Origin of the sequence: Micromonospora sp. GCM10011542 (assembly GCF_042650685.1) — a bacterium.
Taxonomy (GTDB): Bacteria; Actinomycetota; Actinomycetes; order Mycobacteriales; family Micromonosporaceae; genus Micromonospora.
On the sequence record NZ_JBHSBO010000021.1, the window covers coordinates 1 to 56742 of the forward strand.

Genomic DNA, 56742 nt, shown 5'->3' on the forward strand with positions numbered 1-56742 from the left:
TCCACCGTCACCGACAACGACCCCAAGAACTGCGTCAACGTCAAAGACTGCCACGCCTGAACGGCAGCGCAGTGAACAGCCGAACCGTTGACGGCATCGGCTGAGGCGAACCCTCCGGCCCGCCCGGGAACGGTCCAACCGGATCGGACCCGGCGGGCCGGAGGACCGCCGCCAGGAGAGACGAGCCGGCCCCCTGCCGCGTTACCGCGGGAGGGGGCCGGCCACTGTGTACTACTGCCGCACGAGACCGCGACGCTCGGCGCCGGCACGGTGAACGTGCCGGTGGCCGCGTCGATCGTGGCCGTCTGCAGCACCTCGTCGGCGGAGGTCCGCAGCACCGGGTACGGCGCCACGTCCGCCCCACGCAGCGCGGTCAGTTGCTGCGTCGCCACGCCCGGAATGGCGTTGAAGACCGTCACGGACCTCCGGCGCCCGTTGAAGCCGCGACCGTCAGGCGCCCTGGTGAGCGCGCCCGGGGGGTCTACGCCTCGCCGCAGAGCGGGAAGGCGCCCGCTGCTGCACCTGCTCCGCGGTGGTCAGCCCGGACACCGGCGAGCAGGCGCAAATCTTCAGCAGCTCGGCGTACCGGGCGTCGCGGCCGCTCGGTGCGGGCGGTGACGAAGCCGGTCCCCTGCCCCGCCACGGGTAACTCAGCGCGAGCACCTGCATGCGAGACCGGCCCGCCGCCGAGGTTGCCGACCAGCCCGACTTTGATCAGAACGTGCTGGAGCAGCCGCGCGAGCTGCTGGGCCGCGATGCCGATGACCTCGTCGCCGGAGCCGACGCCCCAGGTCAGCCACGCGACGGGCCGGGCGGAACGCGGCCGACGCGGACGGACCCACCCGCTCGGTGCGCCGCGGAAGACGGTTGGTTGGCAGGCGTCACCTGGCCTCTACGCACCGGCATGCCGACGCTGGCCCCACCGTCCGAGCGGGTACCCGCCGGCCTGCTCACCGCGACGGCCGAGTTTCAAGCGACGGGACGCGGCGACCAGCACGATCCGGCACCGGATCACCGGTCCCCGCCGGTCGGCTCCAGGCTGGAAAGGCGGAGTGCCGACGAAGGACAGCGCGACCGCGGCCGAGGTGCACGAGAAGCCGTAGGGGGGCCACCACCAGCCCGGGCAGGCGTAACAGCCGGCGACCGCGGGCACGTCGCCGGCGGTCGGCACCACACCGTACCGGTTGAGAAGAACCTCGGCGCCGAGGCCAGTGCCACCCAGCTCCTGATACTGATCGTCACGCAGGGCCGAGGCGGGGTGCCGGCGATGTCGGGTCTCAGGACGTCCGTGAACAGATCGGTGTCGGCACGCGCGTGGACACGTCCGGCTGGATGAGTTGTCGTGCCAGGTAGCCGCTCAGGGCTCAGGCGGGTGGCTCGTAGCGCCGTAGGGATCGGCGGATGCTGGCAAACCGAGCAGGTCTCCACAGTTTGCTGTGCCAACGGACCCGGTGGCGAAGGGTTCGCCGTGGCGGCCGAGGTGGTGTGTGCGTTCGCGGTGAGCATCAGAAGTACGACCAAAAAGAGGCCAGCGGCACGCCACGGGAACCCGTGACCGCCGCTGGCGCTCCTGGCCAGGACGCTGCGGTGGGCTGCCACCGAGCGCGTTGCCGGCATGCTGGCCCACCGACGAGCCGCACGAGCGGGCCCGCTGATGCCGGCACCCTCGGGCGACTCGAGCAGTTCCTAGTCCTCCACGTCCACGTCCACGTCGATGTCGCGGATACAGACGATGATGGTGTTGGGCTGAGTCCTGTTCTCGTTCGTCGCGTCAACATCCACGGACTGCTCGAAGGTGACTTCGCTGTCCTCAATGTCGTTGTCGCTGATGACGTTGGCGGCGATCAGCTCGTTGAGCTGCTCGTTGGTCGCGCAGACGAATCCGTTGCGGTCGTTCGCCCTGTGCTCCCCGTACTCCCCGTCGGACGCGGCGAGCGCGGCGGCGGGCGCAGCGAGCAGCAGTGCGGCGCTTCCCAGCACCACCCCGCCGGCGAGCTTGGTCAGAAACTTCTTCGACATGTCCCTCACTCCCTCCTGGTCGGCTCCGGAAGACGAGCCACTACGAACATAAGAGAGGTTCATGTTCGTTCGGAGTGCTTTCCGGTTTTTGCGGAGAACATGCCTTCGGCTGCTATAAGAGGTCTTAACAAACCTCGGGCAACATGTCGGACGTGCTGACGCGGGGAAGGCTTCATGGACGTCGTCGCGGCGTTCCCACCCAATGCGTAGCCGCCGCGGTACCAGCCGACAGTGGCGGTGCGCAGCGCGAAGGGCAGCAACGGCCCGATGCGCTGCCACAGCCCGTCCGGCACGATCCACGGCGGCTGGCACACGCATCGCGGCCCGACCTCGCAGGTCACCACCTACGAGGGACAAGGAATCGAGAGTTCACGGCGCCAGCGTCGCGAACACCACGATGTTGTCCTTGTACGATTTCGCTGCCTTGTCGTAGCTGCCACCACAGGTGATCACGCGGAGCTGCGCCTTGCCGGTGTGACCGTAGACCTGCTTCAGCGGGAGCTTGGTCTTCGGGTAGCGGGCCACGCCGTCGACGATGAACCGGGCCTTCTTGCCATCCTTGCGGAGCAACTCGATGGTGTCTTTCGGTTTCAGCGCGCCTAGGCGGAAAAAGACCGCTCGCCCGGTGGCGCGCGAGTCGACGTGGCCCACCACGATCGCGGTCCCGGTCTCGCCGGGACTCGGTCCCAGCTTGTACCACCCGGCCGTATGGGGCTGGTTCAACGGCGGGACCGCGATCTGCTGGTTCCGGTCCAGCCCGAGCGGAGTGGTCGGCGCGTCAACGCCGATCCGCGGGATCCTGATGCGGGTGGGTTGCGATCGCGGCATCCCGGCAAACGTCGGTGGGGGAGACGGGCGGGTCGCGGCGGACCTGGAACCGTTCTCGAGGCGGCCGCGCGCACTGCGCGCCTCGCCGCGGGTCGCCCCGGTGGTCGGCAACGCGTTGGCTCTGCTCGGCGTCGGATCTGGTGTGGTGGGCTCGTCCGCCAACGGTGACAGCAGGGACAGCGGTGCGGCGGCGGGGTCGGGCTGTGGTGGCGGTCCGACCGGATCGGGAGCCGTGGCCGCATGCACGATCAATCCTGCTCCGGTGAGCGTGACGAGGACGACCATGACGAGGCCAGCGGCACGCCACGGGAAACCGTGGCGGCCGCCGGCGCTCCTGGCCGCCCTAGGCGACAGTGCCATTGGCCGACCGCCGACGCAGCAGTGCGATGCCACCGAGCACGCCCACGCCCATCATGCCGGCACCGGTCGCCGTCAGAACACCGGTGTTGGTGTCGGAGAACGCGCCGCCGTCACCGGCCGCGACGCCAGCCGCGCTCGGGAGCACCCAGGCTCCGTCCGGACCCGCGTACGCGCCGTCAGCCGCGGCGGTGTTGCCGGCAGGCTGGCCCACCGGTGACCCGGCCCGGCCGAGACTGGCCTCGACCATCGTGAGCAGGTCGCCGAGCAGGTCGGTCTCCACGTCCACCCCGACCTCGAGGTCGCGGATGCAGACCACGATGGTGTTGGGCTGCTGGGTTCTGGTGTTCGACGCCGACTGCGCGGCGCTCAGGTTGAAGGTGACGACGCTGTCCTCGATCGTGTTGTCCTTGACGATATTGGAGATGTTCTGCTCGTTGATCTGCTTGGTGGTCGCGCAGGTAACCCCGTTCCCGTCCCTGTCCTTCAGGTCGAATGTCTTGGGCTTGTCGTCTGACTTCTTCGATTTCTGCCCCTGGCTCGAGGCCTTGGGCTGGTTGGTCGGCCCGTCGTCGGGCGCGGCGAGCGCGGTGGCGGGCGCAGCGAGCAGTAGCGCGGCGCTGCCCAGCACCATCCCTCCGGCGAGCTTGGTCAAGAACCTCATCGACATGTCCTCATTCCCTTCTAATCGGCTCAGGAGGACGAGCTAAGACGAAACGTTAGGCTGATTCATGCCGAACGAGAGGACTTTCCGGGTTTCGTAACATCTCATACGTCTGGTGCAGTAAGTGGCCTGTTAACATCCTTGGGGTGTAAGGAGCGCGGTGTCCGGCCCACTCCGGTCTATCCCGGTTCGGGGCGGACTGGTTGGAGCTCGGATCGGCATTGGCTGACACAGAAGGCCGGCCCCTCCGCCAGAGCGGTGGGGCCGGCCTTCTTCGGGCCTTGTTCGGGTCAGCGCTGCACGAAGACCGCCACGCTGCGCGGCGGCACCCGGAACGTGCCGGTCGCCGCGTCGAACGACGCCGTACGCAGCACCGGGTCCGCGGAGTCGCGCAGCACCGGGTGCAACGTGACGTCCGCGCCGCGCAGCCCGGCGAGCTGCTGCGTGGCCGCCTGCGGGGTGGAGTTGAACACCACCGTCACCGACGTCCACTGTGGGTCCAGGCCCCGGCCGTCGAGCGTCATGGTGAGCACCCCCGGCGTCTCCTGCGTCCCGGACAGCGGGAAGGCCACCCGCTGCTGCACCTGCTGCGCCGTGGCCAGCCCGAACACCGGCGAGGAGGCCCGGATGCGCAGCAGCTCGGCGTACCGCGCGTCGGTGGTGTTGATCGCCGCGCAGTCCGGCACCAGCTTCGGGTCCGCCAGCAACGGCTTCGCGTACGGCCACTTGTCCTGGTTGTCCTGCGCCGGCGGCAGGCCGGCGCCGAAGCCGTTGCCCTGGGCGCAGTCCCACCGGATCTGGTTGAACCAGTCACCGGAGTTGTACGAGTTGCGGTCCAGCGACTTCGACCGCAGCCGCTCGGTGCCGGTGGTGACGAACCCGGTGCCCTGTCCCAGCGCCACCGTGCTCAGTGCCAGCACCTGCATCCGGGAGCGGTCCGCCGCCGAGGTGTCCTGCGGCAGTTTGTACGCCAACGCGTCGTACAGGATCTCGTTGTCGTGCGCGTCGACGTAGGTGACCGCCTCCCCCGGCGCGGCGGTGTAGCCGGCCGGTGAGCCGTTGTAGTCGACCTGGGCGCCGGTGACCTGCCGGCCGGCGGAGTCGGTGAACCGGTAGCCACGCAGGTTGCCGGTGAGACCCACCTTGATCAGGTCGTGGGCGTGCAGCAACCGCGCCTTCTGCTCGGCCGCCGACCCGTTGACCTCATCGCCGTTGGGGTCGGTGTATTGCCCCGAGGCGAAGCCCTGCACCCGTGGGTTGCCGTCGAACGGGCCGCCGCCGCGCACCGCGTCGCGCAGCCGGTCGTTGAAGGTGCCGATACCGGTGCCGGCCATGTTGGCCTGGGTGGCCTGCACGAACCGGGCGTCGTTGGCGACCTCGCCGAAGTTCCAGCCCTCGCCGTAGAGCATGATCGCCTTGCCGTCCACCCCGTCGCGGGCGACGGTCAGCCGGTCCAGTGCGGCGCGGACGGCGAGGATGTTGGCCTTCGGGTGGTGGCCCATCAGGTCGAACCGGAACCCGTCCACCTTGTACTGCCTGGCCCAGGTGACCAGCGAGTCGACCACCAGCTTGCCCATCATGGCGTGTTCCGGCGCGGTGTTGGCGCAGCAGGTCGAGTTCGCCACCGTGCCGTCCTCCAGCAGCCGCTGGTAGTAGCCCGGCACCACCTGGTCGAGCACCGACTTCGGATCGGTGCCGGCCGCGGAGGTGTGGTTGTAGACCACGTCCATGACGACCCGCAGGCCGGCGCCGTTCACCCCGGCGACCATCCGCCGGAACTCGGTGGTCCGCGCCGCCCCGGTCGGGTCGACCGCGTAGCCGCCCTCCGGCACCGTGTAGTGCAGCGGGTCGTACCCCCAGTTGTAACCGTCGGACTCGGCCACCGCCGTGACGCACTTCTGCTGCTCGTCGGAGTCCGGTGGCAGCTTCGCCAGGTCGCAGGTCGGCTGCTTCTGGTCGGCCCGACGCTCGGGGATGGTGGCGAAGTCGAACGCCGGCAGCAGGTGCAGGTGGGTGACCCCGGCGTCGCCGAGCGCCCGCAGGTGCGTCATGCCGGCGGTCGCCGGCTCGGTGAACGCGAGGTAGGTGCCCCGGCGCTCGGCCGGCACGGTGCTGTCGGCGATGGAGAAGTCGCGCACCGACAGCTCGGAGATCTGCGCCTTCGCCGCCGGCACCGCCGCCGGCTTGCGCAGCGTCCGCCAGCCGGGCGGGGCCAGCGCCGCGTCGTTCAGGTCGACCAGCAGGCTGTGCGTCGAGTCCGGCGCCAGCGCCACCGAGTACGGGTCGGTCACCGACGCGGTGACCAGCTTCTGCGCGGCCGGCTGCCACGCCTGCACCTGGTAGCGGTAGTACTTGCCGGTCCAGGCGCGGCTGCCGCGCACCGACCACACGCCGGTGCCGTCGTCGCGGCGCATCGGCACCGTCCTGGGCTGCGCGGTGGGCGAGTCGAACAGTTGCAGCGCCACCGTCCGGGCGGTCGGCGCCCACAGCGCCAGGCTCGGCGTGCGGCCGGTGAAGGTCGGCCCGAGGGTGGCCTTGGTGGCGCGGGCGTACACGTCGTCGAGCACCCCGGGGATCTGCACGCCGGTCGCGGCGAGCAGGGCGCCCTCGGCGTCGCGCTCGGTGACCAGCAACTGCCCGCGCAGCGCCGTCGGCACCCTGGCCAGGTCCCGGCGGTCCAGGGTGAAGCTGCGGTACGACCACAGGTGCGGGAAGGCCGTCCGCTGGGCCTCGGTGATGCCGTTGCGCTGCGCGGACAGCGGCAACGTGGTGTACGTGCCGGTCAGCTCGCCGTCGACCACGCTCACCCCGCCGGCCGGCGCGGCGACCAGGGCGTACCTCTTCCCGTCGGTCGGTCCGGTCTGCCAGGCCACGGTGGACCGGTCGATCCAGTGCGCCTTCTGCTTGCCCAGGTCGGTGTCCTTTCCGCCGCCGGTGGTCGTCGACGGCAGCAGCCGACCCGGGGTGGCGGCGAGCAGCCACACCTCCCGGCCCGCGCTGGCGAAGTCGAGTCGCTGGTCGTCGGGCAGGTCCTTGGTGTCGCCGTTGTGGATGATGTAGTTCAGCCCGGTGGCCCCGGCCGCCAGCGGCACCCGGAACACGGCGCCGAACGCGTCGGTGCCGGTGGGCTTGAGCGGCGCGGACCACTCGGTCGGGTTCGCCGCGCCGTCCCACAGGTGCAGGCCCCAGCCGTCGTAGTTGCCATCGGCCCGGCGGTAGTGGATGACCGCGGTGCCCTCCTCGACCGGCGGGGCCGGCTCACCGGCGGCCGCCTGCCGGGTCGGGTAGATCGCCGGGTCGCCCTGTTTGAGCCAGATCTCCCCGGTCTGCGTGACGTCGAAGCTGCGGTCGGCGCCGACGTCCTTGGTGCCGTTGGAGTCGACCACCAGGAAGTTCACCGTCTTCGCGCCCGGCTTGAGCTTCACCCAGGCGAACCGGCCGTAGGAGTCTTCCCCGGCGAACGGCTGGCCCTTCGGCCACTCCGTGACGTACGCGTGATCGATGTCGCCCCAGGCGTACAGCCCCCAGTCGTCGTACCCGCCGGCGGGACGCTGGTAGTGCACCACCGCCCACTCCCGGGACGCGCCCTGCGCCGGGGTGCCCACGATCGCGGTGGACCGGGCGGTGGCGGTACGGCCCCGACCGTCGCGGACCACCGCCTTGTACTCGACCCGGGTGCCGCCGGCCAGGCCGGTCAGGTCGTGCTGCACGGTGTACGGGGCGTGGTCGGCGCTGCCCAGCAGCGTCCACCGGCCGCCGGCCACCCGGGCCGCGACGGTGACGGTGGCCAGCGGGTCACCGGTCACCTGCGCGGTGACCGCGGCCCGGGTCGCCACCGGAGCGTCCGGAGCCGGAGCGGTGATCGTGACGGTCGGCTTCGCCGCCGGCTGCGGGATGGCCGCGTCGGCCCGGTGCACCACCGCCGACAGCGGCGGCACGGTCAGGGTCAGCTTGCCGTCGGCGCCCGCGGTGGTGTTGTTGTTGCCCGAGCCGCCGTAGATGCCGGTGAAGGTGGCGCCGGCCGACCAGGTGTCCACCGTGACAGTCTGCGCGGTGCCGGCGTTGTTCACCGCCACCACGTACTCGGTGCGGTCGGCGGGGGCGATCCGGGACACGGCGAGGACGCCGGGGCCGTCGGCCGCGTACCGGGTGACCTGCACACCGTCGCGCAGCGCCGGGTGCGCCTGGCGCAGCCGGCCCAGCTCGGCGATGGTCCGGTAGAGCGGGTGGGCCGGGTCGAACTGGTCGCTGGCGTGGGTGCGGTCGGTGCCGAGCAGGTCGTCGTCGAGGTAGTCGGGCACCTTCGAGGCGAACATGTCCTGCCGGGCGTCCTTGTCCCCGCCGGGGCCGGTGAAGCCCTGCTCGTCACCGGAGTAGATCACCGGCTGTCCACGGGTGAGGAACATCAGCTGGTGGGCCAGCTGGTCGCGGCGCAGGTGGCTGCCCGGGTCGGTGCCGCCGCCGGCGATGAACGAGCCGATCCGGCCCATGTCGTGGTTGCCGAGGAAGGTGGTCAGCCGCCCGGCGTCGGTGTCCCGGGCGGCGTAGAGGTCGTCCCGGGCGTACACGTCGGCGAGCGCCTTCGCCGAACCGGCGCCGGCCGTGTAGCCCCGCGCGGCCTCCTGGAAGGCGAAGTCGAGGGTGGCCGGCAGGCCGCCCCGGCGCACGTAGGTCGAGCTGACCTCCGGGTCGGCGCTGTAGACCTCGCCGAACATGAAGAAGTCCTTCTTGCCGGCCTTCTCGGCGGCGCGCTCGATGCCCGCGCTGAACTGCGGCCAGAAGTCGAGGTTGACGTGCTTGACGGTGTCCAGCCGGAACCCGTCCACGCCGATGGCGCCGATCCAGTCGCCGTACGCCTTGGTCAGGCCCTGCACCACCTCGGGACGCTCGGTCCACAGGTCGTCGAGGCCGAAGAAGTCGCCGTACTCGCTGTTCTCCCCCGCGAAGGTCGAGTCCCCGCGGTTGTGGTACATCGTGGCGTCGTTCAGCCAGGCCGGGACCTTCACCGCGGCGTCGGCCGCGTCGACGGTCGGGGTGTACGGGAAGGACTGCGCGTTCACCGGCGGGAAGTCGCGGCTGCCGTCGGCGTAGTTGCGGTCCTCGAAGGCCCGCCCCTGCGCGTCGGTGTACGGCGAGGTGGCTTTGTCGATGTAGGCGTACTTGTCCTCGGCGTACTTGATGACGTCGGCGGTGTGGTTGACGATGACGTCGAGGTAGATCTTGATGCCGCGTTGGTGCGCGAGCGAAACCAGCTTCTTCATCTCGGCGTTGGTGCCGAAGTGCGGGTCGACCTGGGTGAAGTCGGTGATCCAGTAGCCGTGGTAGCCGGCCGAGATGTCGTTGCCGGTGCCCTGCACGGGGCGGTTCTTGAAGATCGGGGCGAGCCAGATGGCCGTGGTGCCCAGGCCCTGGATGTAGTCGAGCTTGTCGATGACGCCCTTGAGGTCGCCGCCGTGGTAGAAGCCCTTGTCGGCCGGATCCAGGCCGGTGCGCAGCCGGTCGCCGGCGAGGCCGCCGCGGTCGTTGCGGGGGTCGCCGTTGGCGAACCGGTCCGGCAGGACGAAGTAGAACTGCTCGGCGCGGGCGGTGTCGGTGCCGGCGGAGAGCAGAGCCTCGGCGGAGGGCTCGTCGCGCCACTGCACGGCGCCGGCCGCGGCCAGGGAGTCGGCGCCGGACGGTCGGGGGTCCGCCGCGGCGTCGAACTGGTGGGCGGCGACCGGTGTGCCGCCGAGGGTGAGAGTGAGCAGGGAGACGAGGGCCAGCAGGGCGGTACGCGGTATCGGCGGGGGTTTCATCGACGGCCTTCCTCTGGTCGCTGATTCGCCCGCACGCTAGCCCTTGCCGAAACATTCTGCAATACCTTGCAAACATGGTCGCAACAAAGCAGCTTCCTTGCGGAAACAGGCATTCGCGACGACGCCGCGCGGTCGACCGTCCTGCTCAGACGCCGGCACAGCCGAAGCTGTCGACCCTGCACTCCGACGGCTTCGTGGCGGCCCGCTCGATGTGGAACCGCAACGTGGCCGTTCCGCCGGCCGGCACCTCCGCTCCGCTCGTGTACGTGAACCCGCCGTCGAACTCCCGCGCCGTCCCCTGTGGCATGCCCTCCACCCAGGCCGTCACCAGCCGCCCACCGGGAAAGCCCAACCGGGCCGTCCAACTCCGGCCGTCGCCGGCAGCATTACTGATCAGCACCTCCCCGATGAACCCACCGTCGAAGGACTGCACCACCCGGTACCGGCCGGTCACCGCCGGCGGCTGTGGCGGCGCCGGCCGCGCCGGCGGCCGGGCCGACACCGACACCACGGCGCCCGCCGAGGTCGGCGACGCCACCGGACTGCGCGTCGGCAGCCCGGTCGCCCGTGGCGACAGCCCCGGCAGCGCTGGCGGCGTCGGCGTTGGCGTTGGCGGCGGCGACGTCGGCGGCGTCGGCGACCCGGCGGTCGGGGAGGCCGGCGACGGCGGCAACGGCAACGGCACCGCGGGGTACGGCTCGGCCGCGGCATCCGGCGCCGGACTGCGCCCCCGGTAGGCGCCCAGCGCCACGACCAGCAGCACCACCATCACGACGACGCCGGCGAACACCACGATCCAGGGCGAGGACGCGACGACGGTCCTGCCACGCGACGGTCGCGAAGCGCGACTGATGCCGGACATGTACCTCCCTCAGCGAGCGTCCGGGAAGCGTAACGATCAGCGGCAACACCGGAAAGTGCAGCCGTCGACACCGGATGGTGCAACCCGCGCCGGCTCAGCCCCGCCGGCAGTCGGTGCCGTTGACCGTGCAGCGGGTCGGCGCCTCGCCGCCATCGTCCGAGCCGAACCACAGCCGTAAGGTGTCGGTCTCGCCGGGGTCCAGCGGGCTGGTGCCGCGCAACTCGTACGACCCGTCGCCCCGGCTCGACACCGAGATCCCCGACTCGCTCCTGACCCGCAGGCCACCGGGGTCGTCGGCGAAGACCAGCTCCACCTCCCAGTCCTCGGGCCGGTCGGAGCCGTTCGTCACCGACAGCACCGCGTCACTGGAGTGCCGATCGTCCACCCCGATCCGGTACGCGGCCACGACCGTCGCGCCGCGCGGCGGCGCCGTCGTCGTCCGGACGGGCGCCGGCACCCGGGTGCTCACCCGTGGCGACGGCACCCGGATGCCGCGCGACGGCTTCGGCGACGACGGGAGCGGCCGTGCCGTCGAGGCGACCGCCGAGGGGGTGGGCGGCTCCGGTGCGGGCGGCGTCGGCAGGAACACCGGCGGCGCCGGCGGTGGCAGCGCCTCATTCTCCCGGGTGCGGAACGACATCAGCGCGATCACCAGCAGGACAACCAACGATCCCACCCCGACCAGCACGACGATCCACGGCACCGCGGCCAGCAGCCTCGTCGTGGTCCGGGCACCCGCTGCCCCGGCCGGACGCACCGCCATAGGTTCCCCCTCCCGACCCGACGCGCCAGAGTAGCCAGCGCAGACGGCGTCGGGAACCGCGCGGACGCCGATCCGACCGAGCGGCCGGTGGCTCACGGAAAACGGGCCGACCCTGCCGGCGACCCCGGTCGGTCAGCCCGTCCGAACGACGGTGCAGATCATCGGGCCGTCGACCGTGGTACGCAGCAGGTAGCGGTAGCGCTCTCCGGGCACCGCGTCACCCCGGCTGTCCAGGAACTCCCACTCCACGGTCACCATGGTCAGCAGCGCGGCGACCGGCTGCACGTCCTCGATCCGGGCGTGGGCGGCCACCAGCTCACGGTCCTGATAGTCGGGTGCGGCGCCCACGAAGGACAGCGCCACCGCCGCCGGCGAGGTGAACGAGAAGCTGTAGGTGTCGGCCACCACCAGCCCGGGCAGGGCGTAACAGCCGGCGATGGCGGGCAGGTCGCCGCTGGTCAGCGCCACGCCGTACCGGTCGAAGAAGTCGGCCAGCGTGTCGAGATCGGTGGAGGCTCTCACGGCGACAGCAATTGCCGCTCACCGTGCCGGTCAAACCTCAACGGGCCGGAACCCTGACCTCGATCTCCGTGCCCAGCCGGGCGTCGGCGGCCAGGCCGAGGTCGTCCCCGCTCCAGAACCGCCCCGGGTCGTACCAGTTCGGTCGCCGGCCGGCGGGCAGCAACCCCATCGCCCCGTAGGTCACCGCGACCACCTCGGCGCAGTACGCCGTCTCCAGCGCCCGGTCCCGCACCACCCCGGCGGAGTCCCCATTGGTCGGCCGGGCGGCGCTCGCGGCTTCGGCGTCGCTCGGCCGGGTGGGACTCGCGGGCCCGGCGTGGGTCGGCCACGCGGCGTCGGCTGCGAACGGGCCGGGCCGGGGCAGCCGTGCGAGCCGGCCGGGTCGGGGCAGTTGCGGGACCCGGCCGCGCACCCATCGCCAGGCCAGCTGGGCGGTCGACGGGAACGGGGTACCGTCCAGCCGCGCGATGGTCCGCAGCACCGCCTGCTCCATCTCCCCGTCCGCCGGCGGGTCGAGCTGGCGCAGCCAGGCCCGCTGCCCGTAGCGGTTGGCCCAGACGCAGACCGCGTCCCGCAGGTCGTGCAGTTGCACGCCGCGCTGGTGGGTGCCCGACCAGAGGTCCGGCAACGAGCGGCCCAGCTCCGCGTGCCACATCAGCGGCGGCATGTCGTCGAGTACGACCGCCATGCCGACGTGGTTCACCGGACTGTTGGTGGTGAACTGGATGGCCCGGTCCGGCACGCTGCGGCCCCGGAACACCCACACGTCTCCGGTGCGGGTCAACTCGACGGCCTCGTCCAGGCTGATGCTCATGACCGTCTACCCTAGGCCGATGCGGCAACGGATGCGGTGGTGGAAGGTCCTCGGGCTGGCCGGCCTCGCCGGCGTCGCGGCCTCCGGTGTGGTGATCGCCCGCGCCGAGCGGCGCCGCCGGGCGTACACCCCGGACGAGATCCGGCAGCGGCTGCGCGAACGGCACGCCCAGGCCACCGGCACCCCGACGTCGGGAGAAGACCCGACCTGACGGGTCGAAACACCCCACGAAATCCGCAGATCTCCCATATCGCCCATTCGGCCCTGCCGGCGGCCTACGTGACCGGAGCGGGCCGGGCGACGCCGAATGCCCGGCCCGGCGCGGACCCGCGGCCCCCGGGTGTCCGGTATTCGGATCCGCGTCCGGTGGCCGGTGCCACCCGGGCGGCGGAATCGGTGACCGATCGGCATCGTTGAACATGGCACCCCCGCGGGTCCCTCCGACCCGGGTGCTCCAGACCCGTCGGGCCGCCGGGAACACCCGGCCAGCCGGCCCGGTTGCACTCCCCGGAGCCACGGCCAGCGGAAACATCCGGCCAGCCTCCACGGTTACAACCCCCGGACGCCCGAGCAGGCCCACGGCCGCCGGGCAGATCCAGCTCACGACCTAACAAGGCCGCGCCCCCGGTGCGTGTCCCGTGCACACCCCGAGCAGAACAGAGCAGAGGAGCACGTCATCATGCGTACCGATCTGATCCGCAAGAGCGCCCTGACCGTCGTCGGCCTGGCTGCCACCGCCGGTGGCATCGCCGCACCCGCCGTCGCGGCCCACGCCGCCGAAGCCAAGCCCGCCACCCAGGCGGCGCAGGGCGAGCGTAAGCCCGCCGGTGAGCGTCAGCTCGGCGTGAAGTACGAGCCCCAGCCCAACTTCTACTACTGCGGCCCCGCCGCCACGCGTAACGCGCTCAGCGTGCAGGGCAAGGAGATCAGCGTCGACGACATGGCCAAGGAGATGCACACCACCGAGGCCGGCACCGCTTCGATCTTCGACATCACGCCGGTGCTGAACAAGGAGACCGGCAAGGACGCGTACCACAGCGTCGAGATGAGCACCCCGCTGGCGGATGACAAGCAGACCGACCAGCTGCGCACCGACGTCGTGCGTACCGTCGACGACGGCCGCGCCGTGGTCGCCAACATCGCCGGCACCACGACCGACACCGACGGCGCCGTCCACTCCTACGAGGGCGGGCACTACATCAGCGTGGTCGGCTACAGCGACGGCGGCAAGATCGTGACGATCGCCGACTCGGCCGACCCCGACAAGGCGTCGTACCAGATGACCGTCGACAACCTGGCCGACTGGATCGCGACCCGTGGCTACGCCACCTCCTGACGATCCGGCGACACCGAAGGGCCGTCCCCCACCGGGGCGGCCCTTCGTCATGTCCGGGTCAGTGTTCGCTGCCGGCGGCGACCGGCTCGGCGTCGTCGGCCGGCTCGGTCGCCTCGAACCGGTGCGCCCGCCGGCGTAGCCACCAGGTGCTGGCGAGGCCGGCGAGCACGGCGAGGACCAGCCCGGCCCAGGAGATGTCCTTGAGCCAGTGCTCGGCCGCCCGGCCGACGCTGAACAGCAGGTAGGTCGTGCCGAACGCCCAGACGAGACCACCGGCGGCGTTGGCCAGCAGGAACCGCCGGTACGGCACGTGCAGCGCTCCGGCGAGCGGGCCGGCGAGGATGCGCAGCAGCGCCACGAACCGGCCGAAGAAGACCGCCCAGACGCCGTATCTGGCGAAGCTCTGCTCGGCGCGGGCGAGCTGCGCGGGGCCGAGATGGCGGGGGAAGCGCCGACCCAGCCGGGCCAGCAGCGGACGGCCGCCGCGGCGGCCCACGGCGTACCCGATGGAGTCGCCCACGATCGCGCCGACCGCGGCGGCGGTGGCCACCCACTCCGGCTCGACCACCCCGGTGGCGGCGAGCAGCGCGGAGCTGACCAGGACGATCTCGCCGGGCAGCGGAATGCCCATGCTCTCCACGCCGATCACCCCGGCGACGAGCAGGTAGACCATGCCCGGCGGCAGTGCGGAGAGCCAGTGTTGTACGTCCACCACCGCCACCACCTCCGATCCGGTGTCGAACCCTACCGGTGGCCGCTCGGGTCGGGGGCCCTACGGGGGCACAGTCGCTAGAGCTTCCTAGGAGGCTAGGGATGGGGTGGGCGCCGCGCGAGTGAGGTTGCGTGGCAAGCAAGACGGACGTACGGTTTTGTTGAGAGTGAGAATCGGCGGTAAGTGTCACCTAACTTGGGTGGTGCCCCGGCCGGTGCGACAGACTGCTCAGGACTACTCACGGTCGCTGGTGTGAAGGAGTACGACGTGGCGAGCCTCGACACCTTCGGTGCGAAGACCCAGCTACGCGTCGGAGACGCGAGCTACGAGATTTTCAAGATCGACAAGGTGGACGGCCACGCCCGGTTGCCGTACAGCCTGAAGATCCTGCTGGAGAACCTGCTGCGGACCGAGGACGGCGCGAACATCACCGCCGACCACATCCAGCAGCTCGGCGCGTGGGACTCCGCCGCCAACCCGAGCGTGGAGATCCAGTTCACCCCGGCGCGGGTGCTCATGCAGGACTTCACCGGCGTGCCCTGCGTGGTCGACCTGGCCACCATGCGCGAGGCCGTCCGCGACCTCGGCGGCGACGCCACCAAGGTCAACCCCCTCGCGCCGGCCGAGCTGGTCATCGACCACTCGGTGATCGCCGACCTGTTCGGCCGCGAGGACGCCTTCGAGCGCAACGTCGAGCTGGAGTACGAGCGCAACAAGGAGCGCTACCAGTTCCTGCGCTGGGGCCAGACCGCGTTCAACGAGTTCAAGGTCGTTCCGCCGGGCACCGGCATCGTGCACCAGGTCAACATCGAGTACCTGGCCCGCACCATCATGGAGCGCGGCGGCCAGGCGTACCCGGACACCGTGGTCGGCACCGACTCGCACACCACGATGGTCAACGGCCTCGGTGTGCTGGGCTGGGGCGTCGGCGGCATCGAGGCCGAGGCCGCGATGCTCGGCCAGCCGGTCAGCATGCTCATCCCGCGAGTCGTCGGCTTCAAGCTGCACGGCGAGATGCCCGCCGGCACCACCGCCACCGACCTGGTGCTCACCATCACCGAGATGCTGCGCAAGCACGGCGTGGTCGGCAAGTTCGTGGAGTTCTACGGCCCCGGCGTGAGCGCCGTGCCGCTGGCCAACCGGGCCACCATCGGCAACATGTCCCCGGAGTACGGCTCCACCGTGGCGATCTTCCCGATCGACGCCGAGACCGTCCGCTACCTGGAGCTGACCGGCCGCGACCCGCAGCAGGTCGCGCTGGTCGAGGCGTACGCCAAGGAGCAGGGCCTCTGGCACGACCCGGACGCCGAGCCGGACTACTCCGAGCGCCTCGAACTCGACCTGAGCACCATCGAGCCGTCCCTCGCGGGCCCGAAGCGCCCGCAGGACCGGGTGCCGCTGGGCAGCGCCAAGACGCTGTTCCGCTCCGCGCTCACCGACTACGTCGCCGAGGGCGACCTCGGTGGCGAGAAGGAGAAGGACGTCAAGCCGGGCGTACCGCGCGAGCGACTCCCCCGCGGTGTGGCCGGGCCCGCCGACGAGGCCAGCGCCGAGTCCTTCCCGGCCAGCGACCCGCCGGCCAACGACTACAGCGACCCGAACGACGAGCCGCGCGACCTGGAGACGGCGGCCGTCGGCTCCGGCGGCCGGGCCAGCGACCCGATCCGGGTCACCAGCGCCGACGGCGTCGAGTACGAGTTGGACCACGGCGCCGTGGTGATCGCCGCGATCACCTCCTGCACCAACACCTCCAACCCGCAGGTCATGATCGGCGCCGCGCTGCTGGCCCGCAACGCGGTGGAGAAGGGCCTGACCCGCAAGCCGTGGGTGAAGACCACGCTGGCGCCGGGCTCCAAGGTGGTCATGGACTACTACGAGCGGGCCGGCCTGACGCCCTACCTGGACAAGCTCGGCTTCAACCTGGTCGGCTACGGCTGCACCACGTGCATCGGCAACTCGGGCCCGCTGCCCGAGGAGGTCTCCGCCGCGGTCAACGAGAAGGACCTCGCCGTCGTCTCGGTGCTCTCCGGCAACCGGAACTTCGAGGGTCGGATCAACCCGGACGTCAAGATGAACTACCTGGCGTCCCCGCCGCTGGTGGTCGCGTACGCGCTCGCCGGCACGATGGACATCGACCTGGCCAACGAGCCGATCGGCGAGGACAGCGAGGGCAACCCCGTCTTCCTCCGCGAGATCTGGCCGAACAGCGCCGAGATCCAGGACGTCATCGCCCAGGCGATCGGCGCCACCGGCTTCAGCGCCGCGTACGCCGACGTCTTCGCCGGTGACGAGCGCTGGCAGTCGCTGCCCACCCCGACCGGCGACACCTTCGCCTGGGCCGACGACTCCACCTACGTGCGCAAGCCCCCGTACTTCGAGGGCATGCAGCAGGAGCCGAGCCCCGTCGTCGACATCGCCGACGCGCGGGTGCTGGCCAAGCTGGGTGACTCGGTGACCACCGACCACATCTCGCCGGCCGGCTCGATCAAGGCCGACTCGCCCGCCGGGAAGTACCTCGCCGAGCACGGCGTGCCGCGCCACGAGTTCAACTCGTACGGCTCCCGCCGGGGCAACCACGAGGTGATGATCCGGGGCACGTTCGCCAACATCCGGCTGCGCAACCAGCTGGTCCCCGGAGTGGAGGGCGGCTTCACCGTCAACCACCTGACCGGCGAGCAGACCTCGATCTACGAGGCGTCCACGGCGTACCAGGAGGCCGGCGTCCCGCTGGTCATCCTGGCCGGCAAGGAGTACGGCTCCGGCTCGTCGCGGGACTGGGCGGCCAAGGGCACGATGCTGCTGGGCGTCCGCGCCGTCATCGCCGAGTCGTACGAGCGGATCCACCGCTCGAACCTGATCGGCATGGGCGTGCTGCCGCTGCAGTTCCCGGTGGACACCACCGCCGAGTCGCTGGGCCTCACCGGCACCGAGACGTTCTCCATCACCGGGGTGACGGCGCTCAACGACGGTGAGACGCCGCGTACGGTGCGGGTCACCACCGACACCGGCGTCGAGTTCGACGCCGTGGTCCGGATCGACACCCCGGGCGAGGCGGACTACTACCGGCACGGCGGCATCCTCCAGTACGTGCTGCGCCGCATGATCGCCAACTGACGCACCGCGTCCACCAGGGCCCCTTCCCGCCTCGGCGGGAAGGGGCCCTGCCCTGTCGGGGGTGCCGCATATGGTGACGGGATGACCGATCGGCGTCAGGTGCTGAAGTTCCGCGTCCGGGCCCAGCAACTCGACCGGACCGAGGGCACCCTCGCGGACACCGCCGTGCTCGACATCGGCGTGCAGGACACCGGCCCGGCCGGCGGCGGCTGGGCGCTGGCAGTGCGCGGCCTCGACGCGGCGGTGACCTGCGGGGACGACCTGGTCCTGCTGTGGACGGTACGCGGCGCACCCCACCTCTACCGGCGAGCCGACGTGGCGGCGGTGGCGGCGGCGGTCGCACCCTGGTCCGACGCCGACGCCGGTAAGCGCATCTACGACGCCGCCAAGCCGTTGAAGGCCGCCGGCATCGACAACCTGACCGCTCTCGACACCGTGGCGGCCGCACTACGGGCCATCGTCACCGAGCCGACGGTCAAGGGGGACGTCTCCGGCCGGCTGAGCACGGCGCTGCCCGAGCCCTACCTCCGGTTCTGCCGCCCCTGCGATGCCACGCACATCTTCGAGATGCCGTTCCGGCTGGCCACCGTGCGAGCCGGGTTGGAGTTGCAGCCCGACACCTCACCGCCGGTGCTGCGGCGCATCCCCGGCTTCCGCGAGGCGGCCGACGCGGGCGACCGGCTCGACCTCGTGCGCGCGTACCTGCGGCTGCTCGGCCCGGCCACCCCCGGCCACGTGGCCGCCTATCTCGACGCCCCGGTCAAGGACGTCAAGGCACGCTGGCCGGAGGACGTACGCGAGGTGACGGTGGACGGCGAGACGCGCTGGATCCTGGCCGCCGACGAGCAGGCGCTGGCGTCGGCCGAGGCGGCGGTGACCCGCCTGCTCGGCCCGTTCGACCTCTTCCTCCAGGCCAAGGACCGGGCGACGCTGGTGCCCGACGTCGCGCACGCCAAGGAGCTGTGGCCGGTGCTCGGTCGCCCCGGCGCCGTCCTGGTGGACGGTGAGGTGGTGGGCACCTGGCGCCCCCGCAAGTCGGGCAGCAGGATGACGCTCACCGTCAACCCCTGGCAGAAGCTGCCCGAGAGCAGGCGCAGAGCAGTCGTCGAGCAGGCCGAGCGTCTCGCCGCGCACCGCGCGGTCGCGCTCGCTGGCGTCGATTTCGCCGATTGACGACGGACCGACGCGTCGCGGCCTACGGGCTCGACGTCCGCACGGCGTCATCGGCCTGTGCAGGGTCAGCCGCCGATTCGAGGTCCGTGCGGAGGTCCTTGCGCATCTGCTGGGTCGTCACCCGGTACCCCGACGAGCCGTACAGGTTGAGCGCCGTCGTGTTGTAGCCGAACACGTTGAGCTCGAGAGCGCGGGCACCGTGCTTTCGAGCCGTCCGCTCGGCGGCCGTGAGCAGCGCCCGCCCCAGGCCCTGGCCGCGGTGCTCGGCGACCACCTCGATGTCGTAGAGGTAGGCGCAGTGCGCGACGCCGCGCGGATGGGTCAGCCCGATCCACAGGCGTCCGATCGTTGTGCCGTCGGCCAGCACGCCGAGCAGGAAGACCATGTCGGGCGTGTCCATCCCCTGGGGCAGGAAGGCCCTGTTGGCTTCCTCGGACCGGCGCAGAGCCTCGTCGGCGGTCCAGTTGCCGGCCGTGACCTGTTCCTGCGCGTAGTCGGCGACGACGGCGATCTGCCAGCGATCGAACTCCGCCCGGGACATCGGCCGCACATCCACGTTGATCACGCGGTGATCCTTGCACAGGGAATCCCGGATCCGCCTCCCCGTCTTACCCGGAGGGGGTCCCGCGGCGTTCGCCCGAGTGCTTCGTCCACAGATCATCAACTCCAGGTCGCCGACGTGGCCGGATCCTCCGCATCGGGATACCGCCACGTCGGCGACAGGGAGTCGATCAGCAGCCGTACGGCTCCGCGAGGAACGTCCGTCAGTCGGTGGCGGCCGCGCGGCGGCGAGCCTCCCGGGTCTTCATGGCGTGCTCCATCAGCGTGATGAGCACCTCCTTGGAGGACTCCCGCTGGCGCGCGTCGCAGAGCAGCACCGGCACCCCCGGGTCGAGGTTGAGCGCGGCCTGCACCTCGTCGAGCCGGTACTGCCGGGCGCCCTCGAAGCAGTTCACCGCGACCACGAACGGCGTGCCCCGGCCCTCGAAGTAGTCGATCGACGGGAAGCAGTCGGCCAGCCGGCGGGTGTCGGCCAGCACCACGGCGCCGATCGCACCCAGCGCCAACTCGTCCCAGACGAACCAGAACCGGTCCTGCCCCGGCGTACCGAACAGGTAGAGCACCAGGTCGTCGCTGATGGTGATCCGGCCGAAGTCCATCGCCACCGTGGTGGTGGTCTTGGCCTCCACGCCGGACAGGTCGTCGATGCCGACCCCGGACTCGGTCAGCACCTCCTCGGTACGCAACGGTCGGGTCTCGCTCACCGCGCCGACCATGGTGGTCTTGCCCACGCCGAAGCCGCCGGCGACCAGGATCTTGATCGCGGTGGGCAGTGGGGTCGCTCCCGCCGGCCGGTCAGAGTGCCCGTAGTCCATTGATTACCGCCTCGAAGATGCTGTTGTCGGAAAGACCGGCCGTGGTGTGCGGCTCGCGGACCTGCACCAGGCTGCGGGCGACCAGGTCGCCGAGCAGGACGCGGATGGTACCCACCGGCAGGTCGAGGTGGGCCGCGATCTCGGCGACGGACTGCATGCGTTGACACAGCCCGACGATCGCCAGGTGTTCCGGGCCGAGACCCACCTCCGGCGTGACGTCCGCGCGGGTCGCGGTGACCAGGGAGATCAGGTCGAACGTGCCGGTGACCGGGCGGGCCCGCCCCCGCGTCACCGCGTACGGGCGCACCACCGGGCCCGCATGGTCATCCACCCACTGCTGCTCTGCGGATTCTCCCTGCACCGTCATGGCCGCTACTTCTCGCCGGCCGGCTGCTCGGCGTTGCGCGACGGTGAGGCGACGTACTTGCCGACCCGGGTGACGAGCATCGCCATCTCGTACGCGATCAGACCGACATCGGCGTCCTCGCTGGCCAGGACCGCGAGGCAGGCGTTGCGGCCGGCCGCGGTGACGAACAGGAACGACGACTGCATCTCGATGATCGTCTGCTGCACCTGCCCGCCGCCGAACCGCTTGCCCGCGCCGCGGGCCAGACTCTGGATGCCCGCCGCCATCGCCGCGAGGTGCTCGCCGTCGTCGCGGCTCAGCCCCTGCGATGAGGCCATCAGCAGCCCGTCGGTGGAGAGCGCGACCGCATGCTCGGCCTGCTTCACCCGGCCCACCAGATCATCCAGCAACCACGTCAGGTCGGCACTCGAAGCCGTCTTCTGGGCCACTCGTCGTCCTCTTCTCCCCCGGCTTGTCGCCGTACTCGTCTGGGGTTGACCGTCATGCCTCACGGAAACCGCACCACGGGCGCCGGTCAGGTCGTTGGTGGATCCTCGTCGGCCGGCTCGGCCGGCGGGGCGCCGGCGGCGCCGCCGATCAGCTTCGCCGCGTCGGTGCGGCCCCGCCGCGTGCCGGTCTGGTAGGAGCTCATCATCCGGCGCACCTGCTCGGGCGGGCGCACCACGTCCTCGTCGTCGGTGTCCGGCGTCGCGGCCGGGTCGTCGCGCAGCTCGGGCACGATGCTCGCCTGGCGGACCCGGACGGGCAGCCCGGAGCCGCTCCGGTCGGTCTCGGCCCGGGCCGGGGCCGGCCCGCCCTCGGTGCCGGCGCGCCGGTCGGCGCCGGCGGTGCCGGCGGTGCCGTCCGACGGCGCGGGGTCCACCGCGGGCAGGCCGGTGGGGACGGTGGGACCGTCCAGGGCGGGCTGCCCGGGGGCGCGACGTGCCCGCGTCGGCAGCTCCTGCGGGGCCGCCGCGCTGGGCGCGGTCCGCTGGCGGGTCGGCAGCGCCGACTCCGCGCCGCCGCCGTCGGCCCGCGCCACCGGTGAGCCGGCGTCCTGCGCCTGCGCCGGGGCAGCCACCGGTGCGGTCGGGGCGTCCGGCTCGGGTGCGGCCGGCGCCTCGGCGCTCGGTGCGGCCAGCGCGACCGGCGCCAGGGTGGCCGGGCGTGCGCCGTCGGCCCCGCCGGCCGGACCGTTCGCCGTCGTCGGGGTGGCCGGCGAACCGGCCCGGAACGCGCCGGAGTCGTCCGGGTCGGTGCCGTCGTCGGTGACCAGCTCCGCCGGGATCAGCACCACGGCGGTCGTGCCGCCGTACGCGGACTCCTTGAGCCGGACCCGCACGCCGTGCCGCTCGGTGAGCCGGCTGACAACGTAGAGCCCGAGGCGGGTGGCGTTGGCGAGGTTCAGCTCGGACTGGTCGACGATCCGGTGGTTCGCGGCGGCCAGGTCCTCCTCGCTCATGCCGAGGCCCCGGTCCTCGATCTCGATGGCGAACCCGTTGGCCACCAGCTGACCGCGGACCTCGACGGTGGTGTGCGGCGGCGAGAACGACAGACCGTTCTCGATCAGCTCGGCGAGCAGGTGGATGATGTCGCCGACCGCCCGGCCGGCGAGTGAGACCGCGCCCAGGGGCAGCACGTTGACCCGGGTGTAGTCCTCGACCTCGGCCACGGCGCCGCGTACCACGTCGACCATCGGCACGTTCCGCCGCCAGGCACGGCCCGGGGTGGAGCCGGAGAGCACGATCAGGTTCTCCGCGTTGCGCCGCATCCGGGTGGCGAGGTGGTCGACCCGGAACAGGTCCTCCAGCTCCTCCGCGTCGTGCTCGCGGCGCTCCATGGCGTCCAGCATGGTGAGCTGGCGGTGCACCAGGGCCTGGGTACGCCGGGCCAGGCTGAGGAACACCTCGCGGACGTTGCGACGCAGCTCGGCCTGCTCGACCGCGGTACGGATCGCCGTCTCCTGGACCGCGTTGAAGGCCTTGCCGACCTGGCCGATCTCGTCGGTGCCGAACTCCAGCGGCGGCGCCTCGGTGGCCACGTCGACCTCCTCGCCGTGACCGAGCCGCTCCACCACCCGCGGCAGCCGCTCGTCGGCGAGCTGCCAGGCGGCCTTGCGCAGCCGGTCCAGCTGGCGCAGCAGGGTCCGCGCCGTGGTGATCGAGACGATCACGGAGGCGATGACGGCCAGGAGGCCCAGACCGGTGGCGAGCACCAGCCGGACGACGACCATCACCGCGACGCCGGTGGCCTGGTCCACGATGCCCTCACCGCCGGCCGCCACCACGTCGTTCACCTCGGCCAGCGCCGGCTCCACCGTGCCGCGCCACTGCTCGGCGCTGATGGAGAGCTGGGTCGTCGGCCGCCCCTCGCGGATGATGCCGTCCTGCACGGCCCGCAGCCGGGTGAACGCGTCCCCCTCGACGAGCTGCTGGTAGCGCCGCTGGTCGGCCTCGGCCAGTCGGACCCGCGTCTCCTCGCCGAGGAACCGCTCCGCCCCGACCAGGCTGACGTAGCGGGCGTACTCCGGGCCACTCATCCGGCCGTTGCCGAACAGGCCGCTGAGCAGCGCGTCCTCCTGGGAGACCAGCTCCTTCATCCGGTTGAGCTGGATCAGGGCCGCCGCGTCCGCAGCGATCTCCTTGTCGTCGAGGCTGCCGGTGACGTCGTAGACCCGGAAGATCGACTCGATGGCGTCGGTGTACGCGTCGGCCGCGGCGATCCGGTCGATGCTGCGGCCGAGCACCGCCTCGCGGGTCTTGCCGAGCCCGTCCAGCTGCGTGATCGTCGCGTCCAGCTGGCGGTCGAGGGCCGAGCTGCCGGCCACGTCGACCTGCCAGTTCCGGACCGATTCGGCAAAGTCGCCGGCCAGCTCGCCGGCTTTGCGCTGCTCGGCCTCCAGGGCGGTCCGCTGCTCGGCGTCGGGGTTGCTCAGGTACGCCTGGGTGAGCCGCCGCTCCAGCTGGAGCTCCTGCAGCAGGGGCTCGCTGGGCTCGTACACCCTGGTGTTGATCAGCTGGACACCGAGCAGGTTGAAGCCGTCGCGCAGGGTGACCCACGCCGCGAACATCCAGAGCGCGACCAGGGAGAGCAGAAGGGCGACAACCTTGGTGCGGATACTGGTACCGCGAGAACGCATTGAACCGTCCCAGGCCGGGCGTTGACTCAGCTCATCAACGGGTGATCATGAAGGGCGACGTCCCACCGCAGCGGAGCGTGCGGGGCTGAGGCTGTGCGTACGCTAGCAGTGTCCACACAACCCCTCAAGTCGCTGTTTTTGTTGCCCGGTAACCGCAATCCGCCATCGAACGGTCACCGCCCAGATGGGCTACGGCCAGCCGGCAGGCGGCGACCACCGCCGCGCGGACGATGGCGGTAGGACAGTACAGCTCCTTGCCGTACCACAGTGGAGGGTGTTCCCCTCCGCCCGGTGCGTGCAGGAACGCGTGACCGCGCGCCACCGCGTCGTCGAGGCCCGGCGCACCGGTCGGCGCTGCCAGCAGCACCTGCACCGCGTACGCCGTCTCCTCCGCGGTGCCGGCCCACCGGCCCCAGGAGCCGTCCGGCCGCTGGGTGGCGAGCACCCAGCGCACCGCCCGGTCGACGGCCTCGGCCGCCGCGGGGCCCCGACCGAACTCGACAAGCGCCTGCACGCAACAGGCGGTGGCGTAGTACGGCGAGGCGTGCCACCGGTCCTGCCAGCCGCCGTCGGCGCGCTGGTGCCCGGCCAGCACGACGGAAAGCCGCTCGACGGCGCGGCGGTACCGCGGGTCGGCGTCCGGCCGCCGGGCCAGGTGCTGACCGAAGGCGTCCAGCACGTGCGCGTTCGTGGTGACCGAGAAGCCGTCCTCGCCGGGCCAGGTGCAGAACCCGTCCGCCGTCTCGTACGCCCACAGGCTCGCCGGTTCCGCCGGGCGGCCCAGCCGGGCCAGCGCGTCCAGCGTGACCGAGGTGGTGTCGGCGTCGGTGGGCAGGCCGTCACCGGTGGCGATGCCGCTGCCGGCGGTGGCGCCGGTAAGGCTGTCCAGCACGACAGGCGGAGCGGTGACCGGGATGCCGGCGCGGTGCAGCCCGCTGAGCACCCAGGCCCGCTCGAAAACGGTGATCGGCGTCGGGCAGGGCACCGGGCCCCCGCCGTCGCGGATCAGCTCACGCAGGAAGGCGTGGGCGGTCGGGCCGGCGTCCGGGCCGGCCGAGGCCAGCCAGGCCGCGGTCGCGGCGGGCGAGGCGCCCACCGCGGTGCGGGTGGGTCGCGGATCGGTCGGCGGCGCGCCCAGGACCTCGAGGAAATGCGCCAGCTTCGGCGGCAGCTCGACACCGGCGGCCACGGCCGCCCGGACCGCGCGCAGCCGGTCCGGACCCAGCCCCCGGGGCAGCGGAAGCGGCGCGGCGGGCAGCCGCTCGACGACGGACCGCTCCAGCCCGGCCAGTCGTTCGTTGATCGAGGCCACCAGGGCCGGGACGATGATGTCCAGCGCCGGGGTGTCCGGCAGCGTTGCGGCGTCGACGGCGAGCAGCGTGCCGGCGAGCACGCGCAGCGCCCGGGCCACCGGTGTGACCAGGTCGGGTCCGCGCCGGGCAGGCTCGGCCAGCCCGTCCGCGGCGCCCCGCCGGCCCGGCTTGGCCAGCGCGGTGAGCAGCGCGTCCGTGGCGCTCAGCGTCGGCACCAGCGCGTACCCCTCGGGTGGCCCCCAGCCGCCGTCCGGGCGCTGGGTGCGCAGCAGGAACGCGACGCGCTGCTCGTGCCCGACCAGCCACGGCGCGTCGGCGACCAGCCGGCCGGTCTCGTACACCGACGCGGCGACCTGACCCCAGGGCCGCAGCGCCAGGCCGGCGATCAGCTCGCGGGCCTGCACCGTCGCCGGGTCCGCCGTCGGGGCTGGCAGGACGTGCGGCCGCCCGCCGCTCATCGGGCGCCCCAGAAGTCGGACACCTGGTAGAAGCCGCCGGTGAACGAGATCTGCCGGTGCAGATAGTCGGCCTGGCGGGGGTTGCTCCGGGCGAGGTCGGCGATCTCGGCTCGGCTGTGCGCGGTCAGCTCGTCGAGCCGGCCGGTCACCTCGGCCGGGTCGGCGACCAGCGACAGGGCGTTCAGGTCGCCCCACTCGGCGTCCCGCCCGTGCGTCGCCAGGTCGTTGACCAGCCGCAGGACGCGCTGCACGCCGCGGCCGACGTGCAGCAGGTCGGTCAGCTGGGCGAGCGTCCCCTCGTCGCCGGTGGCGATCCAGTGGGTGACGTTGACGAAGGAGCAGGCGGAGTTGTCGGCGTTGTCCAGGTAGCCGTCGAGGTCCGGCAGGCGTCGCCCGGTGGACGGGTCGGTCGGCAGGTTCTTCCAGTCCCACTCCCGGGAGACGGCGGCGAACAATCGCGCCAACTCGTCGCGCCAGACCGGGCGCAGCCGGGCGAACGCCGGCACGGTGGCCAGCTCGTCGCGCAGGTCGGCCAGCAGCCGGGCGAGGTGGCGCCCCGGTGGCGGGGCGGCGCCGTCGGCGACCGCCAGGCAGTCGGTCACCACCTGCCGGACGTCGTCGGCGGACCGGGCGAGGTAGTCGACCTGCCAGTCGGCCGCGAAGGCCCAGAGCACGGTACGGGTGGTGATCCGCAGTTCGGCGGCGGTGTGCCAGGGCGCGATGAAGGCGACCACGGTGGCCACCGAGCTGAGCAGCGCCGGGTCGAACGGCGCGGCATCGAACAGCTCCGGGTGGGCGGCGGTGACGTCCTGCAGGTCGCGTACGCCGCGCACGGCGAGGGCACACACCCGGCCCTGCTCGGCGATGGCGTCCCGACCGGCGTCCACCGGCGGCGGTGCCCCGCTCATCCGACGACCGGACGCGCGACCGGGGTCAGCACGAGCTCGGCCCGCTGCTTGGGTTGCAGCGAGGCGCCGAGCCGGGGAGCCAGGTCCACCGGGTGGCGCAGCTGGAAGCGGTAGCGACTCAGCACGGTGCTGACGATGAGCTGCGCCTCCAGCAGGAACAGGTACTGCCCGAGGCACTGGTGCGGGCCGCCGCCGAACGGAAAGTACGAGTAGCGGTAGCGCCGCCGGGGCCGCTCCGGGGCGAAGCGCTCCGGGTCGAAGTTGTCCGGGTCGGTCCAGAACGTCGACATCCGCTGCGTGACGTACGGACTGACCAGCACCGTGCCACCGGCCTTGATCCGCACGCCGCCCAGCACGTCGTCGCCGACCGCGGTACGCGGGATCATCCAGCCGGCCGGGTAGAGCCGCAGCATCTCGTCGAGCACCATGCGGCCGTAGCGCAGTTGGGGAAGGTGCTCGCGGCCGACCCGTTCCGCACCGACCACCTGCTCGATCTCGTCGGTCATCCGGTCGGCCACGTCGGGTCGGGAGGACAGCACCGGCCACAGCCAGGAGAGCAGGGCGATGGTGGTCTCGGTGGCGGTGGAGAACATGCCGACCACGTCGCCGCGGATCGCGTACTCGTCGGGTTCGCTGCCGTCGGCGCGCGGCCGGCAGAGGGTGGAGATGATGTCGTCGCCGTCGGTGGGCCGGGCACGGGCCTCCCGGATGATCGGCAGCACCACCTCGTCGATGGTCCGCACCGCCTCGCGGAAGCGTCGGTCGCCGGGCATCGGCACCGCGTACGGCACGAAGGGCACCAGCAGGCGCGGAAGCATCGCGGTGGTGAGGGTGTCAAGCGCGGCGCTGACCCGCAGCGCGTCCGGCACCGAGATCCGGTCGGCGAAGAGCACCCGCATGGTGGTCCGCAGCACGATCCGGGTCAGCTCGGCGCCGCCGTCGATCGGCTTGCCCAGGGTGGCCGGCTCCAGCCACTCGTCGACCGCCTCGTTGATCGCCTCGGCCATCCGGTCGACAAGCGTCTCGGCCCGCTTGGCGGTGAACAGCGGTTGCAGGGCGCCCCGGCTGGACTCCCACACCTCGCCCTCGGCGACCAGGATCGCGTCGCCCACGATCCGGCGGACCGGCCGCCAGAGCAGCCCGTCCCCGTCGCGGGTGTAGTTGGCAACGTTGTCGCGCAGGACCCGCTGCAGGTGCTCGGGGTGGCTGACCAGGTACGGGCGGAACGTGCCCAGGTTCAGTCGGACCACCTCACCGGCGGCGGCGTCGGCGAAACCGACCAGGGCACCGAGCGGGTCGCGGACCAGCGCCGGAAGGGCGCGGCGCAGCGGAATCGTCCGGGGTTCGGTGCTGACAGGGGCGGGGCCGGCATCGGACACCTGGGACATCGTTTACCACGTCTCCTTGCCGTCTCGCCCCTCCCATGTGTCCACATTGGGCGGCCAAGACTGTGGAACTTTCACCTTCTGGGCGACGGAAGCATCTCACCAATTCCGGGGCACCTCCAGACCCTCCGTCGGTGAGATTCCGCCACCACGCCCGTCCCCTGGCCGCGCGACAGCCTCCGCACCATCCTCTTCGGACTGCGCGGTGACGCTCCGACCCTGGTCAATGCCAGGGGTGTCCGCGCCGATACCGGCCGGGCCGCTCCCCGGCAACCGGGTTCCCAACGAATCGAAGCCGCGGGCCGATGGGCGGCCGGACGGTACGACGTCGGACCGGTCGACCCGCGAGGGGGCGAAGGCGGGAACTCCGGCGACGCGTGCGAGCGGCGGCCGGCGGGGCGCCGGCAGGCGGCGGGGCGGCGCGGCACGGTGGCGACGGCGCCGCCGGGGTCACCTGCACGGACCTCGTGGGCGAGCGGGGGGTGCGCCGGCGGTGTGACGTAGCCGGTCGGCGACGGGGGAATCCGGGCGATGCCCGGCCCCCTGTGCCACGCTCTTGTCATGGACGACAAGACCATTCTGAACCGGATCTCCGAGCTGGTCGACGAGGAGCACAAGCTGCGCGCCGACGCGCAGGCCCACGAGGCGGGCACCGACGACGAGGCCCGCGAGCGGCTGCGCAACCTGGAGGAGTCCCTCGACCAGTGCTGGGACCTGCTGCGCCGCCGACGCGCCGCCCGGCAGACCCACGGCGACCCCGACGCCCAGGGCGTACGCCCCAAGCCGGAGGTGGAGCGCTACCTCCAGTGACCGGCACGGGCGCGCCGGGCGGCCATCGCCGCCGCCCGGCGCGGCCGGCTCAGCGGATTCCCGCCTCGCGCAGCAGCTCCCCCGTCAGCGCGCCCGGGTCGGCCCGCTCGGCGGGCAGGCCTCTGGCCACGAACCAGGCGCTCACCACCCGCACGTCGCGGGCCAGGAACTCGGGCCCCTGCGGGTTGGCCACCACGTCGACCACCTGCGGCAGGTCGATGACGACCAGCCGGCCCCGGTGCACCAGCAGGTTGTACGGCGACAGGTCGCCGTGCGCGTAGCCCGCCCGGGCCAGCACGGTCAGCGCGTCCACCAACTGGGACCACAGGTCACGCAGCTGCGCCGGGTCGGGTCGCAGCTGGGCCAGCCGGGGTGCGGCCAGCCCGGACTCGGCGTCGCCGACGAACTCCAGCATCAGCTCGGTGCCGCGCAGCTGCACCGGGTAGGGCACGGCGATCCGGTCGTAACCGGCGCCGATCTCCCACAGCCGGGTGAGCGCGGCGAACTCGGCCGCCGCCCACTGCCCGGCGATCATCTGCCGGCCGAACGCCGTCCGGCCGGCCATCGCCCGGTTCTCCCGGGAGCGACGCACCCGGCGCCCCTCCAGGTAGCCGGCGTCGCGGTGGAAGAGCCGGTGCTCGGCGTCCCGGTACCGCTTGACGGCCAGCAGGCAGGATCGGTCCGTGCCGGGCACCGCCCGGCGGACCAGGTGCACGTCGGCTTCCTTGCCGGTCTTCAGCACACCGAGTTCGGTGTCCTTCGCGGCCAGCTCGGTGACCAGCCAGTCCGGGTACGGCTGCGGCCCGTGCACCGCGTCGTCCCAGGAGGACCAGCGTTCGCCGGTGTCCGGATCGGGTTCGGCATCCGGGTCGGCGGGCGGCGGCTCGGCGAGCCGGCCGCGCTTCAGCAGTCGTGGTTCGTCGTCGTCGAAGCGGCTCTTGCCGCGGGTCCGGCGTTCGACCGCCGGAAGATCGTGTTCGCGCACTGCGGTGGTGTTCCCTTGCTCGAGGCTGATGGAGGCAGGTGAAGGCGACCTGCGAAGACGGCCATGACCGACCTCCTCTTCCTCGACCGGGCGCACGCCCGGGTGCACGTTGCGCCGACCATGCTCGCGGTCGCGGCGCACCCGGGTCAACCGATTTACCGATCACCAGCCGGCCCACCGGCGCGACGGACGGCGGCGGGCAGCGGGCAGCGGGTACGGCGGGCTGCGGCGCGTCAGCCGGCCAGCACGGTGGCGACGGCGGCGATCAGACCGTCCACGCTGCGGCTCGGTGCGAACCGGGTGTCCGACCAGGTGCGGCCCCGGTGCAGCCAGACGCTGGGCAGACCGACGGCGGCCGCGCCGCCGATGTCCGCCTCCGGACCGTCGCCGATCACCCACGCCCCGCGCAGCGGCATCCGCACCCGCTGCGCGGCGAGCGCGAAGATCCGCGGGTTGGGCTTGCTGACCCCGGCCTCCTCGGAGATCACCCAGTCGGCCACGTACCGGTCCAGGCCGGTCTGGCGGATCTTGGCGTCCTCCAGGCGCACCGTGCCGTTGCAGACCACCACAGGCACCCAGCCGGCGTCGTCGGCGATCCGCAGCGCGCAGGCGACCAGCGGGTCGAGCCGGGTGTCCGCCACCACCCCGTCGTGCAACTCCTCCACCAGGTCGATCGAGGGGATGCGCAGCGCGTACCGGTCCCGGATGGCGTCGGCCAGGTCCCAGCGGTCGGTCAACCCGTCGGCGTCGACCGAGACCAGCCAGTCGATGTCCGTGGCGGGCGCGCCGATGCCGTCCAGGAAGCGTTCACCCCAGCGGCGGAACGGGCCGGCCCGATCCAGCAGGGTGTTGTCCAGGTCCAGCAGGAGCAGTGGCACTCGGGCACCCTACGGGACCCGGATGTCCGCCGACAGGGCCGGCCGGCCGGCGATCTCGACGGGTTCAGCCGACCAGCGACGCTCGCGGAGCACCCGCGTCGGGCAGCCGGTCGGCGAGCATGGAGTGGTCCGCCCGGGTGGCCGCCAGGATGGCCGGGTCCAGTGTCGCCACCAGCACCGCAGTGCCCTCGTCGGCGCCGCGGACCAGGGGCCGCCCCTGCGGGTCGTAGACCGCCGCACCGCCGTTGAACCGCCACGGGTCGGCGCCGCCGACGGAGTTGGCGAACACCACGAACATGGTGTTGTCCAGCGCCCGGGCCGGGTAGTACAGGTCCCGGCGGTGCTCCGAGCCGGTCAGGTAGCCGCTGGGGCAGAGGTAGCCGTGCGCCCCGTCGAGGGCGGCGGCCCGGCCGTGCTCCGGGAAGCAGCCGTCGTAGCAGATGCCGAGCCCGAGGCGCCAGTCGTCGACGAGCAGGGTGGCGCCGCGTCCACCGGGGCTGAACAGCTCCCGTTCGCCGCCCCACAGCTGCTGCTTGTCGTACCCGACCCGGGTCGTACCGGCCCGGTCGACGACCAGCGCGGAGATGGTCGCGCGGCCGTCGGGGTGCCGGACGGCCGCGCCGACCACCGCGCTCACACCGGCCTCGCGGGCCGCGGTGCGCAGCGGGTCGAGCCGGGGATCGGCGACCAGCCCCTGCGGGTCGGCCGCGACGTGCGTGCCGGCCGGGTCGGCGGCCAGCGCCGGTGGGTGGTACGCGCAGAGGTACAGCTCCGGGAGTACGACCACCCGGGCGCCCTGCTCGGCGGCCCGGCGGAGCAGGTCGGCGGCGGCGAGCGCGTTGCCGGCGACGTCGCCGGGGGCCGGCGCGGCCTGGACCGTGGCCACGGTCAGCGGCGCGGCGGGAACGGTTGGGACGGTCGGGGGCAGTGCGGGGGGCGGCGTCACCGGGCGATGGTAACCGCCGGGCCTCGCGACGACGGCGGCCGCCGAACCAAGCCGTACGTACGGTTTGCGTGACGCGGGGTGACCTGCGACGATCGACGCGTGCCCAGAGTAAGTCAGGACCAGCTCGACGCGCGCCGGCAGGAGATCCTCGCCGCCGCGCGGGCCTGTTTCGCCCGGCACGGATACGAGGGGGCCACCGTGCGCCGCCTGGAGGAGGCCACCCGGCTCTCCCGCGGCGCCATCTTCCACCACTTCCGGGACAAGGACTCGCTCTTCCTCGCCGTCGCGGAGGACGACGCCGCGGCCATGGTCGAGACAGTGGCCCGCAACGGCCTGGTGCAGGTGATGCGGGACCTTCTGGCCGGCGCCATGTCCCCGGACACCGCCGGCTGGCTCGGCAGCCAGCTCGAGGTGTCCCGCCGCCTGCGCACCGATCCGGCGTTCGCCCGCCGCTGGGCGGAACGGTCCGCCGCGATCGCCGAGGCCACCCGGGACCGGCTGCTACGCCAGCGCGAGGCGGGGGTGCTGCGCGAGGACGTGCCGATCGACGTGCTGGCCCAGTTCCTCGAGCTGGCGTACGACGGTCTGGTGCTGCACCTGGCGATGGGCCGCCCGGCCGGCGACCTCGGCCCGGTGCTCGACCTGGTCGAGGAGGCGGTGCGCCGCCGCTGAGCCCGCCGGCGGGACCGGGCACCCGGGCGTGGCGGTGCTGCTCCACAATGGGGCCGCCGATCCCTCCGGCGACAGGAGCAGACGATGATCGTCCACGCCGCTTCCGGCGACACCTGGGGTGTCCCCGGCCCGACCTTCGTCCGGTTCTACCTGGTGGCGGCCGCCGTGCTGGTCGCCCTCGCGGTGCTGCGACGCACCCGTCTGCTGGCCGGCTCGTCGGACACCGCACCGGGCCCGCTCGGCCCGCAGCAGGCCGCGTACCTCAACGGCGGACCGTCGCTCGCGGTGCACGCCGCGCTCGGCGGCCTGCGCGGCAGCGGCGCGATCGGCGTCGACCCGGACCGCCGGCTGCTCACCACCGGCCCCGCACCGGCCGGGACCACCCCGCTGGACCAGGCGGTGCACCGGGCCGCGCACCAGCGGGTACGGGCCCGGGAACTGGCCTCGGACCAGCGGGTCGGCACCGCTCTCGCGCAGCTGCGCGCCGGCCTCGAAGAGCGCGGGCTGCTGGTGAGCCAGGCGCAGCAGACCGCCGTCCGGCAGTGGAACCTGCTCCTGGTCGGCCTGCTCGGTCTCGGCGGGTACCGCCTGGTCTCCGGTCTGTTCAACGAGCGCCCGGTGGGCTACCTGGCCCTCATCATGGTCGGGCTGCTGGTGGCCGTGCTGCTGCTCTGGCGGGTGCCCCAGCGCACCCGGGCCGGCCGCGCCGCCCTCCGGGAGCTGCGCCGCCAGCACACCCACCTGGCCCCGGCCTCGGCGCCCGCTTACGCCACCTACGGCGCGGCGGGCGCGGCGATGGGAGTCGCCCTGTACGGCACCGCGTCGCTCTGGGTCCTCGACCCAGGCTTCGCCGAGCAGGCCGAGATCCAGCGCCAGGCCATCGCCGGCGGCGGCTGGTCGTCGGGCTCCAGTGGCGGTGGGTCGACGGACGGCGGCGGAGGCAGCTCGTGCGGTGGCGGCAGCTCCTGCGGGGGTGGCGGCGGCGGTGGGGGCGGAGGGTGCGGCGGATGACCGGCCCCGAGGGCGTCGGCATCGGCTGGCGCCCGGAGATCGCCGGCTTCGTGGCCGACCTGCCCGGGCTGCGCTTCGTCGAGGTGGTGGCGGAGTCGCTCAACCCGGCCGGGCCGCTCCCGACGGGCCTGGCCGAGCTGCGCGGGCGGGGGGTGACCGTCGTGCCGCACGGGGTGCGGCTCTCCCTCGGCGGTGCCGAGCCGGTCGAACCGGCCCGGGTCGCCCACCTGGCCGCGGTGGCACGGCTGATGGACGCGCCGCTCGTCAGCGAGCACATCGCCTTCGTCCGGGCCGGCGGCCTGGAGGCCGGGCACCTGCTGCCGCTGCCACGCAGCCGGGAGGCGGTCGACGCGGTCTGCGCCAACGTGGCCCGGGCGCAGGCCGACCTGCCGGTGCCGATCGCCCTGGAGCCGATCGCCGCGCTATTCGACTGGCCCGACGACGAGCTGGACGAGGCCGACTTCCTCACCGAGATCCTGGACCGCACCGGCGCCCTGCTGCTGCTCGACGTCGCCAACGTGCACGCCAACGCGCGCAACCGGGGCACCGACCCGCTCGCCCTGCTCGGCCGGCTGCCGTTGGAGCGGGTCGCGTACGCCCACGTGGCCGGGGGCGCCGAGCACGGCGGTTTCTACCACGACACGCACACCGATCCGGTGCCGCCGGCGGTGCTGGATCTGGTCGGCGCGCTCTGCGCCCGGCAACGTCCGCCGGCGCTGCTGCTGGAGCGCGACGGCGGTTATCCCCCGGCGGCCGAACTCCGCGCCGAGTTGGATGCCCTCGCCTCCGCCGCCGGCTTCCCGGCCGTGACATGACCGCGGCCCACCGCGACCCGCCCCACGCGGGCCAGCCCGACATCGACCGACCCGACGCGGGCCGGTTCGACGCGGGCCGGTTCGACACGAGCCGACCCGACGCGAACCGATTCGACGCCGATCGACCAGGCGGCGACCGACCCGGCGCGGGCGGGCTCGCCGGGCGGCAGGCGGAGCTGGTGGCGGCCCTGGTGGCCGGCGGCCCTCCCCCGCCGGGCTTCGCGCCGGCACCGCTGGCCGCAGCCCGGGCCGCGCTGCTGCGCAAGCGCGCCGGGGAGGTCGCACGGCACTGGCCGCTGCTCGCCGCCGGTCTCGGCCCCGCGTGGCCGGTGACGTTCGCCGACTGGGCCGCTGACCGGCCCACCGCCGGGTCGCTGCGCGACGGCTGGGACCTGGCCCGTGTTCTGCGCGGCCGGGGCGCGCTGCCACCGCCGGCCGCCGAGGAACTCGCGGCCCGGGAGGCGACCCTGCGCTACGACGGGTGTCGGGCGCCGCGCCCGCGTCGGCTGCCGGCGCTGGCCCGCGCCGGCGGCGCCGTCGCGCTCCAGCTCGCCGGTCGGGTACGCCTGCTCCGGCCCGCCGACCGCCCGGCGGCCCCGCCCGGCGGTGGCGGCGCCACACCGGGTGCGGCAGGATCGGCGGCATGGATCTCGGACTGACCGACCGGGTGTACGTCCTCACCGGCGCCTCCCGCGGCCTGGGTTACGCGACCGCCGAGTGCCTCGTGGCGGACGGGGCCCGCGTGGTGCTCTCCGGCCGGGACGCCGACGCGGTGGCCACCGCGGTGCGGCGGCTCGGTGGCCCGGAGCGGGCGGTCGGGATCGCGGCGGACCTGGCCGACGAGACGACCGCCGAACGCCTGGTCGGCGCGGCCCACGAGCACTTCGGCCGGCTGGACGGCGCGCTGATCTCGGTGGGCGGCCCGCCGCCGGGCAGCGCGGCGTCGATCAGCGACGAGCAGTGGCGGGTCTCCTTCGAGACGGTCTTCCTGGGCACCGTCCGGGCGGTGCGCGCGATCGTCGCCGCGCTGCCCCACGGGGGCGCGGTCGCGTTGGTCCTCTCCACCTCGGCCCGCGGCCCGCTGCCGGGCCTCGGCATCTCCAACGGCCTGCGCCCCGGCCTGGTCGGGGTGGCCAAGGACGTCGCCGACGAGTACGGCCCGCGCGGCGTACGGGTCGTCGGTTTGCTGCCCGGCCGGATCATGACCGATCGCAACCGGGAACTCTTCGCCGCCACCGGCGACCCGGAGCGGGCCCGCGCCGACGCGGAGGCGGGCATCCCGCTGCGTCGCGTCGGCGAGCCGGCGGAGTTCGGTCGGGTGGCCGCGTTCGTGCTCTCGCCGGCGGCGAGCTACCTGACCGGGCTCACCGTGCCGGTCGACGGTGGCGCGCTGCGCGGCCTGTGACTCCCGACCCGACCCGGCGCGACCGGACACGCCCCGGCCGGCCGCCAGCCGCACCGCGGCCAGCGGGGTCCACCGGGCCGGCCGGCGCGAAGCCGCGGGCGGGCACGGGTGACCCGACGACGCCGGTCGACGCGGGCACGACGGCGGGTGCGGCGTACCCGCGACCCAGCCGGGCGGAGCTGGCCGCGGCGGCCGACCGCACCATCGCCGACGTCATCGCGCCGGGGCTGGCCGTGCTCTTCGTCGGCATCAACCCGGGCCTCTGGTCGGCGGCCACCGGCTGGCACTTCGCCCGGCCGGGCAACCGGTTCTGGCCGGCGCTGCACCGGGGTGGCTTCACGCCCCGGCTGCTGCACCCCAGCGAGCAGGACGAGCTGCCCGCCCTCGGGCTCGGCATCACCAACATGGCCGCCCGGGCCAGCGCCCGCGCCGACGAGCTGAGCACCGAGGAGCTGCTGGCCGGCGCCGCCATCCTGACCGACAAGGTGGCCCGGTACCGGCCGCGCTGGGTGGCGGTGGTGGGGGTGACCGCGTACCGGATCGGTTTCGGCCGGCCGAAGGCCACCTTCGGGCCGCAGCCGCAGGCGCTGGCGGGTGCCCGGCTGTGGGTGCTGCCCAACCCGAGTGGCCTGAACGCGCACTTCACCCCGGCGACGCTGGGCGCCGCCTTCGCGGAGCTGCGCGTGGCGAGCGGCGTGCCGGACCGCCGGCCGACGGACTGACCGCCGCCGCACCGCGCCGGGCTCAGTTGGCCGCGGCGGGCGGCAGCGCCTCGTCGGCGACGTACGTGCCCAGCGGCATGATCACCGGCTCCGGGCCGGTCGCGTCCACGAACGGGGCGGGCGAGTCGGCGACGGCGAACTGGGTGCGGTACAGCTCGGCGTAGAGCCCGCCGACCGCGACCAACTCGTCGTGCCGGCCCCGCTCGACGATCCGGCCGCCGTCGAGCACGAGGATCTGGTCGGCGTCGCGCACCGTGGAGAGCCGGTGCGCGATCACCAGCGCGGTACGCCCGGCCAGCGCCACCGAGAGCGCCCGCTGCACCGCGGCCTCGCTCTCCGAATCCAGGTGCGCGGTCGCCTCGTCGAGGATCACGATCGACGGAGCCTTGAGCAGCAGCCGGGCGATGGCGATGCGCTGCTTCTCGCCCCCGGAGAACCGGTAGCCGCGCTCCCCCACCGTGGTGTCCAGCCCGTCCGGCAGCGACCGGACCAGGTCGGCGACCTGGGCGCCGGCGAGCGCCGCCCAGATCTCGTCGTCGGTGGCGTCCGGCTTGGCGTAGCGCAGGTTCTCGGCGATCGTCTCGTGGAACAGGTGCGAATCCTGGGTGACCACGCCGATCTCGTCGCGCAGCGAGGCGAGGGTGGCGTCGCGCACGTCGACGCCGCCGACCAGCACCTGCCCGTCGGTGACGTCGTAGATGCGGGAGATCAGCATGGACAGCGTCGACTTGCCCGCCCCGGACGGCCCGACCAGCGCGACCATCTGCCCGGGCTCGACGCTGAACGACACGCCCTTGAGCACCGGCTCGTTGATGGTGCGGTCGAGAGTGGCGACCTCCTCCAACGAGGCGAGGGAGATCTCGGCGGCGCTGGGGTAGCGGAACCGCACGTCGCGGAAGTCGACCCGGCCGGTGCCGCGCGGCACCGCGACCGCGTCGGGCTTCTCCTCGATACCCGGCTTCAGGTCGAGCACCTCGAAGACCCGGTCGAAGGAGACCAGGGCGCTCATCACGTCCACCCGGACGTTGGACAGCGCGGTGAGCGGGCCGTACAGGCGGGTGAGCAGCAGCGCCAGCGTGACCACGGTGCCGGCACTGACGTTGCCGGTGACCGCGAGCCAGCCACCGAGGCCGTAGGTGAGCGCCTGGGCCAGCGAGGCGACCAGCAGCATCGCCACGAAGAAGGTGCGCGAGTACATGGCGGACTGGATGCCGATGTCACGGACCCGCTCGGCCCGGCCGGCGAACCGGCGGGCCTCGACCTCGGGCTGCCCGAAGAGCTTCACCAGCAGCGCGCCGGCCACCCCGAACCGCTCGGTCATGGTCGCGTTCATCTTGGCGTCGAGGTTGTACGCCTCGCGGGTGATCTCGGCCAGCCGCTTGCCGACCCGGCGAGCCGGGATGATGAAGATTGGGAGCAGCACCAGCGAGAGCGCGGTGATCTGCCAGGAGAGGGTGAACATCACCGCGGCGGTGAGCACCAGCTGGATGACGTTGCTGACCACTCCGGACAGGGTGGAGGTGAACGCCCGCTGGGCGCCGAGCACGTCGTTGTTGAGCCGGCTGACCAGGGCACCGGTCTGGGTACGCGTGAAGAACTGCAACGGCATCCGCTGCACGTGGTCGTAGACCCGGGTGCGCAGGTCGAGGATGATGCCCTCGCCGATGCGGGCCGAATACCACCGCTGGGCCAGCGAGAGCAACGCGTCGGCGACCGCGAGGGCGCCGATGACCAGGGCCAGCCGCACGACCAGTTGGCCGGCCTCGGTGCCGCCGCGGTTGATCGCGTTGATGACGTCGCCGGCGAGCACCGGGGTGGCGACCCCGATGATGGCGGCGAGCACGACCGTGGCCAGGAAGACGCCGATGTCACGCCGGTAGGGCTGGGCGAACGCCACGATCCGCCGGGCGACGCCGCGTTGCAGCCGGTGGGTGGAGATCTCGTCGCGGTTGCGCATCGACCGGAGCATGCTCCACCCGGCCATGCCACCGCCGGACATCGGGTTGGACACCGCTCACCTCCGGGTCGTCGGGCGGACCGCTCCGTCAGGTCAATTCTCCCGACGACTGTGACAACCTCGGTCGTAACCCGGATCTTCCCGTGCGGTCCTTACTATTCTCCCCGGCCGGCGAGATCCCGCAGCCGGCGGGTCTGCGCCTCCCGCTCGGCGCGCTGCTGCTCGGCGTGGGACCGACCGGCGGCGCCGGCGAGCAACGCCTTGATCTCCACCACCGCGTCCCGGTTGGCCGAGAGCAACCCGGCGGTCAGGTCCCGCACAGCGCCGTCCAGGTCGGCGGCCGGCACGACGAGGGTGGCCAGGCCGATCCGGTCCGCCTCGGCGGCGTCCATCCGGCGGCCGGTGGCGCAGATCTCCAACGCCCGGGCGTAGCCGACAAGCTCGACGAGGCGCTTGGTGCCGGCCAGGTCGGGGACCAGGCCGAGGGTCACCTCGGCCATCGACAGCTTGGCGTCCTCGGCCAGGACGCGCAGGTCGCAGGCGAGGGCCAACTGGAAGCCGGCGCCGATGGCGTGCCCCTGCACCGCCGCGACCGAGATGACGTCCGGGCGGTGCAGCCAGGTGAAGCCGGCCTGGAACTCGGCGATCCGGTCGGCGCACTCCTGCTCGGGCCGGGTCGCCAACTCGGCGAAGGACCCGGGACCGGAGGCGCCGGCCACCGCGAGGTCGAGGCCGGCGGAGAACGCCCGACCCTCGCCTCGGACCACCACGACCCGCACGTCACCGGGCAGGTCGCGGGAGAAGTCGCTCATCGCACGCCACATGGCCGGCGTCTGGGCATTGAGCACGTCGGGCCGGCACAACGTCACCGTGGCGACCGGCCCGTCGCAGGTCAGCCGAACCCCGGTCGCCTCGGCGGTCACCGGGCGGCCCGGGGCGCGGCGTTGTTGGTGGACGACGCTGGGGGGCGGGTCACGCCTTCTTGCGGCGCCGGGCACCGCCGCGCTGGCGCAGCTGCACCCCGGACTCGGTGAGCACCCGGTGGATGAACCCGTAGGAGCGGCCGGTCGAGGCCGCCAGCGCGCGGATGCTCTCCCCCGAGGTGTACCGCTTTACCAGGTCCTTGGCGAGCGTCTGACGCTCGGCTCCGACGATCCGGCGACCCTTCTCAGTGCTGGTGGCTGTGCCAGTGGCTGCCATGCTGTGTCCTCACGTCCCAGACTGTGCGGTTCGGATACGGTCCCACCTATTAGACCGCCTCGAACGATCATGCGCCAGATATCAACTCTTCGCCAACCGACACGCTATGCAATGTCAGCTTCCCGATAGCGTGATGCTGGCGATCGGTCACGCCGGTCCGGCCGGGCGTGCCAGCGTCGCGCGGCGGACGCGCCGGCGGCCCCGTAGCCTGCGGTCGTGATCGACCTGTTCGGCACCGCGGCCGGAGCGGCCGTGGTCTTCGCCGCCACCGACATCGACGACATCGTTATCCTGACGCTGTTCTTCGTCACCGCCCGCGCCACCGGCCGGCCCCGGCCGTGGCAGATCGTGGCCGGGCAGTATCTCGGCATCGGCGCGTTGGCGCTGGCCAGCGCGGTGGTCGCCGCCGGCCTGCTGGTGGTGCCCGATCCGTGGACCGGCCTGCTGGGGCTGCTGCCGCTCGCGCTCGGCGTGCGAGCCCTGCTCGACTCGGACGATGACGAGGCCCCGGCCGTGGTGACCGGCACGCTCGGGGTGGCCGGGGTGACGATCGCGAACGGCGCCGACAACGTGGCCGTCTACGTACCGGTCTTCCGGGCCCTCGGGCCCGCCGACAGCGGGGTCTTTCTGCTGATCTTCGTGCTGCTCATCGCACTCTGGTGCGCCGGCGCGGCCTGGCTCGGCGGCCACCCCCGGGTGGTACGGCTGGTCGAGCGCGCCGGCCACTGGCTCGTACCGACGATCTTCATCGGCATCGGGCTGGTGATCCTGGTCGGCTCCGGCGTGCTCGGCCGGCTGATCGAGCTGGCGGGTTAGAACGCGGCGGCCGGCTGCCTCGGCGGGCGGCCGGCCCGCGCCGGTGGCCGGAGCCAACCCGACGCCGACCGGTCAGGCCAGCTCGACCAGCTCGAGCAGGTCGTCGCTCCAGGCGTCCTCGTCGCCGTCGGGCAGCAGGATGGCCCGGTCCGGCTTGAGCGCCAGCACCGCACCCGGGTCGTGGGTGACCAGCACGATCGCGCCCGGGTAGTTGGCGATGGCGTCGAGCACCTGCTCCCGGCTGACCGGGTCGAGGTTGTTCGTCGGCTCGTCGAGCAGCAGCACGTTGGCGCCGGAACACACCAGGGTCGACAGGGCCAGCCGGGTCTTCTCGCCGCCGGAGAGCACGCCGGCCGGCTTGTCCACGTCGTCGCCGGAGAACAGGAACGCGCCGAGGATCTTGCGCAGGTCGGTGTCGGACTGCTCGATGGCGGCGGCGCGCATGTTCTCCAGCACCGTCCGGTTGACGTCCAGGGTCTCGTGCTCCTGGGCGTAGTAGCCCAGCCGCAGGCCGTGCCCCGCGTGCACCTCGCCGGTGTCCGGCTGCAACAGCCCGCCGAGCATCCGCAGCAGGGTGGTCTTGCCGGCGCCGTTGAGGCCGAGGATGGCCACCCGGGAGCCGCGGTCCACCGCCACGTTGACGTCGGTGAAGATCTCCAACGAGCCGTACGACTTGGACAGGCCGGTCGCGGTCAGCGGGGTCTTGCCGCACGGCGCCGGGTTGGGGAAGCGCACCTTGGCCACCCGGTCGGCGACCCGCACCTCCTCCAGGCCGGAGATCAGCTTCTCCGCGCGGCGGGCCATGTTCTGCGCCGCGACGGTCTTGGTGGCCTTGGCCCGCATCTTGTCGGCCTGCGCCATCAGCGCGCCGGCCTTCTTCTCCGCGTTGGCCCGCTCCCGGCGCCGGCGCCGCTCGTCGGTCTCGCGCGCCTCCAGGTACGCCTTCCAGCCCAGGTTGTAGACGTCGACCACCGAGCGGGTGGCGTCCAGGAACCAGACCTTGTTGACCACCGACTCCAGCAGCGAGCCGTCGTGGGAGATGACGATCAGACCGCCCTTGTGGTTGGCGAGGAAGCCGCGCAGCCAGGTGATCGAGTCGGCGTCGAGGTGGTTGGTCGGCTCGTCGAGCAGCAGGATGCCACCGCCGTTCTCGCCGGCGTCGCGGAACAGGATCCGGGCCAGCTCGATGCGCCGGCGCTGACCGCCGGAGAGGGTGCCGATGGTCTGGGCGAGGGCCCGGTCGGGCAGCCCGAGGTTGGCGCAGATGCGGGCGGCCTCGGCCTCGGCGGCGTACCCGCCGAGGGAGGCGAACTGGTCCTCGAGCGCGCCGTAGCGGCGGACCAGTTTGTCGCTGGAGTCCTCGGCGAGCTTGGCCTCGATCTCCTTCATCTGGGCCATCAGCACGTCCAGGCCACGGGCCGAGAGCACTCGGTCGCGACCGGTCACCTCGAGGTCGCCGGTACGCGGGTCCTGCGGCAGGTAGCCGATGGCGCTGCGCCGGTCGATCTGCCCGGCGTACGGCTGGCCCTCACCCGCGAGCACCTTCAGCGTGGTGGTCTTGCCGGCGCCGTTGCGGCCGACCAGGCCGATCCGGTCACCCGGCTGCACCCGCAGCGTGGTGTCGGACAGCAGGATCCGGGAACCGGCGCGCAGTTCCAGGCCGGAGGCAGTGATCATTTCGTGGGGCTCGCTCTCGGGGTTCGAAAGGCTGACTCGGGGCACGCGAAACGACCGACGGGCTCGGTGGCCCGCCGGCGCGGGGCGGTTCAGCCTTCGCAGCGCAGCACCCGACAAGTGTACCGGGCGCCGCCGGGCGGCCCGCCCGGATTACCACCCAAGATCATCGGGTACCGGGAATCGGTATCCGGACCCGGTCCGGCACTGCCACGACACGAAGACATCCACCACACAGCGACGGACATACGGCGATCGGGGTCAGCATGGAACTCAACGAGCGGGCCGAACTTGACACCTCGCAGGTCAACGACCTGGGCCGCGGCGGCGGATCGGGCGGCGGCATCGGCATCCCGTTGCCCGGCGGGGGCGGCCGGGGAGGGCTGATCGGCATCGTGGTCGCCGTGCTGGTCGCCCTGGTCGGCGGCGGCTTCGGCCTCAACGCCGCAACCAACGGCGACGACGGCGCTCCGAGTGGCGGCACCGCGATCGAGGGGTGCGAGAAGGAGAACGCCCAGCGCTTCGAGGACGTCCGCTGCCGCAACCTGCTCTTCGTCAACAGCATCCAGGGCTACTGGCAGGACGAGTACCCCAAGCTGGCCGACAAGCCCTACCAGCCGACCGACACCAACTACTTCCAGGCCGCGGTGAACACCGGCTGCGGTCAGGCCGACTCCGGCGTCGGCCCGTTCTACTGCCCCGCCGACAAGCAGGTGTACATCGACCTGAGCTTCTACGACGAGCTGGCCTCCCGGTTCGGCGCCAAGGGTGAGTTCGCCGCCCCGTACGTGCTGGCGCACGAGTACGGCCACCACATCCAGAACCTGCTCGGGACCAACGCCCGGGCCGGCCAGGGCGAGCAGAGCGGCCCCCGCTCCGCGTCGGTGCGGCTGGAACTGCAGGCCGACTGCTACGCCGGAGCCTGGGCCAAGCACGCGACCGAGAGCAGGGACCGGACCGGCCAGGAGCCGCTGTTCACGTCGGTCACCCCGACCGACATCAGCGAGGCGGTGGAGACCGCCGAGGCGATCGGTGACGACACCATCCAGAAGCGCTCCGGCGGGCGGATCAACCCCGACCAGTTCACGCACGGCACCTCCGAGCAGCGGCAGCGTTGGTTCCGGCAGGGCTACGACCAGGGTGACCCCCGCGCCTGCGACACCTTCGGCACCGACCAGCTCTGAGCTGTGCAGGGGCGCCCCGACGGCCGGGGCGCCCCTTCAGTCGTTCGGCCCGGGATCGCGAACCAGGATGTGCACCGACCGAGCCGCGGCGATCGCGGCGACCAGCACGGCGTGGCGCGGTTCGGGCACGTCCAACAGCCGCTCGGCGCGCAGGGCCGCGAGCGGTGCGAGCCGACGATCGGCGAGGATGCCGTCCACCGTCCGCCGGTCACCGCCGGCGACCAGCGCGTCGAGCGAGCCCGCCTGCGGCAGGAGCAGGCGTACCGCCAGCTCCACGGCGTCGCCGAGAGCGGCCTTGGCCTGGTTGTCCCGCCGGCGGGCGAACCGCTGCTGCGACCAGCCGCCGGCGGCGGTACGCCCCTGCACGTACCGGGAGTCCACCTTGGAGACGACCAGGTCCTCCCCCGCCGCCACCCCGACCGCCACCGCGCTCTTGCGGGCCAGCAGCAGGCCGAGCCGCCTCGGCGCGGCGGCCGCCGCCACGAAGCCGGGCAGGTCAACGGTGGCCGCCGCCCCCGGCGGGGTGTGCAACTCGGCCGTCGCACCGTCGGGCGCCGCGAGCCGCATGCCGTACCCCTCGACGGTGGTGGTGGGCGGACCGTGCCGGTCGGCGAACCCCTCGACCCAGCGCGCGACCCGCGCCGGGTCGACCTCGACCCACCGGCCGCCACCGGCTGCGGTTCGGCTGCTCATGCACCCGAACCTACGGCACCCCCACCTCCACTCCACCGCCCGCCCCGGCGATCATGAAGTTGCTGTCGCGACACGCCGGCATCGAGGACCCAACCTCATGATCACCATGGCGGGGTGGGGGGTCAGGCGCGGAGCAGCACGGTGATCGCCAGGGCGGCGATGATGACGCTGGAGGCCAGTGCGGTGACCAGGCGGCCGCGGGGGCCGGCCAGCGCACGGCCGACCAGCGTGCCGCCGCCGGCGATGAGGAGCTGCCAGCTCGCCGAGGCCAGGAAGGCGCCGAGGACGAACAGCGTGGCCGTCGACCAGCCGGAGTCGAGGGCGTCACTGCGGCCGAGCACCAGCGCGGCGAAGTAGACCACCGTGGCCGGGTTCAGCAACGTCAGCGCGAGGATGCCGGCGAAGGCGCGCAGCGGGGTGTCCAACCCTCGGCGGGTCCCCGGGTCGGTCGCCGGGCGCGGTCGCAGCGCGCGCCAGGCGCCGTGCCCGGCGAGCGCGAGCAGCACCGCCGCGGCCGCCACCCGCAGCGGGCCGGCGATCGGCTCGACGATCCCGGCCACCGCGGCGCCGCCGAGGGCGGCCACGGCCGCGTACAGGCCGTCGGCGGTAGCCACGCCGAGTGCCCCGGCCGCGCCGACCCGAAACGAGGTACGGGCGCTGAGCCCGAGGATGAGCACCGCGATCGCGCCAACCGGGATGGCGACGCCGTAGCCGGCCACCAGGCCGGCGAGGAACGCCCCGGTCACGGTCGTCGGTGGCGGGTCGAGGCGCGGCCCGGGAGCGTGCGCTGTCGGAGCGCGGCGGTGGCCGCGCCGACAGGAAGCCGCTTCGGGTACGTCTCGATCACCGGCACATCCTGCGCAACCTCGCCCGCCCGACGCCACCGATTTTCAGCCCTGGGATCCCTCACGTGCTGAGACGCGTCGAGCGCGGCACCCGAATGGGCGCCGCGCTCGACGGGATCCGACCGGAGTCAGCTCAGACGTTGAAGCCGAGGGACCGGAGCTGGTCGCGCCCCTCGTCCGTGATCTTGTCCGGGCCCCACGGCGGGAGCCAGACCCAGTTGATCCGGATGTCGTTGACCAGTCCCCCACCGGGGCCGGTGGTGAGCGCCTGCCGGGCCTGGTCCTCGATGACGTCGGTCAGCGGGCAGGCCGCCGAGGTGAGCGTCATGTCCAGGGTGGCCACGTTCTCGTCGTCGACGTGCACCCCGTACACCAGGCCCAGGTCGACCACGTTGATGCCCAGCTCCGGATCGACGACGTCCTTCATCGCCTCCTCGATGTCGGCGAGGGCGGCCTTGCCGCCGCCCGCCGCCGCGGTGGTGGCGTCGCCGGCACCCGGCGTCGCCGCGCCGTCGGTCGTCACGGCGCCGGCCTGCGGCGTCGCGGTCGCGTCACCGGCCTCCGGCGTCGCTGCGGTAGCGGTGTTCTCGCTCATGCCTTCACCTCCGGGCTCACGCCCACGCCGGCGCGTGCCGCGGCGTCCTTGAACGCCATCCACGGCAGCAGCGCGCACTTGACCCGGGCGGGGTAGCGGGCCACGCCCGCGAACGCGACCCCGTCACCGAGCACGTCCTCGTCCGGTGTGACCTGGCCACGGCCGGACATCAACTCGACGAACGCCTCGTGCACGGCGAACGCCTCCCCCGCACCCCGACCGCGCAGCAGCTCGTGCAGCACGCTCGCCGACGCCTGGCTGATCGAGCAGCCCATGCCGTCGTACGAGACGTCGTGCAGCACGTCGCCGTCGGTGGCCACCCGGACGGTGACCTCGTCGCCGCAGGTCGGGTTGACGTGGTGCGCCTCCGCGACCCGGTCGCCCGGCTCGTCGGCGTCGCGCAGGCCACGCCCGTGCGGATGCTTGTAGTGGTCCAGGATGATCTCCTGGTAGAGCTGGTCGAGCTGCACCATCAGTTGAACACCTTCCGCACCTGCTCCAGTCCCGCCACCAGGGCGTCGATCTCCCCGGTGGTGGTGTAGAGGTAGAACGAGGCCCGCGTCGTCGCCGGCACGCCGAACCGGCTGCACACCGGCTTGGCGCAGTGGTGGCCCACCCGCACCTGCACGCCGAGCGAGTCGAGCACCTGACCCACGTCGTGCGGGTGCACGTCACCCAGGGCGAACGAGATGGTGCCGCCCCGGCCCACCGGCACGGTGGGACCGAAGATCCGCAGGTCGGGCACCGAGCCCAGAGCGTCCAGCGCGTACGCGGTCAGCTCCTTCTCGTGCCACTGGATGGCCGACATGCCGATGCCGGTCAGGTAGTCCACGGCCGCGCCCAGCGCCACCGCCTCGGCGATCGGCGGGGTGCCCGCCTCGAACCGGGCCGGCGGCGCGGCGAACGTCGACCGCGCCATGGTCACCGTCTCGATCATCGAGCCACCGCCGAACACGGGCGGCATCGCCGCCAGCAGCTCACCCCGGCCCCAGAGCACGCCGATGCCGGTCGGCCCGCACATCTTGTGCCCGGTGAAGGCGATGAAGTCGGCGTCGAGGTCGACCACGTCCACCGACATGTGCGGCACCGACTGCGAGCAGTCGAGCAGCAGCAGCGCGCCGACCTCGCGGACCCGCGCGGTGATCCGGGAGGTGGCGTTGACCGTGCCCAGGATGTTCGACATGTGCACCAGCGAGACGATCTTCGTCCGTTCGGTGACCAGGTCGTCCAGGCCGGACTCGTCGAGCCGGCCGCCGTCGGTGACCGGGAACCAGCGCAGGGTCGCGCCGGTGCGCTCGCAGAGCAGCTGCCACGGGACGATGTTGGAGTGGTGCTCCATCTCGGAGATCACCACCTCGTCGCCCGGGCCGAGCCGGAACCTCGGGTCGCCGTCCGGGCGCAGCGAGGCGTTGGAGAACGCGTACGCCACCAGGTTGATGGCCTCGGTGGAGTTCTTGGTGAACACCACCTCGTCCACGCTCGGCGCGTTGATGAACGCGGCGATCTTCGCGCGCGCCCCCTCGTACGCCTCGGTCGCCTCGGTGCCCAGGGTGTGCACCGAGCGCGACACGTTGGCGTTGTGCAGCGCGTAGTGCTCACCGAGCACGTCGAGCACCTGGCGGGGCTTGTGCGAGGTGTTGGCGCTGTCGAGGTAGACCAGCGGATGCCCGTTGATCTCCCGGTCCAGGATGGGGAAGTCGGCACGAACCCGGGCCACGTCGAAACGCGGCACGTCGTCGTACTGCGGCATCCCCGGCGGGATCGCGATGCTGGTCATCTCGGCAGCGCCTCTCCCGCTCAGGCCTTGGCCGTGCCGGCCCCGGCGGCGTACCGCTCGTAGCCCTCGGCCTCGAGCTTGTCGGCCAGCTCCGGGCCGCCCTGCTCGACGATCCGGCCGGCCACGAAGACGTGCACGAAGTCCGGCTTGATGTAGCGCAGGATCCGGGTGTAGTGGGTGATCAGCAGCACGCCGGTGTCGCCGGTGTCGCGGACCCGGTTGACGCCCTCGCTGACCACGCGCAGCGCGTCCACGTCGAGGCCGGAGTCGGTTTCGTCGAGGATCGCGATCTTCGGCTTGAGCAGCTCCAGCTGGACGATCTCGTGGCGCTTCTTCTCACCGCCGGAGAAGCCCTCGTTGACGTTGCGCTGGGCGAACGCCGGGTCCATCTGGAGGCGCTCCATGGCGCCGCGCAGCTCGCCGCCCCAGGTGCGCAGCTTCGGCGCCTCGCCGTCGATGGCGGTCTTCGCGGTACGCAGGAAGTTGGCCACCGAGACGCCGGGCACCTCGACCGGGTACTGCATGGCCAGGAAGAGGCCGGCGCGGGCCCGCTCGTCGACGGACATGGCGAGCACGTCCTCGCCGTCGAGGGTCACCGAGCCGCCGGTGATCTCGTACTTGGGGTGACCGGCGATCGAGTACGCCAGGGTCGACTTGCCGGACCCGTTCGGGCCCATGATCGCGTGAGTCTCCCCCGACTTCACGGTCAGGTCGACACCGGCCAGGATCGGCTTGAGCTCACCCTCGGGCAGCTTGACCGACACCTTCAGGTCGCGGATCTCCAGGGTGCTCATTATCGGGTCACTCCATTACTCGGCGTCAGGCTGAGGTAGATGTCGCCGTCGCGGACTTCGACGGGGTAGACGGGTACGGGTTCGGTGGCCGGCAGCCCTGTGGGCTCCCCGGTACGCAGGTCGAAGCGCGAGCCGTGCAGCCAGCACTCCAGCGAGCAGCCCTCGACCTCACCCTCGGAGAGGGCCACCGAGGCGTGCGAGCACTCGTCGTAGGCGGCGTAGAACTGGCCGTCCTCGCCGTGCACCAGCGCGATCGGGGTGCCGTCGACGTCCGCGCTGATCGCGGTGCCCTTCGGCACGTCCTCGGTCGAGCAGATCCGGATCATCAGGCGCCGGCCTTGCTGAGTCGGGCCTCGATCGCATCGCCCAGGCGCTCGCGCAGCGACTCCACCGGGATCTTGTTGATCAGCTCGGCGAAGAAGCCGCGGACCACCAGGCGGCGGGCCTCGCCCTCCGGGATGCCCCGGGCCATCAGGTAGAACAGCTGCTCGTCGTCGAAGCGGCCGGTGGCGCTGGCGTGGCCGGCGCCGGCGATCTCGCCGGTCTCGATCTCCAGGTTGGGGACCGAGTCGGCCCGGGCGCCGTCGCTGAGCAGCAGGTTCCGGTTGATCTCGTAGGTGTCGGTGCCCGTCGCCTCGGCCCGGATCAGCACGTCACCCACCCAGACGGTGTGCGCGTCGTCGCCCTGCAGGGCACCCCGGTAGCCGACGTAGCTGCGGCAGTCCGGCACGGTGTGGTCCACCAGCTGCCGGTGCTCCAGGTGCTGGCCGGAGTCGGCGAAGTACAGGCCGTACAGCTCTGCCTCGCCGCCACGGTCGGTGTACTCCACGGAGGTGTATTGCCGGACTAGGTCGCCGCCGAGGGAGACCTGCACGTGGATCACCTTGGCGTCGCGACCCAGCTTGATCTTCAGGTGCTGGGCCTGGACCGCGTCGTCGGCCCAGTCGGCGACGGTGACCAGGGTCAGCTTCGCGCCGTCGGCCACCGAGACCTCGACGTTGTCGGCCAGGGTCACCGAACCGACGTGCTCCACGACCAGGGTCACCTCGGCGAACCGGCCCACCTCGACGAAGGTGTGCCCGAACGCCACGCCCTCGGCGCCCGCACCGACGGTCCGCAGGCTCACCGGCGCCGACACCACGGCGTCCCGGGCGACCTCGACCAGCAGCGCCTGCCCGGCGCCGCCGTAGGCGAGCGCGCTGACCCGGTCGACCGGGGTGAGCACGCTGCCCAACCGACGGTCGTCCGTGCCGATCCGGCTGACGGTGACGCCCTCGGGGAGGTCGCCGTACTCGTGCCGGATCGTGCCGGTGGCGGCCTGCGCCTCGCCGACCAGGCCGCGCAGGCGCTTGAGCGGGGTGAAGCGCCACTCCTCCTCCAGGCCGGTGAGGGCCGGGAAGTCGGCGACGTCGTACGAGCGGAGCGCCTGCGACTTGGTGCTGGGCGGCGCGGAAGCCTGGGTAGTCATCTCTTCCTTGGTCTGTTCTGTCGATTGATCGGAGGGTCGGCCGGGGTTCCGCGAACCTCGACCCGAAGGCTCGGGGTTCGCGGACCGCCGGGCGGCGGCGTCAGCCGACCGCGCCCTCCATCTGCAGCTCGATCAGGCGGTTGAGCTCCAGGGCGTACTCCATCGGGAGCTCCTTGGCGATCGGCTCGATGAAGCCGCGCACGATCATCGCCATCGCCTCGTCCTCGCTGAGGCCCCGGCTCATCAGGTAGAAGAGCTGGTCGTCGCTGATCTTGGAGACGGTCGCCTCGTGACCCATCGACACGTCGTCCTCGCGGATGTCGACGTACGGGTAGGTGTCCGAGCGGGAGATGGTGTCGACCAGCAGCGCGTCGCACTTGACCGTGCTCTTGCTGTGGTGCGAGCCCTCCAGCACCTGGACCAGGCCGCGGTACGAGGTGCGGCCGCCGCCCCGGGCGATCGACTTGGAGATGATGGTGCTGCTGGTGTGCGGAGCGGCGTGCACCATCTTGGCGCCCGCGTCCTGGTGCTGGCCCTCGCCGGCCATCGCGACCGAGAGCACCTCGCCCTTGGCGTGCTCGCCGGTCATGTAGACCGCCGGGTACTTCATGGTCACCTTGGAGCCGATGTTGCCGTCGACCCACTCCATGGTCGCGCCCTCGTGGCAGACGGCGCGTTTGGTGACCAGGTTGTAGACGTTGTTCGACCAGTTCTGGATGGTCGTGTACCGGCAGCGCGCGTTCTTCTTGACGATGATCTCCACGACCGCGCTGTGCAGCGAGTCGGAGGAGTAGAGCGGCGCGGTGCAGCCCTCGACGTAGTGCACGTACGCACCCTCGTCGACGATGATCAGCGTCCGCTCGAACTGGCCCATGTTCTCCGTGTTGATCCGGAAGTAGGCCTGCAGCGGGATCTCCACGTGCACGCCCTTCGGCACGTAGATGAACGAGCCACCGGACCACACGGAGGTGTTCAGGGCGGCGAACTTGTTGTCGCCGACCGGGATCACCGTGCCGAAGTACTCCTTGAAGACGTCCTCGTGCTCGCGCAGCGCGGTGTCGGTGTCCAGGAAGAGGACGCCCTGCTCCTCAAGGTCCTCACGGATCTTGTGGTAGACGACCTCGGACTCGTACTGCGCCGCCACGCCCGCGACCAGCCGCTGCTTTTCCGCCTCCGGGATGCCCAGCCGGTCGTAGGTGTTCTTGATGTCCTCCGGCAGGTCCTCCCAGCTGGTGGCCTGCTTCTCGGTGGACCGCACGAAGTACTTGATGTTGTCGAAGTCGATGCCGGTGAGGTCGGCGCCCCAGGACGGCATCGGCTTGCGGCCGAACAGCCGCAGGCCCTTCAGCCGCAGGTCGAGCATCCAGGCCGGCTCGTTCTTCTTGGCCGAGATGTCCCGCACCACCGCCTCGTTGATGCCGCGCTGGGCGACCGCCCCGGCGGCGTCCGGGTCGGACCAGCCGTACTCGTAGCGACCCAGGGCGGCAAGCTGCTCTTCCTGGGTCAGGGGCTGGACGATCTGCTCGGTCATCTATCTGTCCTCACAGTGGTGACGGGTTACTGGACTGGACGCGCCCCGGCTGGGTCGGGATGTGCGTGGTGCACACCCCGTCGCCGTGCGCGATGGTGGCCAGACGCTGCACGTGGGTGCCGACCAGGCGGGAGATCACCGCGGTCTCGGCCTCGCACAGCTGGGGAAACTCGGCGGCCACGTGCGCCACCGGGCAGTGGTGCTGACACAGCTGGCCGCCGGAGGCGATCGTGGACGCGTTGGCAGCGTATCCCTCGGCGGTCAGCGCCCCGGCGAGTGCCTCGGCCCGCGCCAGGGGATCGTCGCCGGCGTCCTCCATGGCGGAGCGGCAGCGGGCCTCCAGGGCGGAGACCTGCTCGGTGGCGAACGCCTCGACCGCGTCGGAGCCGCCGTTGCGGGCGATCCAGCGCAGCGCGGCGGTGGCCATGTTGTCGTAGTGGTGGGTGCCGCAGCGGACGCGCGCCGCCTCGGTCAGCAGGAACACCTTGGCCGGTCGGCCGCGCCCCCGGCTGCCCCGTACGGCCTGCTCGCGGGCGACGACGTCACCGTCGGCGAGCATCGCGTCGAGGTGTCGGCGGATCGCCGCCGGGCTGAGCCCGAGCGCCGAACCGAGCTGCGCGGCGGTGGTCGCCCCCCGCTCCAGCAGCAGCTGGGTGACCCGGTCCCGGGTGGAGAGGTCGGTCGCCCCGGAGCCCGGTGCGCCCACGGCGGACGCGGACGCCGGCGCACCGACGGCCGGACCGGCCGTCGGCTGCTGCCCGGAGAGCGCCGCCACGTTTTTCACAACGCCAACGTTACGTAATTACCTCAAGCCCCGCAAACCCGGGTCCCGGTGATCCGAACCACCGGTCCCCCGGGAGTCGGACGAACCTCGACCACTACGGTGCGTAGGATTTGCCCCGTGAACCGATTCGCCCCCCCGGTCCCCGACGCCCTGCTGCGCCGCCTCGCGCTCGCCTCGATCATCGCGAACGTGGGCATCGTCGGCACCGGCGGGGCCGTCCGGTTGACCGCGTCGGGCCTCGGCTGCCCCACCTGGCCCCGGTGCACCGACGCGTCCTACACCGCCACGTCCGAGATGGGCGTGCACGGGGCGATCGAGTTCGGCAACCGGATGCTGACCTTCGCCGTCGGCGTCATCGCGCTGGCCACCGTGCTCGCCGTACTGGCGCACCGGCCACGCCGCCCCGGGCTGCTGGCGCTCGCCGTCGCCGTCTTCCTGGGCATCCCCGCCCAGGCGGTCATCGGTGGCATCACCGTGCTCACCAACCTCAACCCGTGGGTGGTCGGGCTGCACTTCCTCGCCTCGATGGCGGTGATCGCCGCCGCGTACGCCCTCTGGCGGCGCGTCGTCGACCCGGACGGCGCGGTGGTGCCCGTGGTCCCGGCGCCGCTGCGCACACTGGCCTGGATCACCACCCTGGTCGGCGTGGCGGTGCTGGTCATCGGCACCTGGGTCACCGGCAGCGGCCCGCACGCTGGCGACCAGGGCGCGGCCCGCAACGGGCTGGACCCGGAATCCATCTCCCAGGTGCACGCCGACGGCGTCTTCCTGCTGATCGGCCTCTCGGTGGCGCTGATCTTCGCGTTCCGCGCAGTCGGCGCGCGGCGGGCCACCCGGGCCGCGGTGATCCTGGTCGCGGTCGAGCTGGGTCAGGGCCTGATCGGCTTCGTGCAGTACTTCACCCACCTGCCCGCAGTGCTGGTGGGCGCGCACATGCTCGGCTCCTGCCTGGTGCTGCTGGCCACCCTGTCGGTGCAGTGGTCCACCCGCGAGCGCCGCCCGGCCACCTCGGCGACCGAGGCCGCCGCGACCGCCGCCGAGAGCGAAGCCGTTCCGGTCACCGCCTGACCGCGCCCCGCGCAAGATCACGACCCGACGCGCCGCCTCCGGGCGGTGCGGGCCGGTCCGTGGGCGACCGACACCGCCCGGCCGGAGCGGTGGTGGGTGGGTCAGGGGGTACGGGTACGCAGGTGGGTGGCGATCGCGTCGGCGAGGCGCTCTGGAGCGCCCGAGGCGTGGCCGATGAACAGTGACGGCTCGGTCAGCTCCAGCTCCACCAGGACGGGCCTGCCGTCCGGGCCGGGGATCAGGTCCACCCGGGCGTAGAGCAGGCGCTCCGTCCCGCCCGGCACCTCGGCGAGCACCTGCTGAGCCACCGCGAGCTGCTCGGGCAGCGCGGTGCGGGCACTGATGTCCTCGGCCTTGTAGAGCCCGTCCGGGCCCAGGTCTGGGCCGGTGAGCATCGGGCCCTTGCGGATCGCGTGGCTGAACGCGAGCCCGCCCGGGCCGGCCAGGAACAGCAGTGCCGTCTCGCCGTCGGTGTCCACGGCGCTGAGATACGGCTGGACCATGGTGAGCCGCCCGGCGTCGGAGAGCCGCCGGACGTGCGCGGCCGCCAACTCCCGGTGCTCCGGGTCGGCCAGGTCGTAGCGGCCGGTGTCCTGGCTGCCCGCGCTGACCGCGGGCTTGATCACGTACTCGCCGCAGTCGGCCGGTGGGCGCCAGCTCTCCCCCGGCTCGACCCAGGACGTCGGGACCGTCGGCACCCCGGCGGCGCTGAGCTGGGCCAGATACCGCTTGTCGGTGTTCCAGCGGACCACGTCGGCCGGGTTGACCAGCGCGGGCACCGTGGCAGCCCAGGTGACGAACTCGTCGCGGCGCAGCGCATAGTCCCACGGCGAGCGGAGTACGACCAGGTCGTAGCGGGACCAGTCGACGTCCGGGGCGTCCCAGACGGCGGCCTGGGCCGCGATCCCACGGGCGGCCAGCGGGGCGAGTACCAGCCGGTCGTCCGGGTCGAGGTCGGCCAGCTCGGCGCAGGTGACGAGAGCGACCCGGGGTTCCCCCCGGGTCGACTGGTGGTGGTCGGTCAATTCAGCTGTCTATCTCAACGGGCCATCGTGCGCCGGGCCATCGACCGCCACAGGTCGTTGCTCGGACGCATCTGGTCCATCAGTTCACGCTCCCAGGCGTTCTCGACGGTGACTCCCGCCTTGGCGCAAGCCTGCCGCGCGACGACGGTGTCGTCCGCGAACTGGTCGCCCCACGCGCCGTCCTCCCCCACGAGGACGATCCGCGCGCCACGCTTGCCGACGTACTCGATGACCGCCTTCGCCCCGCCGTGTCCGGCGGCGAACGACTTGAGGCCCGCGACCAGACCGTTGGGGGTCTGCTCCGCGGCGGTCTGATCGGCCGTCAGCGTCGTATCGGAACCATCTGCCATGACGCGAAGCCTAAGCAGACTTGCACCCGGGCGGGCGAGAACCATGAACCTTTTGTGATGCCAATTACCTGGAGGTTTAAGGAAGACCACAAGTTGTATGCCCGGTTTTATCCGGACTTATCGGTCGGAAAGCTCCCGGCGAACCGCCCGCATCCGGCACAGGTTGAGCCGGTCCGACTCAGGACGAAAGTTTCTCTGATGTGACGTTAAACCCGTACAGTCTATCCATCATGGTGATTTGTCCCGGCAGCCCCACCGGCCGGACGCGGCTACGACGCCGGTAGCGCCCCGTGCGGCGACCGGTGTGGGGGCCCGTCAGAGCAGCGCGTCGACCGCGACGGCCACGAAGAGGATGGTCAGGTACGTCGTCGACCAGTGGAACAACCGCATCGGCTTGACCGCCTCGCCCCGGGTCGCCCGCCCACACAGCCGGTGCGCCTCGACCAGGAAGATGGCGCCCACCACCAGGGTCGGCACGCCGTAGATGGCGCTCAGGCCCAGCGGCCAGACCGCCAGCGAGGTGAGCACCGTGAGCCAAGCGAAGATCAGGATCTCCGCGTTGACCCGGCGGACGGAGGCCACCACCGGCAACATCGGGATGCTGGCCCGCGCGTAGTCGTCCTTGTACTTCATGGCCAGCGGGTAGAAGTGCGGCATCTGCCAGAAGAAGACCACCGCGAACAGGCCCCAGGCCGCCGGGGCCAGCGAGCCGGTCACCGCGGCCCAGCCGATCAGCACCGGCGCCGCCCCGCAGGCCCCACCCCAGAAGGTGTTCGCCGGGGTGGTGCGCTTGAGCCACAGCGTGTAGACGACGTCGTAGTAGACGATCGCGGCGAGGGTGAGCCCGGCGGCCAGCAGGTTGGTGAAGACCGCCAGCAGGACGACCGAGACCGCCGCCAGCACCAGCCCGAAGACCAGGGCGTTGCGCGGCGAGACGGTGTGCGCCGGCAGCGGGCGGCGCTTGGTGCGCCGCATCAACTGGTCGATGTCCCGGTCGATGTAGCAGTTGATCACGCTGGCCGCGCCTGCGGCGAGCGAGCCGCCGACGAGCACCACGGCCATCAGCCACAGCGACGGCAGGCCACCCTCGGCCAGCATCATCGTCGGGATGGTGGTGACCAGCAGCAGCTCCACGATGCGCGGCTTGGTCAGCGCCACGTACGCCGAGAGCACCGCCCGCAGGTCCCGCCGGGCCGCCGGACCCTCGGCCGCCCGCGCCGGGGGCTGCCCGGCGGGGTTGCTCACGGGGCGCTCGGTGATCATGCTCACGGATTGCCACCTTCCGGCATCGGCACGGGGAGATCGGTTCGGCGAAGCCCGTTCGGGGTCCGCATACCGACCCACACACTACGCGTCGTCGTTTTGGCTGCCCGGCCGACCCGACAACGGTGCGGGCCGTCACACCACCGGGTTGAAACGGGCATCCGGGTGGTCGCGTAGCGCACACCATGCAGAGATCCCTGGGCGGACGTTTAGTCACGCTCTATAGGGTCATCAGTGAGGGTTCCGCCCATCTGCCGAGGAGCACAACCATCGTGGCTGCCAACCGACCCGAGCACTCCGCACTCAACTGGTCCGACCTCGATCGCCGGGCCGTCGACACCGTCCGCGTGCTGGCCATGGATGCCGTCGAGAAATCCGGCAACGGCCACCCGGGCACCGCCATGAGCCTGGCGCCCGCGGCGTACCTCCTCTTCAACCGGGTCATGCGGCACAACCCAGCCGACCCGAACTGGCCCGGCCGCGACCGGTTCGTGCTGTCCGCCGGGCACTCCAGCCTGACCCTCTACATCCAGCTCTACCTCTCCGGCTACCCGATGAGCCTGAGCGACCTGCAGTCGCTGCGGCAGTGGGGCTCGCTCACCCCGGGCCACCCGGAGCACGGGCACACGCCGGGCGTGGAGACCACCACCGGCCCGCTCGGGCAGGGCCTGGGCAACGCGGTCGGCATGGCGATGGCGGCCCGCCGCGAGCGCGGCCTGTTCGACCCGGAGGCCGAGGCGGGCGCCTCGGTCTTCGACCACGACATCTGGTGCATCGCGTCGGACGGCGACATCGAGGAGGGGATCAGCCACGAGGTCAGCTCGCTCGCCGGGCACCAGCAGCTGGGCAACCTCACGGTGATCTACGACGACAACGAGATCTCGATCGAGGACGACACCCGGATCGCCAAGAGCGAGGACGTGGCGGCCCGCTACGAGGCGTACGGCTGGCACGTGCAGACCGTCGACTGGCGCCGTGGTGACGCCGACCAGGCCGACTACCACGAGGACGCCGAGGCGCTGTACCAGGCGCTGCTGGCCGCCAAGGCGGAGACCGCACGCCCCTCCTTCATCGCGCTGCGCACCATCATCGGCTGGCCCGCGCCCAACAAGCAGAACACCGGCAAGATCCACGGCTCGGCGCTCGGCGCCGACGAGGTGAAGGCCACCAAGCAGATCCTCGGCTTCGACCCGGAGAAGAGCTTCGACGTCGACGAGGAGGTGCTGGCCCACGCCCGGACGGTGATGGCTCGCGGCGCCGACGCCCAGCAGAAGTGGACCACCGCGTTCGACGGCTGGAAGTCCGCCAACCCGGAGCGCGCGGCCCTCTACGAGCGGATCGCCAAGCGGGTGCTGCCTGAGGGTTGGGCCGAGGCCCTGCCCACCTTCCCCGCCGACGCCAAGGGCATCGCCACCCGGGCCGCCTCGGGCAAGGTCCTCGAGGCGCTCGCGCCGGTGCTGCCGGAGCTGTGGGGCGGCTCGGCCGACCTGGCCGAGAGCAACAACACCACCATGAAGGGCGAGCCGTCCTTCATTCCGGCCTCCCACGCCACCAAGGACTTCCCGGGCCACGAGTACGGCCGCACGCTGC

The 56742-nt window shown here is 72.4% G+C and carries 51 protein-coding genes and 2 pseudogenes (1 of these 53 only partly in view); 15 read left to right on the top strand and 38 right to left on the bottom strand.

Annotated elements, in window-relative coordinates; translation table 11 throughout:
• Positions 1 to 245: 245 nt before the first annotated feature.
• The 9 genes and pseudogenes from ACFOW4_RS06850 to ACFOW4_RS06890 all read right to left on the bottom strand — a co-directional run.
• Positions 246 to 588, bottom strand: a pseudogene (locus ACFOW4_RS06850) (alpha-1,6-glucosidase domain-containing protein); the annotation flags it as partial.
• 1098 nt (positions 589 to 1686) lie between these two features.
• The gene (locus tag ACFOW4_RS06855; RefSeq protein WP_377525518.1) at positions 1687 to 2019 is read right to left on the bottom strand and encodes a hypothetical protein; all 333 of its coding nucleotides are present in this window, start codon (positions 2017 to 2019) and stop codon (positions 1687 to 1689) included.
• Between the two features lie 369 nt (positions 2020 to 2388).
• Entirely contained in the window at positions 2389 to 3132 is a 744-nt protein-coding gene (locus ACFOW4_RS06860; protein ID WP_377525520.1) for a class F sortase, read from the bottom strand.
• A gap of 58 nt (positions 3133 to 3190) precedes the next feature.
• Positions 3191 to 3859, bottom strand: coding sequence for a hypothetical protein (locus tag ACFOW4_RS06865; protein ID WP_377525521.1), 669 nt, complete (start codon positions 3857 to 3859; stop codon positions 3191 to 3193).
• A 299-nt stretch (positions 3860 to 4158) separates the two neighbouring features.
• Entirely contained in the window at positions 4159 to 9663 is a 5505-nt protein-coding gene (gene pulA, locus ACFOW4_RS06870) for a pullulanase-type alpha-1,6-glucosidase (protein ID WP_377525523.1), read from the bottom strand.
• Positions 9664 to 9808: 145 nt separating this feature from the next.
• Complete coding sequence (locus ACFOW4_RS06875; protein ID WP_377525524.1) at positions 9809 to 10525, bottom strand: cellulose-binding protein; 717 nt, start codon at positions 10523 to 10525, stop codon at positions 9809 to 9811.
• A gap of 94 nt (positions 10526 to 10619) precedes the next feature.
• Positions 10620 to 11288, bottom strand: a complete 669-nt coding sequence (locus ACFOW4_RS06880; RefSeq protein WP_377525526.1) for a hypothetical protein — start codon at positions 11286 to 11288, stop codon at positions 10620 to 10622.
• Between the two features lie 132 nt (positions 11289 to 11420).
• Complete coding sequence (locus ACFOW4_RS06885) at positions 11421 to 11810, bottom strand: hypothetical protein (RefSeq protein ID WP_377525528.1); 390 nt, start codon at positions 11808 to 11810, stop codon at positions 11421 to 11423.
• Positions 11811 to 11847: 37 nt separating this feature from the next.
• Complete coding sequence (locus ACFOW4_RS06890) at positions 11848 to 12624, bottom strand: hypothetical protein (protein ID WP_377525529.1); 777 nt, start codon at positions 12622 to 12624, stop codon at positions 11848 to 11850.
• 19 nt (positions 12625 to 12643) lie between these two features.
• On the opposite strand from ACFOW4_RS06890, the gene ACFOW4_RS06895 reads away from it, so the two are divergent.
• Entirely contained in the window at positions 12644 to 12835 is a 192-nt protein-coding gene (locus tag ACFOW4_RS06895) for a hypothetical protein (RefSeq protein WP_377525531.1), read from the top strand.
• 468 nt (positions 12836 to 13303) lie between these two features.
• Positions 13304 to 13960: a C39 family peptidase gene (locus tag ACFOW4_RS06900; RefSeq protein WP_377525533.1), complete on the top strand. Its 657-nt coding sequence runs from the start codon at positions 13304 to 13306 to the stop codon at positions 13958 to 13960.
• Between the two features lie 58 nt (positions 13961 to 14018).
• Here the strand turns inward: ACFOW4_RS06900 and ACFOW4_RS06905 are convergent, their stop codons facing one another.
• Positions 14019 to 14675: a DedA family protein gene (locus ACFOW4_RS06905; RefSeq protein WP_377525535.1), complete on the bottom strand. Its 657-nt coding sequence runs from the start codon at positions 14673 to 14675 to the stop codon at positions 14019 to 14021.
• A 249-nt stretch (positions 14676 to 14924) separates the two neighbouring features.
• Here ACFOW4_RS06905 and ACFOW4_RS06910 point away from each other — a divergent pair, with 249 nt between their 5' ends.
• Both ACFOW4_RS06910 and ACFOW4_RS06915 read left to right on the top strand, forming a co-directional pair.
• Positions 14925 to 17786, top strand: coding sequence for an aconitate hydratase (locus tag ACFOW4_RS06910; RefSeq protein WP_377525536.1), 2862 nt, complete (start codon positions 14925 to 14927; stop codon positions 17784 to 17786).
• An 81-nt stretch (positions 17787 to 17867) separates the two neighbouring features.
• The gene (locus ACFOW4_RS06915) at positions 17868 to 18959 is read left to right on the top strand and encodes a winged helix DNA-binding domain-containing protein (protein WP_377525538.1); all 1092 of its coding nucleotides are present in this window, start codon (positions 17868 to 17870) and stop codon (positions 18957 to 18959) included.
• Positions 18960 to 18981: 22 nt separating this feature from the next.
• Here the strand turns inward: ACFOW4_RS06915 and ACFOW4_RS06920 are convergent, their stop codons facing one another.
• The 8 genes from ACFOW4_RS06920 to ACFOW4_RS06955 all read right to left on the bottom strand — a co-directional run bounded on the left by ACFOW4_RS06920 (position 18982) and on the right by ACFOW4_RS06955 (position 27833).
• Positions 18982 to 19524, bottom strand: coding sequence for a GNAT family N-acetyltransferase (locus ACFOW4_RS06920; protein WP_377525540.1), 543 nt, complete (start codon positions 19522 to 19524; stop codon positions 18982 to 18984).
• 199 nt (positions 19525 to 19723) lie between these two features.
• Positions 19724 to 20335, bottom strand: coding sequence for an ATP/GTP-binding protein (locus tag ACFOW4_RS06925; RefSeq protein ID WP_377525541.1), 612 nt, complete (start codon positions 20333 to 20335; stop codon positions 19724 to 19726).
• Complete coding sequence (locus ACFOW4_RS06930; protein ID WP_377525543.1) at positions 20316 to 20702, bottom strand: DUF742 domain-containing protein; 387 nt, start codon at positions 20700 to 20702, stop codon at positions 20316 to 20318. Before ACFOW4_RS06930 ends, ACFOW4_RS06925 begins: the two co-directional genes overlap by 20 nt.
• Positions 20703 to 20707: 5 nt before the next feature.
• Entirely contained in the window at positions 20708 to 21130 is a 423-nt protein-coding gene (locus tag ACFOW4_RS06935; protein ID WP_377525544.1) for a roadblock/LC7 domain-containing protein, read from the bottom strand.
• Positions 21131 to 21216: 86 nt separating this feature from the next.
• Positions 21217 to 23820: a nitrate- and nitrite sensing domain-containing protein gene (locus ACFOW4_RS06940; protein WP_377525546.1), complete on the bottom strand. Its 2604-nt coding sequence runs from the start codon at positions 23818 to 23820 to the stop codon at positions 21217 to 21219.
• A 124-nt stretch (positions 23821 to 23944) separates the two neighbouring features.
• On the bottom strand, positions 23945 to 25591 hold the full coding sequence (locus ACFOW4_RS06945; RefSeq protein ID WP_377525547.1) for a prenyltransferase/squalene oxidase repeat-containing protein: 1647 nt from the start codon (positions 25589 to 25591) through the stop codon (positions 23945 to 23947).
• On the bottom strand, positions 25588 to 26499 hold the full coding sequence (locus tag ACFOW4_RS06950) for a terpene synthase family protein (RefSeq protein WP_377525549.1): 912 nt from the start codon (positions 26497 to 26499) through the stop codon (positions 25588 to 25590). The genes ACFOW4_RS06945 and ACFOW4_RS06950 overlap by 4 nt, the downstream gene beginning before the upstream one ends.
• Complete coding sequence (locus tag ACFOW4_RS06955) at positions 26496 to 27833, bottom strand: cytochrome P450 (RefSeq protein ID WP_377525616.1); 1338 nt, start codon at positions 27831 to 27833, stop codon at positions 26496 to 26498. The genes ACFOW4_RS06950 and ACFOW4_RS06955 overlap by 4 nt, the downstream gene beginning before the upstream one ends.
• A 612-nt stretch (positions 27834 to 28445) precedes the next feature.
• On the opposite strand from ACFOW4_RS06955, the gene ACFOW4_RS06960 reads away from it, so the two are divergent.
• Positions 28446 to 28694, top strand: a complete 249-nt coding sequence (locus ACFOW4_RS06960; RefSeq protein WP_377525550.1) for a DUF2630 family protein — start codon at positions 28446 to 28448, stop codon at positions 28692 to 28694.
• A 49-nt stretch (positions 28695 to 28743) separates the two neighbouring features.
• Here ACFOW4_RS06960 and ACFOW4_RS06965 read toward each other — a convergent pair whose 3' ends face one another.
• From ACFOW4_RS06965 to ACFOW4_RS06975, 3 genes are all read right to left on the bottom strand, one after another.
• The gene (locus ACFOW4_RS06965; protein WP_377525552.1) at positions 28744 to 29679 is read right to left on the bottom strand and encodes a serine protein kinase RIO; all 936 of its coding nucleotides are present in this window, start codon (positions 29677 to 29679) and stop codon (positions 28744 to 28746) included.
• A gap of 233 nt (positions 29680 to 29912) precedes the next feature.
• Positions 29913 to 30557 (bottom strand): HAD family hydrolase, encoded by a 645-nt coding sequence (locus ACFOW4_RS06970; RefSeq protein ID WP_377525553.1) that lies wholly within the window; start codon positions 30555 to 30557, stop codon positions 29913 to 29915.
• A gap of 64 nt (positions 30558 to 30621) precedes the next feature.
• The gene (locus tag ACFOW4_RS06975; protein ID WP_377525556.1) at positions 30622 to 31503 is read right to left on the bottom strand and encodes a carbon-nitrogen hydrolase family protein; all 882 of its coding nucleotides are present in this window, start codon (positions 31501 to 31503) and stop codon (positions 30622 to 30624) included.
• A gap of 99 nt (positions 31504 to 31602) precedes the next feature.
• Between ACFOW4_RS06975 and ACFOW4_RS06980 the strand changes: the two genes are divergently transcribed.
• From ACFOW4_RS06980 to mug, 6 genes are all read left to right on the top strand, one after another.
• The gene (locus tag ACFOW4_RS06980) at positions 31603 to 32175 is read left to right on the top strand and encodes a TetR/AcrR family transcriptional regulator (protein WP_377525558.1); all 573 of its coding nucleotides are present in this window, start codon (positions 31603 to 31605) and stop codon (positions 32173 to 32175) included.
• Positions 32176 to 32259: 84 nt separating this feature from the next.
• The gene (locus tag ACFOW4_RS06985) at positions 32260 to 33186 is read left to right on the top strand and encodes a TIGR04222 domain-containing membrane protein (RefSeq protein ID WP_377525561.1); all 927 of its coding nucleotides are present in this window, start codon (positions 32260 to 32262) and stop codon (positions 33184 to 33186) included.
• Complete coding sequence (locus ACFOW4_RS06990; RefSeq protein ID WP_377525563.1) at positions 33183 to 34001, top strand: DUF692 domain-containing protein; 819 nt, start codon at positions 33183 to 33185, stop codon at positions 33999 to 34001. Before ACFOW4_RS06985 ends, ACFOW4_RS06990 begins: the two co-directional genes overlap by 4 nt.
• Before the next feature lie 176 nt (positions 34002 to 34177).
• A complete protein-coding gene (locus ACFOW4_RS06995; RefSeq protein ID WP_377525617.1) occupies positions 34178 to 34660 on the top strand; it encodes a hypothetical protein in 483 nt (160 codons plus the stop codon).
• On the top strand, positions 34645 to 35406 hold the full coding sequence (locus ACFOW4_RS07000; protein ID WP_377525565.1) for an SDR family oxidoreductase: 762 nt from the start codon (positions 34645 to 34647) through the stop codon (positions 35404 to 35406). The genes ACFOW4_RS06995 and ACFOW4_RS07000 overlap by 16 nt, the downstream gene beginning before the upstream one ends.
• On the top strand, positions 35403 to 36128 hold the full coding sequence (mug, locus tag ACFOW4_RS07005; protein WP_377525567.1) for a G/U mismatch-specific DNA glycosylase: 726 nt from the start codon (positions 35403 to 35405) through the stop codon (positions 36126 to 36128). The genes ACFOW4_RS07000 and mug overlap by 4 nt, the downstream gene beginning before the upstream one ends.
• 22 nt (positions 36129 to 36150) lie before the next feature.
• On the opposite strand, the gene ACFOW4_RS07010 is transcribed toward mug, so the two are convergent.
• From ACFOW4_RS07010 to ACFOW4_RS07020, 3 genes are all read right to left on the bottom strand, one after another.
• Positions 36151 to 38127 carry an ABC transporter ATP-binding protein gene (locus ACFOW4_RS07010; RefSeq protein WP_377525619.1) on the bottom strand — a complete coding sequence of 659 codons (1977 nt, stop codon included), beginning with the start codon at positions 38125 to 38127 and terminating at the stop codon, positions 36151 to 36153.
• A gap of 113 nt (positions 38128 to 38240) precedes the next feature.
• Entirely contained in the window at positions 38241 to 39008 is a 768-nt protein-coding gene (locus ACFOW4_RS07015) for an enoyl-CoA hydratase/isomerase family protein (protein ID WP_377525569.1), read from the bottom strand.
• Positions 39009 to 39057: 49 nt separating this feature from the next.
• On the bottom strand, positions 39058 to 39285 hold the full coding sequence (locus ACFOW4_RS07020; RefSeq protein ID WP_007462679.1) for a helix-turn-helix domain-containing protein: 228 nt from the start codon (positions 39283 to 39285) through the stop codon (positions 39058 to 39060).
• A 216-nt stretch (positions 39286 to 39501) separates the two neighbouring features.
• Here ACFOW4_RS07020 and ACFOW4_RS07025 point away from each other — a divergent pair, with 216 nt between their 5' ends.
• The gene (locus ACFOW4_RS07025; protein ID WP_377525571.1) at positions 39502 to 40101 is read left to right on the top strand and encodes a cadmium resistance transporter; all 600 of its coding nucleotides are present in this window, start codon (positions 39502 to 39504) and stop codon (positions 40099 to 40101) included.
• Between the two features lie 72 nt (positions 40102 to 40173).
• On the opposite strand, the gene ACFOW4_RS07030 is transcribed toward ACFOW4_RS07025, so the two are convergent.
• Positions 40174 to 41778, bottom strand: coding sequence for an ABC-F family ATP-binding cassette domain-containing protein (locus ACFOW4_RS07030; RefSeq protein ID WP_377525573.1), 1605 nt, complete (start codon positions 41776 to 41778; stop codon positions 40174 to 40176).
• Between the two features lie 263 nt (positions 41779 to 42041).
• Between ACFOW4_RS07030 and ACFOW4_RS07035 the strand changes: the two genes are divergently transcribed.
• Positions 42042 to 42959 (top strand): neutral zinc metallopeptidase, encoded by a 918-nt coding sequence (locus tag ACFOW4_RS07035; protein WP_377525574.1) that lies wholly within the window; start codon positions 42042 to 42044, stop codon positions 42957 to 42959.
• Positions 42960 to 42995: 36 nt separating this feature from the next.
• On the opposite strand, the gene ACFOW4_RS07040 is transcribed toward ACFOW4_RS07035, so the two are convergent.
• The 10 genes and pseudogenes from ACFOW4_RS07040 to ACFOW4_RS07085 form a co-directional block, all read right to left on the bottom strand.
• Positions 42996 to 43652, bottom strand: coding sequence for an acVLRF1 family peptidyl-tRNA hydrolase (locus tag ACFOW4_RS07040; protein ID WP_377525575.1), 657 nt, complete (start codon positions 43650 to 43652; stop codon positions 42996 to 42998).
• Positions 43653 to 43774: 122 nt separating this feature from the next.
• Positions 43775 to 44398, bottom strand: a complete 624-nt coding sequence (locus ACFOW4_RS07045; protein WP_377525577.1) for a LysE family transporter — start codon at positions 44396 to 44398, stop codon at positions 43775 to 43777.
• A gap of 232 nt (positions 44399 to 44630) precedes the next feature.
• Entirely contained in the window at positions 44631 to 45092 is a 462-nt protein-coding gene (locus tag ACFOW4_RS07050) for a metal-sulfur cluster assembly factor (RefSeq protein WP_377525578.1), read from the bottom strand.
• Entirely contained in the window at positions 45089 to 45562 is a 474-nt protein-coding gene (sufU, locus tag ACFOW4_RS07055; RefSeq protein WP_377525620.1) for a Fe-S cluster assembly sulfur transfer protein SufU, read from the bottom strand. Before sufU ends, ACFOW4_RS07050 begins: the two co-directional genes overlap by 4 nt.
• A gap of 2 nt (positions 45563 to 45564) precedes the next feature.
• Positions 45565 to 46869 carry a cysteine desulfurase gene (locus ACFOW4_RS07060; protein WP_377525580.1) on the bottom strand — a complete coding sequence of 435 codons (1305 nt, stop codon included), beginning with the start codon at positions 46867 to 46869 and terminating at the stop codon, positions 45565 to 45567.
• A gap of 20 nt (positions 46870 to 46889) precedes the next feature.
• A complete protein-coding gene (gene sufC, locus ACFOW4_RS07065; RefSeq protein ID WP_377525581.1) occupies positions 46890 to 47663 on the bottom strand; it encodes a Fe-S cluster assembly ATPase SufC in 774 nt (257 codons plus the stop codon).
• On the bottom strand, positions 47663 to 47989 hold the full coding sequence (locus ACFOW4_RS07070) for a non-heme iron oxygenase ferredoxin subunit (RefSeq protein WP_377525583.1): 327 nt from the start codon (positions 47987 to 47989) through the stop codon (positions 47663 to 47665). The genes sufC and ACFOW4_RS07070 overlap by 1 nt, the downstream gene beginning before the upstream one ends.
• Positions 47989 to 49131 carry a Fe-S cluster assembly protein SufD gene (gene sufD, locus ACFOW4_RS07075; protein ID WP_377525584.1) on the bottom strand — a complete coding sequence of 381 codons (1143 nt, stop codon included), beginning with the start codon at positions 49129 to 49131 and terminating at the stop codon, positions 47989 to 47991. Before sufD ends, ACFOW4_RS07070 begins: the two co-directional genes overlap by 1 nt.
• Positions 49132 to 49231: 100 nt before the next feature.
• Positions 49232 to 50662, bottom strand: coding sequence for a Fe-S cluster assembly protein SufB (sufB, locus tag ACFOW4_RS07080; protein ID WP_377525586.1), 1431 nt, complete (start codon positions 50660 to 50662; stop codon positions 49232 to 49234).
• Positions 50659 to 51368, bottom strand: a pseudogene (locus ACFOW4_RS07085) (helix-turn-helix transcriptional regulator). The gene sufB and the pseudogene ACFOW4_RS07085 overlap by 4 nt, the downstream one beginning before the upstream one ends.
• Positions 51369 to 51545: 177 nt before the next feature.
• Between ACFOW4_RS07085 and ACFOW4_RS07090 the strand changes: the two are divergent.
• Complete coding sequence (locus tag ACFOW4_RS07090; protein WP_377525587.1) at positions 51546 to 52514, top strand: heme A synthase; 969 nt, start codon at positions 51546 to 51548, stop codon at positions 52512 to 52514.
• Positions 52515 to 52615: 101 nt separating this feature from the next.
• On the opposite strand, the gene ACFOW4_RS07095 is transcribed toward ACFOW4_RS07090, so the two are convergent.
• The 3 genes from ACFOW4_RS07095 to ACFOW4_RS07105 form a co-directional block, all read right to left on the bottom strand.
• The gene (locus tag ACFOW4_RS07095; protein ID WP_377525588.1) at positions 52616 to 53539 is read right to left on the bottom strand and encodes a RimK family alpha-L-glutamate ligase; all 924 of its coding nucleotides are present in this window, start codon (positions 53537 to 53539) and stop codon (positions 52616 to 52618) included.
• A gap of 14 nt (positions 53540 to 53553) precedes the next feature.
• Entirely contained in the window at positions 53554 to 53889 is a 336-nt protein-coding gene (locus ACFOW4_RS07100; protein ID WP_377525590.1) for a hypothetical protein, read from the bottom strand.
• Between the two features lie 315 nt (positions 53890 to 54204).
• A complete protein-coding gene (locus ACFOW4_RS07105) occupies positions 54205 to 55158 on the bottom strand; it encodes a heme o synthase (protein WP_377525591.1) in 954 nt (317 codons plus the stop codon).
• A gap of 266 nt (positions 55159 to 55424) precedes the next feature.
• Between ACFOW4_RS07105 and tkt the strand changes: the two genes are divergently transcribed.
• On the top strand, positions 55425 to 56742 hold the 5' portion of the coding sequence (tkt, locus tag ACFOW4_RS07110) for a transketolase (protein ID WP_377525593.1). 821 nt of this gene lie beyond the right edge of the window; 1318 of the gene's 2139 nt are visible here — the first part of the coding sequence; it begins with the start codon at positions 55425 to 55427; its stop codon lies off the right edge, out of view.

What these genes read in the sequence shown, in the direction of transcription:
- ACFOW4_RS07000 (WP_377525565.1), top strand. Translation starts at nt 34,645, where the DNA reads ATGGATCTCGGACTGACCGACCGGGTGTACGTCCTCACCGGCGCCTCC.
- sufB (WP_377525586.1), bottom strand. Translation starts at nt 50,662, where the DNA reads ATGACCGAGCAGATCGTCCAGCCCCTGACCCAGGAAGAGCAGCTTGCC.
- ACFOW4_RS06985 (WP_377525561.1), top strand. Translation starts at nt 32,260, where the DNA reads ATGATCGTCCACGCCGCTTCCGGCGACACCTGGGGTGTCCCCGGCCCG.
- ACFOW4_RS06900 (WP_377525533.1), top strand. Translation starts at nt 13,304, where the DNA reads ATGCGTACCGATCTGATCCGCAAGAGCGCCCTGACCGTCGTCGGCCTG.
- ACFOW4_RS07100 (WP_377525590.1), bottom strand. Translation starts at nt 53,889, where the DNA reads ATGGCAGATGGTTCCGATACGACGCTGACGGCCGATCAGACCGCCGCG.
- ACFOW4_RS07070 (WP_377525583.1), bottom strand. Translation starts at nt 47,989, where the DNA reads ATGATCCGGATCTGCTCGACCGAGGACGTGCCGAAGGGCACCGCGATC.
- ACFOW4_RS06890 (WP_377525529.1), bottom strand. Translation starts at nt 12,624, where the DNA reads ATGAGCATCAGCCTGGACGAGGCCGTCGAGTTGACCCGCACCGGAGAC.
- ACFOW4_RS06945 (WP_377525547.1), bottom strand. Translation starts at nt 25,591, where the DNA reads ATGAGCGGCGGGCGGCCGCACGTCCTGCCAGCCCCGACGGCGGACCCG.
- ACFOW4_RS07030 (WP_377525573.1), bottom strand. Translation starts at nt 41,778, where the DNA reads ATGATCACTGCCTCCGGCCTGGAACTGCGCGCCGGTTCCCGGATCCTG.
- ACFOW4_RS07010 (WP_377525619.1), bottom strand. Translation starts at nt 38,127, where the DNA reads ATGTCCGGCGGTGGCATGGCCGGGTGGAGCATGCTCCGGTCGATGCGC.
- ACFOW4_RS06925 (WP_377525541.1), bottom strand. Translation starts at nt 20,335, where the DNA reads ATGGACTACGGGCACTCTGACCGGCCGGCGGGAGCGACCCCACTGCCC.
- ACFOW4_RS07050 (WP_377525578.1), bottom strand. Translation starts at nt 45,092, where the DNA reads ATGAGCGAGAACACCGCTACCGCAGCGACGCCGGAGGCCGGTGACGCG.
- ACFOW4_RS06930 (WP_377525543.1), bottom strand. Translation starts at nt 20,702, where the DNA reads ATGACGGTGCAGGGAGAATCCGCAGAGCAGCAGTGGGTGGATGACCAT.
- ACFOW4_RS06875 (WP_377525524.1), bottom strand. Translation starts at nt 10,525, where the DNA reads ATGTCCGGCATCAGTCGCGCTTCGCGACCGTCGCGTGGCAGGACCGTC.
- ACFOW4_RS06895 (WP_377525531.1), top strand. Translation starts at nt 12,644, where the DNA reads ATGCGGCAACGGATGCGGTGGTGGAAGGTCCTCGGGCTGGCCGGCCTC.
- ACFOW4_RS07035 (WP_377525574.1), top strand. Translation starts at nt 42,042, where the DNA reads ATGGAACTCAACGAGCGGGCCGAACTTGACACCTCGCAGGTCAACGAC.
- ACFOW4_RS06960 (WP_377525550.1), top strand. Translation starts at nt 28,446, where the DNA reads ATGGACGACAAGACCATTCTGAACCGGATCTCCGAGCTGGTCGACGAG.
- sufD (WP_377525584.1), bottom strand. Translation starts at nt 49,131, where the DNA reads ATGACTACCCAGGCTTCCGCGCCGCCCAGCACCAAGTCGCAGGCGCTC.
- ACFOW4_RS06940 (WP_377525546.1), bottom strand. Translation starts at nt 23,820, where the DNA reads ATGCGTTCTCGCGGTACCAGTATCCGCACCAAGGTTGTCGCCCTTCTG.
- sufC (WP_377525581.1), bottom strand. Translation starts at nt 47,663, where the DNA reads ATGAGCACCCTGGAGATCCGCGACCTGAAGGTGTCGGTCAAGCTGCCC.
- ACFOW4_RS07040 (WP_377525575.1), bottom strand. Translation starts at nt 43,652, where the DNA reads ATGAGCAGCCGAACCGCAGCCGGTGGCGGCCGGTGGGTCGAGGTCGAC.
- ACFOW4_RS07020 (WP_007462679.1), bottom strand. Translation starts at nt 39,285, where the DNA reads ATGGCAGCCACTGGCACAGCCACCAGCACTGAGAAGGGTCGCCGGATC.
- ACFOW4_RS06860 (WP_377525520.1), bottom strand. Translation starts at nt 3,132, where the DNA reads ATGGTCGTCCTCGTCACGCTCACCGGAGCAGGATTGATCGTGCATGCG.
- ACFOW4_RS06990 (WP_377525563.1), top strand. Translation starts at nt 33,183, where the DNA reads ATGACCGGCCCCGAGGGCGTCGGCATCGGCTGGCGCCCGGAGATCGCC.
- ACFOW4_RS07060 (WP_377525580.1), bottom strand. Translation starts at nt 46,869, where the DNA reads ATGACCAGCATCGCGATCCCGCCGGGGATGCCGCAGTACGACGACGTG.
- ACFOW4_RS06915 (WP_377525538.1), top strand. Translation starts at nt 17,868, where the DNA reads ATGACCGATCGGCGTCAGGTGCTGAAGTTCCGCGTCCGGGCCCAGCAA.
- ACFOW4_RS06855 (WP_377525518.1), bottom strand. Translation starts at nt 2,019, where the DNA reads ATGTCGAAGAAGTTTCTGACCAAGCTCGCCGGCGGGGTGGTGCTGGGA.
- pulA (WP_377525523.1), bottom strand. Translation starts at nt 9,663, where the DNA reads ATGAAACCCCCGCCGATACCGCGTACCGCCCTGCTGGCCCTCGTCTCC.
- ACFOW4_RS06880 (WP_377525526.1), bottom strand. Translation starts at nt 11,288, where the DNA reads ATGGCGGTGCGTCCGGCCGGGGCAGCGGGTGCCCGGACCACGACGAGG.
- ACFOW4_RS06950 (WP_377525549.1), bottom strand. Translation starts at nt 26,499, where the DNA reads ATGAGCGGGGCACCGCCGCCGGTGGACGCCGGTCGGGACGCCATCGCC.